The sequence below is a fragment of the Embleya sp. NPDC059213 genome, assembly GCF_042754445.1.
Classification (GTDB): domain Bacteria; phylum Actinomycetota; class Actinomycetes; order Streptomycetales; family Streptomycetaceae; genus Embleya.
The window spans coordinates 1-56431 of sequence record NZ_JBHZAV010000033.1 but is presented as its reverse complement, the minus strand read 5'-3'; the positions used below and the strand labels follow the sequence as shown (position 1 = coordinate 56431).

47 protein-coding genes are annotated in these 56431 nt (G+C 71.9%); 24 read left to right on the top strand and 23 right to left on the bottom strand.

Annotated features, from left to right (window positions below; translation table 11 throughout):
• The first annotated feature begins 61 nt into the window (after positions 1–61).
• Positions 62–457 carry a RidA family protein gene (locus ACFXMF_RS15335; RefSeq protein ID WP_360309236.1) on the top strand — a complete coding sequence of 132 codons (396 nt, stop codon included), beginning with the start codon at positions 62–64 and terminating at the stop codon, positions 455–457.
• A 325-nt stretch (positions 458–782) separates the two neighbouring features.
• On the opposite strand, the gene ACFXMF_RS15330 is transcribed toward ACFXMF_RS15335, so the two are convergent.
• Positions 783–1391, bottom strand: a complete 609-nt coding sequence (locus ACFXMF_RS15330) for a TetR/AcrR family transcriptional regulator (RefSeq protein WP_360309238.1) — start codon at positions 1389–1391, stop codon at positions 783–785.
• A 110-nt stretch (positions 1392–1501) separates the two neighbouring features.
• Between ACFXMF_RS15330 and ACFXMF_RS15325 the strand changes: the two genes are divergently transcribed.
• A complete protein-coding gene (locus tag ACFXMF_RS15325) occupies positions 1502–2719 on the top strand; it encodes a glycoside hydrolase family 1 protein (protein ID WP_379990615.1) in 1218 nt (405 codons plus the stop codon).
• Positions 2720–3613: 894 nt separating this feature from the next.
• Here ACFXMF_RS15325 and ACFXMF_RS15320 read toward each other — a convergent pair.
• A complete protein-coding gene (locus ACFXMF_RS15320) occupies positions 3614–4372 on the bottom strand; it encodes an SDR family NAD(P)-dependent oxidoreductase (protein WP_379990619.1) in 759 nt (252 codons plus the stop codon).
• A gap of 148 nt (positions 4373–4520) precedes the next feature.
• Between ACFXMF_RS15320 and ACFXMF_RS15315 the strand changes: the two genes are divergently transcribed.
• Positions 4521–5156, top strand: coding sequence for a TetR/AcrR family transcriptional regulator (locus ACFXMF_RS15315; RefSeq protein WP_379990616.1), 636 nt, complete (start codon positions 4521–4523; stop codon positions 5154–5156).
• 13 nt (positions 5157–5169) lie between these two features.
• Positions 5170–5883, top strand: coding sequence for a hypothetical protein (locus ACFXMF_RS15310; RefSeq protein ID WP_379990617.1), 714 nt, complete (start codon positions 5170–5172; stop codon positions 5881–5883).
• 21 nt (positions 5884–5904) lie between these two features.
• On the opposite strand, the gene ACFXMF_RS15305 is transcribed toward ACFXMF_RS15310, so the two are convergent.
• The 3 genes from ACFXMF_RS15305 to ACFXMF_RS15295 all read right to left on the bottom strand — a co-directional run bounded on the left by ACFXMF_RS15305 (position 5905) and on the right by ACFXMF_RS15295 (position 9522).
• A complete protein-coding gene (locus ACFXMF_RS15305) occupies positions 5905–6318 on the bottom strand; it encodes a DUF3224 domain-containing protein (protein ID WP_360309246.1) in 414 nt (137 codons plus the stop codon).
• A 779-nt stretch (positions 6319–7097) separates the two neighbouring features.
• Complete coding sequence (locus tag ACFXMF_RS15300; RefSeq protein WP_379989776.1) at positions 7098–8309, bottom strand: hypothetical protein; 1212 nt, start codon at positions 8307–8309, stop codon at positions 7098–7100.
• An 898-nt stretch (positions 8310–9207) separates the two neighbouring features.
• Positions 9208–9522 carry a hypothetical protein gene (locus ACFXMF_RS15295; RefSeq protein ID WP_360321294.1) on the bottom strand — a complete coding sequence of 105 codons (315 nt, stop codon included), beginning with the start codon at positions 9520–9522 and terminating at the stop codon, positions 9208–9210.
• 436 nt (positions 9523–9958) lie between these two features.
• Between ACFXMF_RS15295 and ACFXMF_RS15290 the strand changes: the two genes are divergently transcribed.
• Positions 9959–10720 (top strand): XRE family transcriptional regulator, encoded by a 762-nt coding sequence (locus ACFXMF_RS15290; protein ID WP_379989777.1) that lies wholly within the window; start codon positions 9959–9961, stop codon positions 10718–10720.
• Between the two features lie 255 nt (positions 10721–10975).
• On the opposite strand, the gene ACFXMF_RS15285 is transcribed toward ACFXMF_RS15290, so the two are convergent.
• On the bottom strand, positions 10976–11254 hold the full coding sequence (locus ACFXMF_RS15285; RefSeq protein ID WP_379989778.1) for a hypothetical protein: 279 nt from the start codon (positions 11252–11254) through the stop codon (positions 10976–10978).
• A gap of 261 nt (positions 11255–11515) precedes the next feature.
• Positions 11516–12250: a zinc ribbon domain-containing protein gene (locus ACFXMF_RS15280; protein WP_379989779.1), complete on the bottom strand. Its 735-nt coding sequence runs from the start codon at positions 12248–12250 to the stop codon at positions 11516–11518.
• A gap of 355 nt (positions 12251–12605) precedes the next feature.
• Here ACFXMF_RS15280 and ACFXMF_RS15275 point away from each other — a divergent pair, with 355 nt between their 5' ends.
• The 3 genes from ACFXMF_RS15275 to ACFXMF_RS15265 all read left to right on the top strand — a co-directional run bounded on the left by ACFXMF_RS15275 (position 12606) and on the right by ACFXMF_RS15265 (position 14900).
• Entirely contained in the window at positions 12606–12758 is a 153-nt protein-coding gene (locus ACFXMF_RS15275; RefSeq protein WP_379989780.1) for a hypothetical protein, read from the top strand.
• A 35-nt stretch (positions 12759–12793) separates the two neighbouring features.
• Entirely contained in the window at positions 12794–13417 is a 624-nt protein-coding gene (locus ACFXMF_RS15270; RefSeq protein ID WP_360321279.1) for a GNAT family N-acetyltransferase, read from the top strand.
• A 307-nt stretch (positions 13418–13724) separates the two neighbouring features.
• Positions 13725–14900 carry an aminotransferase class I/II-fold pyridoxal phosphate-dependent enzyme gene (locus tag ACFXMF_RS15265; RefSeq protein WP_379989781.1) on the top strand — a complete coding sequence of 392 codons (1176 nt, stop codon included), beginning with the start codon at positions 13725–13727 and terminating at the stop codon, positions 14898–14900.
• Here the strand turns inward: ACFXMF_RS15265 and ACFXMF_RS15260 are convergent.
• Both ACFXMF_RS15260 and ACFXMF_RS15255 read right to left on the bottom strand, forming a co-directional pair.
• Positions 14891–15760, bottom strand: a complete 870-nt coding sequence (locus tag ACFXMF_RS15260; protein WP_379989782.1) for a hypothetical protein — start codon at positions 15758–15760, stop codon at positions 14891–14893. The two genes, ACFXMF_RS15265 and ACFXMF_RS15260, sit on opposite strands and share 10 nt — an antisense overlap.
• Positions 15757–20163, bottom strand: a complete 4407-nt coding sequence (locus tag ACFXMF_RS15255; RefSeq protein WP_379989783.1) for a hypothetical protein — start codon at positions 20161–20163, stop codon at positions 15757–15759. The genes ACFXMF_RS15260 and ACFXMF_RS15255 overlap by 4 nt, the downstream gene beginning before the upstream one ends.
• A gap of 145 nt (positions 20164–20308) precedes the next feature.
• Here ACFXMF_RS15255 and ACFXMF_RS15250 point away from each other — a divergent pair, with 145 nt between their 5' ends.
• Together ACFXMF_RS15250 and ACFXMF_RS15245 are read left to right on the top strand one after the other, a co-directional pair.
• Positions 20309–21376, top strand: a complete 1068-nt coding sequence (locus ACFXMF_RS15250) for a hypothetical protein (RefSeq protein WP_360321267.1) — start codon at positions 20309–20311, stop codon at positions 21374–21376.
• Positions 21377–21515: 139 nt separating this feature from the next.
• The gene (locus tag ACFXMF_RS15245) at positions 21516–22028 is read left to right on the top strand and encodes a VOC family protein (protein WP_360321264.1); all 513 of its coding nucleotides are present in this window, start codon (positions 21516–21518) and stop codon (positions 22026–22028) included.
• 26 nt (positions 22029–22054) lie between these two features.
• Here the strand turns inward: ACFXMF_RS15245 and ACFXMF_RS15240 are convergent, their stop codons facing one another.
• From ACFXMF_RS15240 to ACFXMF_RS15225, 4 genes are all read right to left on the bottom strand, one after another.
• The gene (locus tag ACFXMF_RS15240; protein ID WP_360321261.1) at positions 22055–22621 is read right to left on the bottom strand and encodes a dihydrofolate reductase family protein; all 567 of its coding nucleotides are present in this window, start codon (positions 22619–22621) and stop codon (positions 22055–22057) included.
• Positions 22622–22784: 163 nt separating this feature from the next.
• Positions 22785–24035, bottom strand: coding sequence for an RNA polymerase sigma factor (locus ACFXMF_RS15235; protein ID WP_379989784.1), 1251 nt, complete (start codon positions 24033–24035; stop codon positions 22785–22787).
• Positions 24032–24394, bottom strand: coding sequence for a YciI family protein (locus ACFXMF_RS15230; protein WP_360321255.1), 363 nt, complete (start codon positions 24392–24394; stop codon positions 24032–24034). Before ACFXMF_RS15230 ends, ACFXMF_RS15235 begins: the two co-directional genes overlap by 4 nt.
• 294 nt (positions 24395–24688) lie before the next feature.
• Positions 24689–26032: an MFS transporter gene (locus tag ACFXMF_RS15225; protein WP_379989785.1), complete on the bottom strand. Its 1344-nt coding sequence runs from the start codon at positions 26030–26032 to the stop codon at positions 24689–24691.
• An 89-nt stretch (positions 26033–26121) separates the two neighbouring features.
• Between ACFXMF_RS15225 and ACFXMF_RS15220 the strand changes: the two genes are divergently transcribed.
• Positions 26122–27105 carry a DUF5937 family protein gene (locus ACFXMF_RS15220; protein WP_360321249.1) on the top strand — a complete coding sequence of 328 codons (984 nt, stop codon included), beginning with the start codon at positions 26122–26124 and terminating at the stop codon, positions 27103–27105.
• A gap of 45 nt (positions 27106–27150) precedes the next feature.
• Here ACFXMF_RS15220 and ACFXMF_RS15215 read toward each other — a convergent pair whose 3' ends face one another.
• Both ACFXMF_RS15215 and ACFXMF_RS15210 read right to left on the bottom strand, forming a co-directional pair.
• Positions 27151–27945: an SGNH/GDSL hydrolase family protein gene (locus ACFXMF_RS15215; protein WP_360321246.1), complete on the bottom strand. Its 795-nt coding sequence runs from the start codon at positions 27943–27945 to the stop codon at positions 27151–27153.
• Positions 27946–28049: 104 nt separating this feature from the next.
• Positions 28050–29033, bottom strand: a complete 984-nt coding sequence (locus tag ACFXMF_RS15210; RefSeq protein ID WP_360321243.1) for a helix-turn-helix domain-containing protein — start codon at positions 29031–29033, stop codon at positions 28050–28052.
• A gap of 119 nt (positions 29034–29152) precedes the next feature.
• On the opposite strand from ACFXMF_RS15210, the gene ACFXMF_RS15205 reads away from it, so the two are divergent.
• The 5 genes from ACFXMF_RS15205 (at position 29153) to ACFXMF_RS15185 (ending at position 35041) form a co-directional block, all read left to right on the top strand.
• Complete coding sequence (locus tag ACFXMF_RS15205; RefSeq protein ID WP_379989786.1) at positions 29153–30094, top strand: NADP-dependent oxidoreductase; 942 nt, start codon at positions 29153–29155, stop codon at positions 30092–30094.
• Between the two features lie 225 nt (positions 30095–30319).
• Positions 30320–30541, top strand: a complete 222-nt coding sequence (locus ACFXMF_RS15200; protein WP_379989787.1) for a hypothetical protein — start codon at positions 30320–30322, stop codon at positions 30539–30541.
• Between the two features lie 57 nt (positions 30542–30598).
• Entirely contained in the window at positions 30599–32155 is a 1557-nt protein-coding gene (locus tag ACFXMF_RS15195; RefSeq protein WP_379989788.1) for an alkaline phosphatase D family protein, read from the top strand.
• Between the two features lie 230 nt (positions 32156–32385).
• The gene (locus ACFXMF_RS15190) at positions 32386–34026 is read left to right on the top strand and encodes an ABC transporter substrate-binding protein (protein WP_379990283.1); all 1641 of its coding nucleotides are present in this window, start codon (positions 32386–32388) and stop codon (positions 34024–34026) included.
• An 82-nt stretch (positions 34027–34108) separates the two neighbouring features.
• A complete protein-coding gene (locus ACFXMF_RS15185; RefSeq protein ID WP_379990282.1) occupies positions 34109–35041 on the top strand; it encodes a MerR family transcriptional regulator in 933 nt (310 codons plus the stop codon).
• 144 nt (positions 35042–35185) lie between these two features.
• Here the strand turns inward: ACFXMF_RS15185 and ACFXMF_RS15180 are convergent, their stop codons facing one another.
• Positions 35186–37315 carry an MMPL family transporter gene (locus ACFXMF_RS15180; protein ID WP_360321228.1) on the bottom strand — a complete coding sequence of 710 codons (2130 nt, stop codon included), beginning with the start codon at positions 37313–37315 and terminating at the stop codon, positions 35186–35188.
• Positions 37316–37698: 383 nt separating this feature from the next.
• Entirely contained in the window at positions 37699–38436 is a 738-nt protein-coding gene (locus ACFXMF_RS15175; protein ID WP_360321225.1) for a TetR/AcrR family transcriptional regulator, read from the bottom strand.
• Between the two features lie 195 nt (positions 38437–38631).
• Here ACFXMF_RS15175 and ACFXMF_RS15170 point away from each other — a divergent pair, with 195 nt between their 5' ends.
• Positions 38632–40260, top strand: a complete 1629-nt coding sequence (locus tag ACFXMF_RS15170) for an MFS transporter (protein ID WP_379990281.1) — start codon at positions 38632–38634, stop codon at positions 40258–40260.
• Positions 40261–40329: 69 nt separating this feature from the next.
• On the opposite strand, the gene trpS is transcribed toward ACFXMF_RS15170, so the two are convergent.
• Entirely contained in the window at positions 40330–41481 is a 1152-nt protein-coding gene (trpS, locus tag ACFXMF_RS15165; protein ID WP_360321219.1) for a tryptophan--tRNA ligase, read from the bottom strand.
• Between the two features lie 838 nt (positions 41482–42319).
• Here trpS and ACFXMF_RS15160 point away from each other — a divergent pair.
• Positions 42320–43165 (top strand): serine/threonine protein kinase, encoded by an 846-nt coding sequence (locus tag ACFXMF_RS15160; protein ID WP_360321216.1) that lies wholly within the window; start codon positions 42320–42322, stop codon positions 43163–43165.
• Positions 43166–43186: 21 nt separating this feature from the next.
• On the opposite strand, the gene ACFXMF_RS15155 is transcribed toward ACFXMF_RS15160, so the two are convergent.
• Positions 43187–44407, bottom strand: a complete 1221-nt coding sequence (locus ACFXMF_RS15155; RefSeq protein ID WP_379990280.1) for an ROK family protein — start codon at positions 44405–44407, stop codon at positions 43187–43189.
• A gap of 59 nt (positions 44408–44466) precedes the next feature.
• On the opposite strand from ACFXMF_RS15155, the gene ACFXMF_RS15150 reads away from it, so the two are divergent.
• Positions 44467–45738: an MFS transporter gene (locus tag ACFXMF_RS15150; protein ID WP_380020654.1), complete on the top strand. Its 1272-nt coding sequence runs from the start codon at positions 44467–44469 to the stop codon at positions 45736–45738.
• Between the two features lie 531 nt (positions 45739–46269).
• Here ACFXMF_RS15150 and ACFXMF_RS15145 read toward each other — a convergent pair.
• Entirely contained in the window at positions 46270–46965 is a 696-nt protein-coding gene (locus ACFXMF_RS15145; protein ID WP_360321207.1) for a type 1 glutamine amidotransferase domain-containing protein, read from the bottom strand.
• A 101-nt stretch (positions 46966–47066) separates the two neighbouring features.
• Here ACFXMF_RS15145 and ACFXMF_RS15140 point away from each other — a divergent pair, with 101 nt between their 5' ends.
• Positions 47067–48038 carry a LysR family transcriptional regulator gene (locus tag ACFXMF_RS15140; protein ID WP_360321204.1) on the top strand — a complete coding sequence of 324 codons (972 nt, stop codon included), beginning with the start codon at positions 47067–47069 and terminating at the stop codon, positions 48036–48038.
• Positions 48039–48170: 132 nt separating this feature from the next.
• Here the strand turns inward: ACFXMF_RS15140 and ACFXMF_RS15135 are convergent, their stop codons facing one another.
• Entirely contained in the window at positions 48171–49226 is a 1056-nt protein-coding gene (locus tag ACFXMF_RS15135; protein WP_360321201.1) for a 2-dehydropantoate 2-reductase, read from the bottom strand.
• A gap of 182 nt (positions 49227–49408) precedes the next feature.
• On the opposite strand from ACFXMF_RS15135, the gene ACFXMF_RS15130 reads away from it, so the two are divergent.
• Positions 49409–50176 carry an SDR family oxidoreductase gene (locus ACFXMF_RS15130; protein ID WP_360321198.1) on the top strand — a complete coding sequence of 256 codons (768 nt, stop codon included), beginning with the start codon at positions 49409–49411 and terminating at the stop codon, positions 50174–50176.
• 309 nt (positions 50177–50485) lie between these two features.
• Complete coding sequence (locus tag ACFXMF_RS15125) at positions 50486–50863, top strand: MerR family transcriptional regulator (RefSeq protein WP_360321195.1); 378 nt, start codon at positions 50486–50488, stop codon at positions 50861–50863.
• 632 nt (positions 50864–51495) lie between these two features.
• Here ACFXMF_RS15125 and ACFXMF_RS15120 read toward each other — a convergent pair.
• Positions 51496–52404, bottom strand: a complete 909-nt coding sequence (locus ACFXMF_RS15120) for a DMT family transporter (protein ID WP_360321192.1) — start codon at positions 52402–52404, stop codon at positions 51496–51498.
• Here ACFXMF_RS15120 and ACFXMF_RS15115 point away from each other — a divergent pair.
• Together ACFXMF_RS15115 and ACFXMF_RS15110 are read left to right on the top strand one after the other, a co-directional pair.
• The gene (locus ACFXMF_RS15115; RefSeq protein ID WP_379990279.1) at positions 52403–53869 is read left to right on the top strand and encodes a PLP-dependent aminotransferase family protein; all 1467 of its coding nucleotides are present in this window, start codon (positions 52403–52405) and stop codon (positions 53867–53869) included. The genes ACFXMF_RS15120 and ACFXMF_RS15115 overlap by 2 nt on opposite strands.
• 116 nt (positions 53870–53985) lie before the next feature.
• Positions 53986–55464 carry an MFS transporter gene (locus ACFXMF_RS15110; protein ID WP_360321186.1) on the top strand — a complete coding sequence of 493 codons (1479 nt, stop codon included), beginning with the start codon at positions 53986–53988 and terminating at the stop codon, positions 55462–55464.
• Here the strand turns inward: ACFXMF_RS15110 and ACFXMF_RS15105 are convergent.
• Positions 55454–56059 carry a GNAT family N-acetyltransferase gene (locus ACFXMF_RS15105; RefSeq protein WP_379992672.1) on the bottom strand — a complete coding sequence of 202 codons (606 nt, stop codon included), beginning with the start codon at positions 56057–56059 and terminating at the stop codon, positions 55454–55456. The two genes, ACFXMF_RS15110 and ACFXMF_RS15105, sit on opposite strands and share 11 nt — an antisense overlap.
• Between the last annotated feature and the right edge of the window lie 372 nt (positions 56060–56431).

The following is a 56431-nucleotide window of genomic DNA, read 5'->3' as shown; positions in this document are numbered from 1 at the left end:
CGGTGGTTTCCGAACCGACGGACGTGCGTACTTCCGACGAATCGATGGAGCTGATGGGGCAATGGAGCGAACGGCAGTCAACCCGGTGACGTGGTCGGTGGAACTGGGCTTCAACCAAGGTGAGATCGTCTCCGGGGAGAGCCGGACCCTGTACTGCTCCGGCCAGACCGCGATGAGCGGTGACGGAAAGCCGCAACATGACGGTGACATGGCAGCGCAGTTGGCGCTGAGTCTGGACAATCTGGAGGCCGTTCTCGGCGAGGCCGGCATGTCGCTGGCGAACCTCGTCCGGCTCAACGTCTACACCACGGACGTCGATCTGCTCTTCCGGCACTACGGCGTGCTGGCGTCGCGGTTGGGCGCCGCCGCGGTGGCGCCGACGAGCACGATGCTTGAGGTGACACGGTTGGCGATCCCGACGCTGATGGTCGAGTTGGAGGGGACGGCCGTCGCGTGATGCGGCTTCGGCGCGTTCGGTAGGCCGTCGGTCGAAGTGCGGCCTCGGCGCCTCCGGTTGGGCCGCCGGACGGGTCGCCGGTCCGGCCGGTGGTAGTGCTTCCGGTCGAACGGGCGGGGGTGGCAGGTGGGTTGGGTGTGTGGGTGGGTTCGGTGGTCGAAATGATGACGATCGGCATCCGGGGCCGGTGGCTTCGACGGCGGGTCCTGGTCGGCACGATCGCCGCACGTGGCCGCCCGCCTGCTGCTGGACGGATGCCGGCGTCGGGGTGGTGCGGCCGCGTCGGTGGCGCTGTGTCGGTGGCGCCGTGCCAGTGGCTCTGTTGTCAGCGCTCCGGGGCCGGTTGCCGGTCGGGGAGGGCGGCCAGGAGGACCTCGCAGAGGGTTTCGATGTCGCCGGCCATGTCGATTTCGGGATTGAGGAGCCATTGGAGTTGGAGGCCGTCGACGGCGGCGAGGAGGATGCGGGCGGTCCAGGCGGGGTCGGTGTCGGCGGCCGGGCCCGGGCTGGTGGGGGTGTAGGACTCCAGGGAATCGGCGATGCGGGTGCGCAGGTGGGTGTAGCGCTCGGTGAAGAAGTCGTGGGCCGGGTGCTCGGGTTCGGCGGCGGCCGCGGCCAGGTCGACGAAGAGTTTGACCAGGCCGGGGGTTCGGGCGTTGTTGGTCAGCAGGTCTGCGGGCGAGGCCGTGCCCAGATCGCCGTAGGTCGCCGCATCGGCCGCGTCGCGCGCGGCCAGCACCGCGGTGAGCAGCGCTTCCCGGCCGCCGAAGTGGTGTACGACACCGGCGTCGGTCATGCCTACCCGCTCGGCGATGTCGCGGACGGTGACCTTGCGGCTGCCGGCCTCGGCGTAGGCGGTGAGCGCGGCGTCCAGGATCTGCTGCCGCTTGTCCGCGCTCTTCCGGTAGGGACCCCGCGGGCCTCGGGTACTCACGGCGACCACTCTATGCCGGACCTGCGGCTTTCCTTAAAACCTCGACACTCAAGGTTTTAAGGATTATCGTGGCGCTCACCCCCTCCAGAGCCGAGAGAGGCCCCGCCAGGATGAGCACCGACGCCGACGACGCCGCCACCCCCGTACCCCTGCCCGACGGCTTCCTGTGGGGCGCCTCGACCGCCGCCCACCAGATCGAGGGCAACAACGTCAACAGTGACTGGTGGGCCCTGGAACACGGCGGCCACGGCCACATCGGGGAGCCCAGCGGCGACGCCGCCGACAGCTATCACCGCTGGCCCGAAGACCTCGATCTGCTGGCCGAACTCGGCTTCACCGACTACCGCTTCGGCATCGAATGGGCTCGGATCGAACCCGCGCCGGGCGAGTTCTCCCGGGCCGAGATCGCGCACTACCGCCGGATGGTCGACGGTGCGATCGAACGCGGCCTGCGCCCGTTGATCACGCTGAACCACTTCACCGTGCCGCGCTGGTTCGCCGAGCGCGGCGGGTGGACCGCGGCCGGCGCGGTGGACCTGTTCGTCCGCTATGTCGAGGCGATCGCGCCAATCATCGCAACCGACGTCCGGCATGTGTGCACCATCAACGAGCCCAACATGGTGGCGATCTTCGGCGCGATCCGGCAACTCGGGATGGACGCGATGCCGAGCGTCGGCCTCCCGGAACCGGACGCGGACACCACCGACGCCCTGATCTCGGCCCACCATCGGGCCCGCGCCGCGATCAAAGCCATCTCGCCCGATATCCGGGTCGGTTGGTCCGTCGCCAACCAGGTCTACCAGCCGCTCCCGGGCGCGGAGGCGGTGGCCGCCGCGTACCGTCGATCCCGCGAGGACGTCTTCCTGGAAGCGGCGCGCGACGACGACTGGGTCGGCGTGCAGTCGTACACCCGCACCCGAATCGGCCCGGACGGCCCGATTCCCACCGCCGAGGACGCCGAACGCACGCTCACCGGCTGGGAGTTCTACCCCCGAGCACTGGGCGAGGCACTACGCCACACGGCAGCGGTGGTCGGCCCGGTCCCGCTGATCGTCACCGAAAGCGGCATCGCCACCGACGACGACACCCGCCGCATCGCCTACACCACCGGCGCCCTGGCCGGCCTTGCCGCAGCCTTGGCCGACGGCATCGACGTACGCGGCTACCTGCACTGGACCCTGCTGGACAACTACGAATGGGGCTCCTATCGACCCACCTTCGGCCTGATCGCGGTGGACCGACGGACATTCACCCGAACGCCGAAGCCCTCGGCCAAGTGGCTCGCAGACGTGGGCCGTTCGGGATCCTTGCCACGAACGCGGGAATGACGGCGGGCGGTCGCGGTGATCCGACTCGGAGGGCGCGGCACGGCGCGGCGAGGCGGTGGGCGGGGCTCGTGGGCCGGGCCAGGTCGCGAGCGCGGCGCACCAGCCGACCCGAGTCGCAAGCCGGGCCCGGGGGCCGAGTCGGCAAGCGGCAAGCGCCGTGCCGTACCCCGATCCGGCGCCGACGTGCAACAGATCGGCACCTTCACACAGGCGAGCGTGCCGGTACATGTTGACGGCCGGAGTCGGCAGCGTTGACGACAACGTCGCGAACCGCTCGGTCACCTCGGCGCCCTTGCTCGCGTCATCGGCGTGATGCGGACCGATTCGAGTCACCAGCGTGCGATCCGATTACACCGCGTCCGCGCCCATGCTTCGGGGTCGTCGTACCCCCGCTGTACCGCCCACCCGTCCCCATCGGTCGGTTCCCTCCACCCCGGCACGAAGGTGTGGCGGGGTGTATGGGCAACCGCGCTGCGCCATCCGGATACCGGACGGGTCGCGGTGTCGGCGATTCTCCGTGCCGGACGCCGCCCATCCATGGTCGCTCCGTTACTCGTCGGGCGTGTCGTCGTATGAGGGCATGCACGATTCCCGCCCGTTCGGCCCGTCGAGCCACACCCATTGGCCGTCACGGGTCACGGTGACCCCGTGCTGTCGTCCAGCTCCAGGCCGAGGGCCACGAGCTCCGGGAGGAGGACGTCGCCAGGCTCTCCCGCTCAAGCACCGCGACCTGAACCTGCTCGCCGCTACAGCCTCACCCCGAGCGTCCCATCCGCCAGCGCCCCGCACCCGCTCCGCGACCCGGACGCGGTCGGAACCGGATGAAGACGAGACCGGCGCGGAATGAATCCGGCCCGTCGTTGCCTGCGGCCCGGCACAGGCTCGCCCGGGTGGTCAAAGGAGGGCACCGCCGGAGACCTCGATGCGCTGGGCGGTCATCCAGCGCAGGCCCTCGGACGCCAGCGTGGCGATGGCGTCGCCGATCTCCTCGGGTTCGCCGACGCGGCCGAGCGCGGTCTGCCCGGCGAGACCCCGGCGCATCTCGGCGTCATCCCGCATGGCACCGCCGTTGAAGTCGGTGGCGGTCGGCCCCGGGGCAATGGAGTTGACCCGGATGCCGCGGGGGCCGAGTTCTGCCGCCAGAGTGCGGCTCAGGGCCTCGACGGCGGCCTTCGAGGCGGAGTAGACCGAGGTCGCGGGACTGGTGTGGCGAGTCAACGACGACGAGACGTTGATGACGTGGGCGTCCTGCGCCAGCAGCGGCACAAGCGACTGGATGAGGAAGAACGTGCCCCGCACGTTCGTGCCGAACACCGTGTCGAAGTCGTCGGCCGTGACAGCTTCCAGCGGGCCGAAGACACCCACCCCCGCGTTGTTGACCACGATATCGAGCCGCGAAGCCCCCCAGCGCTCAAGCAGTCCGCTCAGCTCGGAAGCGAAGGCTCCGAAGGAGGGGACGTCGCTGATGTCGAGACGCACGACTGCGGCAGTCCCGCCCGCAGCTTGCACTTGCTGCGCCGTCTCCTCGGCCCCGGCCGCGTCACCGCGATGGGTGACCACGACCCGCACCCCGCGCGCCGCCAGGGCAAGAGCCGTACTCCGACCCAGGCCACGGTTCGCACCGGTCACCAAAGCGATCCTGTCGACTGTCAGCACAGCTGCTCCCTCATCGCACGGCACCCGAGAGACGGCGGGCGCGCAATCAGATGCGAGTCGCTTGACTCGCCTTTCCACCGCACCGTAGTCAGGCGAAAAGAGGCGAGTCAAGTGACTCGCCTCGGAGCTAGGGCATACTGAACGCATGGCAGCAGAGCTCTCCGCGCATCACCGCCGCCTCGCCCAGCAAAAGCGTGAGGCGATCATCTCCGCAGCCACGGACCTCTTCCTGAACCGCGGTTACGACGGCACTTCCCTCGCCCGCATCGCCGAAGGGGCGGCAGTCTCGAAGTCCACCCTGTTCAAGCAGTTCCCCACCAAGGCAGCCCTCTTCGAGGCCATCGTCACCGAGTCCTGGCAGCGTGACGCCGGAGGCACCGTCGCACGGCCTCAGGCCGGAGACCTGCGTTCCGGCCTGACCTCCATCGGCCACCGCTACGCCGACCTGATCGGCCGGCCCGGCATGACAGCCCTGTTCCGCATCGTCATCGCCGAGCTGCCCCGCTTCCCCGAACTGGGACGGATGCAGTTCCAGCTCGGCAAGCTGCCCTACTTCACCTCGGTCCAGCACTACCTGGAGTCGGAGCACGAGGCCGGTAACGCCGACGTCCCGGACGCCGAGAGCGCCGCCAACCAGTTCCTCGGGATGATCGCCAACTACGTCCTGTGGCCCCGCATGCTGCTGACCGACTGGAACCCCGCAGCCTCCGACACCCGCCACGCCGTCGAGCAGGCCGTAGAGACCATGCTCGCCCGCTACACCTCCGATCGACCGGCCTGATCCGAAGTCCGAGATGTTCCGCCTCGTTCGCGGCACGGGGCACATCCTCGACGTGCTCGACGTCCTCCACCGCGAGCGCCTCGCGCTCCGCATCCACGACGGCGCGTTCTCCGCGATGGACCTCACCGCCCGCCACCCGCGCACCGGCGAGCTCCTGTCCACGGTGAAGTTCATGGTGCAGACCCTCGCCGCCGCCGGCGAACTCCGGCGCGACCTCCAGCGGGAGCCGACCTACGACGGCCTGCGCGCCGCCGGCCAAGGGCAACAAGGGCGGGCGCCCGCCGTGGCGGCCGCGAAGACTGCGAGCGTCCATACCGCCTACCCGGAGGGCCGCTCGATCGCCGCCCTCGCCCGCGACCACGGCGTCAGCCGCGGCGCGATCCGTACGGCCGTCGCCGACCTCATGCCCGACCACGCCGCCGTCGAGGAGGACGTCCCGGCGCCGGAACTGCCGGTCGCCCTCGACATGCCGGGCAACGTCGCCGACTTCCTCCGTGCGGCCGATCCGGAGCCCGCCGAGCGGGATCCGCTCGATCAGGGGGTGACCGTAAAGCGTGGCCAGGGCTACACCCTGCGCGTCGGCGCCGCCCCAGCCGTGCACCGCCGGTTCCTCGCCCGCTGCCGGCCGCTCGACGGCGGCCACGGCGTTCCCGCGGTCCCGGCACAGCGCAAGGCCCGCCGCGAGTACGAGAACCGTGTCAGCACGCTCACGCCGACCGGACCATGATCGTTCTCAGCGCCAATGGCTTTACCGACGTTCCCCGAGGCCGTAGTCGAACCAGATCCGGTGGGTGCCGTCCGCGTCGACTCCGATGCCCCCGGTCCCGGTGATCCCAGCCAACGCAGCCGTTCCACTGCCGGGGACGACAATGAAGAATTCGTCCGATCTCCCTTCACCCGCAGTGGTCGCGGAGTGCGCGAAATTGAAGGTGCCCGCCTGCCCGTGGAGCGTCCCCTCGAAGGACTCCATGGCGACATACGTCCCCGCCCCGCTGGACTGGTCGAACGCGGCGGTGAACAGGGTCGCAGAACGGCCGGCGATCTCGCCTTCGTACTGCTTCTCCATGGTGGCGACACCGACGGGCAGCGCCGTCTCGATCGCGGGACTCGGCAACGAAGTCGGGGTGAACTCGGCAACCTTGAACGTTCCTGAAGCTCGCATCCCCGGATCGTAGGCCCCACCACCGACATCGCCCCGGGCATCCGTCCATGATCCGCCGGACAGGAACAGGCTTTGGCCTCACCGTCATCACCAGGCCCCGCCCGTACGGAGCCCCGCCAAACGCACCATTGCTTCCTCGACGAGCCCGCACCTCGACAAGGTGGACCCGGTTCCGCCCTGCGGTCGGACTCTCTTCGAACTACCGCTCCCCCGCCGCGCCCCCCCCCCGGCGCGTCAGCGCCCCCGACCCAGCCCGCCCCCGGTGATCGACGCGCGCAGCGCGGAGAGCGGCGGAGCCGCAAAACAAAGACTTCGTGGCCCGGAGCGAAGCGCAGGGACACGAAGTCACGAGCGAGGGGCCACTTTTTGCGGAGGAGCGTCGCCGAACGAGAGCTACTAAACGGGAGTGGTCTGAAAGAGCCCCGCCCGGCATCGGGTGGCCGGACGGAGCAGGGCCGCGCCAGAACGCGAGGGTGACGGGCGGCAGCGGGTCACGGTCGGGCAGGAAGCGCGCGTCCGGCTGCGGAAGCGGCGGGAAGGCCGGGGCGTGCTCTGTGCAGGCCCACAGCGTGAACCCGGACCCACCACGCCCGGACTCGATCACCTGCACCGGTACGAGGTCGGCCGAGTCCTCACAGCGGCAGCAGTGGCGGTAGAACGGGGCGGGCATCACGCCATCACCCCCGCCGCGCGTGCCGCCCGCCGGACGGCACACAAGGCCGTTGAGACGTTGATCGAGAGCGGCCGGGCGTATCGCGTCAAGGGAATGGGGACGTACGTCAAGCGCGACCAGGGCGCCGAGGTCGACCCGTCGGAGTGATCGGCGGGGCGAGTGCTGCCCAGGAAGCGATCAGCCCCGACCCGTGTTGCTTCGGGCCGGGGCTGACACGGTGCTTAGCGCCGGACGCCGGTCCGACGTCAACCCGCCCGTTCGGTCCGTCGCACCACGTGCGCTGACCGTCCGGGGTTACGGTCACTCCGTGCTGTTCCCGGGTCGGTTCTCCCCGGCTGCGCCAATCCTCGAATGCTGTCTCGGCTTCCGCCCACAAGTCGCGCGGACCATTTGCGTTCACCTCGAACTTGTCGGCCCCGGGCTTGTAGTCCACCGATGCCCAGGACAGTCCGTCACTGAGCCATTGCGTGTACTCGCCTGCCGTATCGCCGTGCCCGAAGTACACGCGTTGTTCAACCTCGGGCAGGCAGAGCCCGATTGCGAACTCGGCGTGTTCTTCCCGCATGGGTCGCGGGTCGGTCGTGGTGTGTCGAACCCTCTTGGTGTCCGGGTCCGCGATGACGTCGCCGACGAACTCGCGGGTGTCGAACCGGCGTCGTTGCGACCGTGCCCACATGAAGTTCACGCTGCCCACGAACGGGCCGCTTGCCGTGCCGTCGCCGTTGACGACAAGGCGTAGAAGCCCGCTGTTGTGGAACGCGGTTCCCCAGGGCGTGAGGATCACACCGCCGGGCTTCACTTGCTCCGGCCACTCGTACGGGACGTGCTGAACCGCCATGGTCGCGATGAGGCGGTCGTAGGGCGCGCCGTCCGGGTACCCCCGAAATCCGTCGCCCACGATTACGAACGGCTCTGCGTCGCAGGCAAACAGGTTCTCTTTCGCCTGTACCGCAAGAGCCGGGTCCACCTCGATCGAGATCACCCCGCCGTCCGTCAGTGCAGTGGCCAACAGCGCGGCGTTCCATCCGGTGCCGGTCCCGATTTCGAGGACGCGGTGATCCGGGCGGATGTCGAGTTGTTCGAGCATGAGCCGGACAAGGGACGGCATCGACGCGGACGACGACGGGAACAGACCACCCCCTTCCGCTCCGTCGTCCATTTGGGTGACCAGAGGGATGTCCGCCGCTACGGCTTCCGCCCACGCGTCCGGGTTCGTCTCGCGGTTGATCGGTTCGTCGGCGTCCGTCCACACCACATCAGGGATGTACGGGCGCCGGGGGACCGCTGTGAACACCCGATCCCAATCGACTTCGGTCACTTGTCCTAGTCCTTGTCCGGCGCGGGCTTGGGCTGGGGCCGCTGTCCGTCCTGCTCCCGGATGGGGGTCTTGCTGTCTCCGTCGTCTCCGGGCTTGTTGTGCTGTCCCATTGCCGTACCTCCCGAGTTGTCGAGTCGGTATCCATGCTGTGCCTGCCCGCCGGTTGCGGGACGCCGAATACCCATAAGGGGTAGAGCTGTTCCGTTTCCGCCGGCGGGTGGTCTTAGATCCCCGTGGGGTGGTCCCGCCGATGATCGGCACGCCGAACGCTCGCGGGAACGAGGGGTTGAGCGTGGACCGATCCGCCGGGATCCGGTCGGGTCGTGTCCACGGTCAGTCCGGACATCGGTGCCGTCCAATTGGATCGGTGCAGCACGTGGGGCCGCACGATGCCCCAGGGCAGTCCTGTATGTGTGTTCAGCCGAGTTTCAGGAGCACGCCGGGCGGGCAGGGCGGGTCCTGATCGGGCCGAACGTCGACGTCCATATGCCGCGCGCTGTTTCCGACGGACGGAGCCCGGCGCCCCGCCGGCGAGAACTCTCGCCACACCGACACGCTCTCTCCTTTCCGGGTGGGATGGGGCAGGGGCCCGACCAACTGTGAACGAAGGTTGCCGGTTCACCCTGCCCCCTGCCGCGCACGGATCGGCCGTACGCGGGTCAGGTGCCGTCTCACGGACGGACACCCGTCTGGTGGGCCCGGTCCGGGGTCAGTCGACCCTGTTGTAAGTGGCCGTGCAGTTCTTGCACTTCATCGGCGTGACGCCCAAGTGCGTTTTGCCGTGCGGCCGAAAGTCGTGAACGCCGTCCGCAGCACCGGGACATTTATCGCTCATGGCGCACTTTCATGAGTAGGTGAGTGGGGGCAGAAGCCGCCGCTCTGGGGCGTCGTCCGTTGGTCAGCCCGGCGGGTCGACCCGGTAGACCTCGGACTCCCGGACCGTGCACGGCATGCCGCTTCCGGCGGGGAAGACCATCAAGACGCGGTCGTTGTCGAGTCCGGCGCACGTCACCACCCGGTCGACGCGGGCAGCGCGGATGTCGTGCTTCCGGCCCGGCAATGAAGCCACCCAATTGCCGACCTTGATCGGCTCGCGTACGCGGCGGGGTTCCTCGCGGGGCGGCGGGGTGCGCGGCACGATGACGGGGATGACCACACCATCCGTGGTCACGGCGTAGTCGGTCGCGCGCTCTGCGGGTGGTTGTTCCGGCATCTTGCGCTTCCTTTCCCGGGGTTGGTGCCTGCCGCGCCGGACTGTGGGAGCCGTAGCAGCTCGGTGCGGCGGGATCGGGCGCCCTGATGACCAGGTGCGGGCCCAGACGTCAGAGCAGCTGAGGAACCGCTCGCGGCGGCTTGTTGGGGTCCGGGTGGCGGCAGCTCGGTGAGCACGCACACGACGAGTCATGTCCGGCGCCATCGTTGAATCGGGAACAACGCGCTGAACTTGCGCAGCTCGGACAACCTTCGTGCGGGGTATGACTGCGTCCCCCGACCGCACCTGGTTGCGATTCCGTCGCCGATTCAGCTTCATACGCAGATGTTCGCGGCGCGTGCCAGATCTGCGCAGCGACACACAAGACGGCATTCCGGCGTCATTCAGGGCGGCATATCGGTGTCGGAAGCGTGTGCGCACGTCTACCGTGATCTGCATGACGGAGCCGAACAGCACACTTCGCGCAGTCCGCATGGGGCTGCTTCTGAGTCAGGACGACATGGCCCGAGCCGTTCGCAACGCCGGGGAACGATCGGGGGAACCCAACGGGTGCAGCAAGCGACACGTTCAACGGTGGGAAGCGGGTGCAGTGGCAGCGCCACGGCCGATTTACGCCCGTGCGCTCGAGTCGGTCACCGGCCTGCCGATCAGTGCGCTCGGCTTCTCGCTCTCGGTACCCCCGGAACGGGTCTCCGACGACGGAGCCGGCGGGCATGATCTGAAACCTTCCACCGCCGGGGTGGCGCCGGCACGCAACACCCCCCTCCCCGAGGGTCGAGGGGCTGTCGAAGGCAGCTACGGCGGGATCTGGCTCAGCCGTTACGAGTACTACTCCAGCGGCCGGTCCGGTACTTACGTGGGACAGCACTACGTCGTCCTGCTGCAACACGGCAACCGACTTTCGGCACGCAGCCTGCCCGGCTCCTCGGATTCCCCGCTGACCCTCGATCTGGCCATCGACCGGAACGTTGTCACGGGCACATGGACGGAGCAGAGCGCAAGCGACGGCTACTACCAAGGTGCGCGCTACCACGGGGCAATCCAACTGCTGGTGGAGCCGACCAGTCGCCGCATGTCCGGGAAGTGGGTCGGGTTCGGCAAGGAGTTCGACGTCAACACGGGGCCGTGGGAACTGGTCTTCAAGGACGCGTCCACATCCAAGACAGCCTTGGAGCGATACAACCGACGCCCCGAATGAAACAGCGCGATTACAAGCGCAACACCGTGCATCGACGCAACGATGGGTTCGGCCTTTGCCGGCATCCGGAGTGACACCCAAGAACGCAGCAATGCCCCGACCCGCCGGCAGGTGGCCAACGAGTCGAGGCATTGCCGTAAGCATCCACAGTTGCAGATGCCCACCGAAACAGCCCAATGAGCCGTGCCGGAAATTCGTCTCCCTGCCGCTCGGTGTGGCCGGGGGGAGGGGGTCCCCGCCTGGGGCGGCGCGGGCTCAGCTCGGCCCGGACTCGCGCTCGGATCGGCGCTCGGCAGCCCAACCACCGGGCTGAAGCCGTGCGGTCTCTCGGTTGTGGCAGCGCACGCACAGCGGACGCAGACGGGCCCACGCGTCCGGGTCGGTCACGCCCTGGTCGATGAGCTGCCGCCGGCCGATCGGGTGATGGTCGGCGACGACCGCCGGAGCGGCGCACAGGACGCACCACGGGTTCGCGTACAGGTAGGCGCGGCGGGTCCGCTGCCAACGGACGTCGTACGCCTTGCCGTTGCTCACACGCGCCTTGTTCGCCTCCCGTTGGTGCTTGGCGCACCGCCCGCCCGATGTCAGCTCGGGACAACCAGGGACGGGGCAAGGGGGGCGGGGTCTTCGCGGCATGGGGGTGCCTCCGAATGGGTGGGGGACTGTTCGGCGCGGGTATCGGCGCGTTGTTTCGAACGTCACCTCGTCACCCTCGCCGAGCAAGGCATGTACGCCGATGTGCGGGCATGCCGAAGCCCCGGGGATCGTGTGGACCCGCCGGGAGCTTCCGGGGTTCTACAGCGGCATCCAGGCGGCTACGGGTACCCGCTCGACAGGGTTGACGGGTCCACTCGCCGATGGGACAGCGGCAGCGGCGGGCGTATCGATGCGGATGCGGGACCCGGAGCGAACGGGCACAGTCGGCCGCTCGGTTTCGGCTTCGGCGAGCGCTTCCGACTCCTCAACGACGGGCCCGAGTTCGCCGGTCAGGCTGAACCCGAGTAGGGACGTGTCCAGTTCCTTCGGACCGCGTCGCCCCTTCCGTACGGTCAGCTTGGCGCCGGCTTCCAGCAGCATGGCGCGCCTGCCCGCCGTGTCCGCCTCCTGCCAATCGTCGGCGTAGGTGCGGCCGGTCGGTACGGACTCGACCCGTGCCGGGCGCGCGGGGGTGGCTTCCAGCTCGGCGAGCCGACTATCCAGCGCCGTCATCTGCCGCTCCCACTCGGCTTTCGCTGCCTTGGACTTCTGCTGTCCCTCGCGCGTCGACAGTGCCGCGTACTCGGCGAGGGTGGCGTCTATCTCGGGCTGCGGGTCGTATCCGGGTGTGGTGATCGTGCGCCGGTCGATCGGTCCCACGATGCGCAGGAACTCGGCGTTGACGTACTGCTCGACCCATTCGGCGCGAACGATGGCCGGTCGGCCGCACCGCTCGCCCCGGGCGCGGGGGTTGCAGTAGTAGATGGCATATGGGCGGTCGTCGTCGCCCTGATGCCGGTACATGCGCCCGCCGCACGCCTCGCAGTGGATCACCCGCAGCGCACGCTTCGGTGCTGTCCCGGCGCATGGCGCCGTTCCACTTGTGACAGCGCTCCGTCACTGCCGCGCCGATCCGGTCGAACTCTTCGCGGGTCAGGATCGGGTCCGTGGTGAACATGACCGGAGCGCCGGCCGCATCGCGCACGGGCGCACCCTCGTGCATCTTCCACCCGAGCAACGTGTGACTTCGGGGCGGTCGACAGAGCGGTTGCGGACACTGGGAAGCTCCCTGAGTGGTCCGTCCAGTCGCTCTCTATCGGATCAGCGGGGGAGCAAAAAGTGGTGCCCCGCGAGCCGGCGCCGAAGGCGCCCGACAAAAGAGAACGCGGCCCGCCTGCTCATCGCCGATGTGGGCGGCCGGCCGCTGGACGTGGGTGACCTCGGTCAGACCCGCCACCTGGAGGCCATGGCGATCATCGTCATCCGGCTGCTCTTCAGCGGCTGTCACCCGCACTCGGTGTTCGCCTTCCTCAGTCCGGACCTGCACTCCGCGACCGCGTAGGTCCGGTCTGGAGGACGGGGCGTAGGTTGGGCAGCGTGAGCACTGTGAGCGCCGGATTCACGCCCGTACCCGCTCGGGTGGCGACGGTCGACGACATCGACGCGATCGTCGCCGCCCTGACCACCGCGTTCTTCGACGACCCCATGTGGGGACCGGCGTTCGCGAACGTCGAACGGCGGGCCGAGCAGGCGGGGGCGATGTGGCGGCTGTTCGCGACCTCCTCGCAGCGCTATCCGTGGACGTTGGTGACCGAGCACGTCGAGGCGGCGGCGCTGTGGATCCCGCCGGGCGGCTCGGAGTTGTCGGCCGAGGAGGCGGCCGGCCTGGAGACGTACCTGCTCGCCAACAGCGACCGGGCCACGGCGGACGCGGTGCTGCGGGTGTTGGAACTGCTGGGCGCCGCGCAGCCGGCCGAGCCACACTTCTTCCTGAGCCTGCTCGCCACCCACGACGACCACCGAGGCCGAGGGCTGGGCATGGGCCTGCTCGCCGAGAGCCTGAGGCGCATCGACGCCTTGGGCGCGCCCGCCTACCTGGAGTCGTGCAACCCGGCCAACCACGCACGCTACGCACGAGCCGGATTCGCCCCGCTCGGCACCGTCACCCTCGACACCGGCCACGTGGTGACCACGATGTGGCGCCCCGGCCGAAGCGCCTGAGGAGCAAAGCGGCCGAGGGTCGAAACGTCCACGCAGCGAAACGGCCGCACGTCGAAACGGCCAAGCGCCGAACCGGCCGCGCAACCAAGCACCCAAGGACGGAGCGACCGAAGACGCAAGGCCCCGGGGGAGATCGGCCCCCGCGAACCTCACGTTTTCCTCAGATGACGCCCGTCCCGCCCCACCACCTCCTAGCCTCGTCGCCAACGGCGGCCCCAACGGGCGCTACAGCCCGCGACCTTCGCGGTGCTGCGCCGGGCGGTACCGGAACGTGGCACGGCGGCGACCGACCGGAGGGGGGACCGCGATGACACACTTCGGCGGCGCACGTCGTCCCGCGCTCGCGGACCCGGTGCTGCGCTCGACGAGGGTGCTGAACGAGGTGGCCGAACGTCACCCGGAGGCCCTCTCCTTCGCCACCGGCCGCCCGTACGAAGGCGGTTCGCTCGCCGGCGGCGGCCAACAGGCGCTGTTCCTGACACTGCGGGCGCTGCGTGGTTCGGATCGGGACGTGGTGCTCGCACTCACCCCCACCTACCTCGGGCTCACCGACGCGGCCCGGCGAGCCGACCTGCCCGTGCTCCCGGTCGCGGACGGCCCGCGCGGTGTCGACCTGGACGACCTCGCGGCGCAGGTGCACGGCGCCCGTGCGGCCGGCCTGCGTCCACGCGCCCTGTACCTGGTCCCGGACTTCGCGAACTCCTCCGGGGTCAGCCTGGACGAGCCGGCCCGGCGCGATCTGTTGTCCGCCGCCCAGGAGTTGGACCTGCTGGTCCTGGAGGACGACCCGTACGGGCTGGTGCACGCCGCCGGACGGTACCGGCCACCGACCCTGGCCGCCCTGGACACCCGGCAACGGGTGTTGAATCCGGGGCGGTTCGCCGGAACCGGCCCGCTGGGCGCACGCATCGCCCGCGTCGTGGACACCGATACCGGCCGACCGGTGGGCCCGTTCGTCGACCTGCCGACCCGGTCCGAGCGCGCGTCGACGGCGCTCTCGTCCGCGATGCTTCGGCCGGCCGGCACCGGTACGAGCCGTCCGCGCGCCGCCGACTCCCGGTCCCGGTGGGCGGATCGGCGCCATCCCACGCGGCTGGCGAACGGCCTCGCCGCCCGGTTCGGGCGTGGTCCGACGGCGGACCGGGTGCACTGGCACTGCTCGGACGGGGGCGGCTTCGTCGTGCTGACCGTGCCGTTCGTGGTCGACGACGCGTTGTTGGAGCTGTCCGCTCGCGAGTACGGCGTGTTGTGGACGCCGATGGCGCACTTCTACGATCCGGGCGTCGGGCCCGCGCATCGCCTGCGATTGGCCGCCGGCGCACTGGGGCCGACCGGCATCGACGAGGGCCTGGATCGGCTCACGGCGCTGGTCGAGGACCGGGCGCGCGAGCAGATGCGCTCCTTCACGAGGCGCCGGCCGGGCCGCCGCCGCCCTGCCCCGGACCGGGACGAGGGGCCCCGCGCCGCCCGCGATCAGCCCTGAGACGACGCCGCGAGGTAGGGCGCCACGGTCGCGGCCACCGCCGCCGAGCCGAGGTACTTCACCGCCGGGTGGAACGCGAACAGGCCGATGCTCTCGGCCAGATCGAGGTCGACGTCCGGGAAGTGCGCGCTGAACGGACGGGGAATGGCGACCGGATCGCCGTGATCGGCCACGTTCACCCAGCGCCGCACGCCGGGCGGGCGGGTACCCGTCGGGGTGGGCGTCGGCCGCAGCCGATGGAACACGGCGTGCGGCAGGGCCAGCGGCGAGCCGAGGGTGACCAGGAGTTCGACCTCCGACTCGGGGTGGGCGTGCAGTGCCTCGTAGGTGACGACGCTGCCGAGCGAGTGCGCGATCACCACGCGCGGCCGGTGCGCGGCGATGCACGCGGCCACCTCCTCCCGCGCGGCGATCCGCGCCGGCGCGTCCACGTCCCGCAGGTAGGCGGTCACCTCGCGGACGAACAGGGACATGAACAGGTGGGTCAGCCGCCCGTCGAGCCGGAATCGCTCGGCGACGACCTGGGCGATCTGCCGCAGCGGCACGGTCAGTCGGCCCTGCACCGTCGCCGGGGGCAGGTCGAGCGCCGCCAACCACTGCTCGGCGAACACCGCGAGCGCCGGATCGGCCGGCGCCAACCGATCGAAGGCGTCCTCGTCCGGGCCGCCCTGGGCGACCGGTTGCCCGCGATACAGGTGGTGGGCGTAATAGGCGAACGCGACGTCGAGTTCGGCCGCCGGTCGCCCGAGGCCCGTCGCCAGGGCCGCGCCCCAGGTCCGTGCCCGCGCGGCGGCGACCACGTCGGGGGCCGCGCCCGCCTCGTGGTTGCCCACGCCGTGCACGGCGACGATCGCACTCATCGGGACTCCAGGGGGTTGTTGCGGAACGGACCCGGAGTCTCCGGGGCCGGTACACGGGCGAGGTCGAACACGGCCCGATCGGGGCGCAGGAGCAACAATTCGTTGCCGGTGGCGACCAACACATCGCCGCTGTGCGTCACTTCGAGGGATCGCACGCCGTCCGGAAACGTGTAGCGGTACAACTCCCGGCCGGAACTCGGCTCCCACAGGCGCATGGTGCGGTCGGCGCCGCCGGTGAGCAGATGCGGACGGCCTTCGAGCAGTATCCCGACCAGGGCGAGCACGGGCCGTGCGTGGCCGACGAGTTCGCGAACGAGGGCACCGTCGAGTGTGGTGATCCGGACGACGCCGTCGCCGCCCGCACCGACCAGGGCTCGACCCTGCGGAAGGTCGATGAACACCAGTGTGTTGATGTGGGCGGGATGGGTGATGAGCAGTCGTGGTCGCACCGGCCCGTCCGGCGTCGGCGCGAACAGCCGAACCCCGCCCTCGGCATCGCCGATCGCGACCAAGGGCGTGCGGGGGTCCGCCAGGACCGCGAGGCACTGCGTCGTCGCACCGTCGACGGTCTCCGGTATCAACGTGCGCCGCCGAATACCCGACCCGGCGTCCCACAGATCCACCCGGCCGCCCCAACCGCCGGTCAACACGTGGGCCTTGCCCTCCAGCACGATTCCCGCCACCGCCGCCATTCCGGCCACCGACTCGTCCGAGTCGCTGCACAGGGCCCCGGTTCGGGCATCCCACACGGCCACTCCACCCTCGGGTCGCACACCCGCGACGACCGGCCGGCCGGCCATCCCGAAACAGGCGATGTCGTGGAGTTCGCCGGTGTCGACGGTGTGGCGGATCAGCCCTGTCCCGGGATCCCAGACGCAGACCGTGCCGTCCGCACTCTCCGAGATGCCGAATCCACCCGACTCGGCATCGGTTACGGCCAAACTCCGCGCGCGCAGCGGATGTCCCGATTGGGCATGACCGCGATGGACGCCGAGAGCGGCACCCTCGTCGGCGACTTCCGGGGCAAGCCGCCATACCCGGGCGGTACCCAACTGCCCGCCGCTGACCACCGTCAACCCCGCCGAGTCGGCGTATCCGGCCAGTGACGGCACCGCCGTCGTATGACCCGCGAGCACCGAGGCGCACCGTCCACTGGCGGAATCCCACACCCGAACCGTTCCGTCACTGCCGGCACTCACCACCCACCCACCGTCCGCATCGGGCATCGCCACGGCGGTCACCCCGTCGATGTGCCCTTCACCAAGGCCGCGAACCCGATCACCGTCCGACGGGTCGACCATGGCCACGCTCCCGTCGGCCCGCCCGATCAGCAACGTCGGCCGGCGGGCACCACGCACCGGTGACAGGGCGGTGACGAAATCGCGGTCGTCCGAATCACCGGAAAAGCGGGTCAACACGCGGACGAAGACGATCCTCCGCGCCTCCAGTCGCCACAGCCACACCTCGCCCCGCACACACCCCACCACGTGGGTTCGCCCGTCCAGGTCCCACAACCCCAACCGCCCCACCGAGCGCGCCAGGGTCGTATCCGCGATCCGCTCCCCGCCGACCGGGTCCCACCAGGTCAGCCGTTTGCCGTGGGCGGTGACCAACACCGATGCATCGGGGGCGACCGTCAGGCTCTCCACACCCGTGGCGTGCCCCCGCCATTCCCGGACCAGGGCACCGGTGGACAGGTCCCACACCTGTAGACCGTCCGCCGTGCCGGTGACCGCGTGTGGCCGCCCGTCGATGCGGCATGCGGCCACCCGGACGGGGTGGTTGCCATGGCCGCGCAGATCGAACAGGACGGTGCTTGTGGCGAGATCCGAGAGCAGGACGATCCCGTCGGTCGATCCGCTCAGCACACACGCCCTGCCCCGCACCTCGACGATCGCCAGGCCGATCACCGCTCCGCCCAGTCCGGTCAGGGTGGAGCGCAGGGCGCCGCCGAGCGGCCGACCCGCCGCCCAGGCCACCGTCCAGGGCAGGTCCCGCGAGAAGCCCTCCGACAACTCCGGCGCGTCGTGCCGCGCCGCGTCGACGGCCAGCAGTTGCCGCCGCTCCTCGGGGCCGGCCCGGTGATGCGCGCCGTAACTGGTGCGGTACACCCACGCGCCCACCGGGGTCCGGTCCGCGGAGCGCAATTCCTCGGCCAGCGCCGCCGGTTCCGCATGTACGAGGAAATCGGTGTCGGCGAGCAACGGGTCGAGTTCGCCCGCCTCGCGTGCGTGCCGAGCCGCGTGCCGACGCAGATACGGCGCCGCTGCCGCCCAGTCGCGCCGACCGTCGGCCCCGGCCGCGACCGAGCCGAGCAGCCCGGCCCACAAGGCGCGCACAGCATCGGGGTCGGCTGCCTCGGAGTCGGCCCGCAGCGCGTCGGCCAGGCCCTGGTGGAACAGGCGGTACAGCGGCCTGCCCAGCGGGTCGGCGTTGCAGCGCAGGTAGAACCGGGCCCGGCGCAGGGCGAGTTCGACGGCGGCGGCCGGATGACCCACGGCGTCCCGCGTCGACGCCAGGAAGGCGGGTGCCGCCACGCGCAGGATGTCGATCGGCATGCCCTCGCCTCCGGCGTAGGCGAGCGCGGTCAACGTGGCCCGGATCCACGGATTGTGCTGTTGGGCCGGCTCCAGGTCCAGCACTCCGCTCAGGGTCCGCGGAATCCGGGCGCCCAACTCCCGGGCCGCGGCCTGCGTCGCCGGTATCGACCGAATGCCCAACAGGTGCCGGGTATACAGCCGGGCGACCAGGAACTCGCCCCACTCCGGCGGCTCGTGGTCCGCCCCGGCGCCCTCGGTCAGAGCCGACGCCATCGACGCGGCCAGGGCATGGGAGTTGGCCCAGTTGTGCGCGGTCGCGCGGTTCGCATCGGTGAAGAGCAGACTGTTGATGTAGTCCACGAGATCGGTGCGCAAGGCGACCCGCGGCACCGTGTCCAGGTCGACCACGTCGCCGTGCCGCTCGGCCAGGGCGAACAGTTCGGCCAGGCGCGCCTCGCGCCGACAGCCGATCATGATCCGACAGCTCGACCGACCGTCCGCGCGGCGCGTGGTGAGCAGGGGCCGCAGGAGGGACAGGATCACCTCCTCCGCCCCCTCCGCCTCGTCGAGCGCGTCGAGAATCAGCACCGGTGGCTCGGCCCGCTCGGCGAGTTCGGCGGCCAGGAGCCGGCCCGGTCGGGCGCCCGATCGATCCGTCAGCTCCCACTGCCGGGCGAGCGCGGCGGTGATCTCCGAGAGCGTCCGGCGGCGCGCGTGCACCACGGCGAGGTCGTCGATCAGCGGCGGCACGGCGCCGCCGAGGGTGGTCCATACCGACCGGGTGCGCAGCCGCAGTTCGGGATGGGCCGCGCAGACCAGGACGCCCAGGAGCGCCGACTTGCCCACGCCCGGTTTGCCGGTGACCACCTGGAGGGCCGAGTCCGCGCCCGCGAGCCACCAGGCGAGTCGGGCCGCCTCCGCGCTGCGTCCTTGGAAATGCCCGGGCGCGCCGGGCTCGTCCGTATCGCCGGACGAGTCGCGGCCGCCGGCCCGGCCCACGAAGTGCGGCTCGTCCACCGCCTCGTCCAGCACGAACCGGGTCTGGGGCGCTTCGTCGAGCAGCGGAATCAGCGTCGGGTCGATGCCGGTGCGCAGCGCGTGCCGACGCACGTCGAAGCGCGGGTTGCGGAAGAACGCCAGGTGCGCGAGGTTCTCGCCGATCGGCACGAGCGGAGTGGCGACCTCCTGGCGGTAGTACGTGCCCTCGGCGCGGCGTGCCACGGCCGCGGCCACCTCCTGACAGAACCGCTCGAACGGGATGAACTCGAACGAGGCGTCCAGGGCGAGCGTGCCGTCGCGGAACCCGGTCAGTACCTCGATCACGGCATGGCTCAATCGGCCGTCGTAGGACGGCTCTCCGGGTTGGCACGCGGCCACCACCCAGGCCCGTCGTCGGGGCGTGCGCAGGAGTTGCTGCCAGTGCAGCCTGGCCGCGTCCCCGGCGTAGCACAGGTCGAGGAGGAACAGCACGGTCGGTGCCGTGTCGCCCTCGTCGTCCTCCAGGCGGGCCAGCCACTGGTCCACGGCCGTGTCGACCCGGTCGCCGTCGCCGCCGACCACGTACAGACCGCCGCTGCTGCGGCCCCGTTGCCCGTGTGCGAGCAGGTGCACCACCGCGAGTCCCGGGCCGCCGCCCAGCACCGCGCGCACCGCCTCGTCCAGTGCGCCGGCGCTGTCGGCGGGGTCGCGCGCGGGCCGGGCCGGGTCGTATCGATAGGCGGTGTGCAGCAATTCGCGGATCCGGCGGGCGTATTCGGGCGCGTAGGCCAGGTGTGGCAGCGCGTCCGGCGCCTCCACGCCCGGGTCGTCGCGGGGGCTGCCCGCCACCCCGACCACCAGCGCGCGCCGCGCCGGATTCGCCATGCCCCAGCTCCCCCTGCCGGTCCGAGCACTCAGCCTAGAGGGCAACACCGCGGCCCTGTACGGGGTTTCCGCAGCTCGGTGGCACGTCGGGCCCGCCCACGGACCCGCCGGAGCGGATGTCACCGACGTGGGAAATGATCGGCGCATGACGGAAGACGCAGTGCGGTACCACGAGGGCGAGGTGGCCCGGCTCGCTCGGCGGTTGCTCGACGCGCCGACGGGTGGTTGGTCGCGGCAGGGGGTGCAGGCGCTCGTCGCGGCGCTGGGCTGGACCTGGTCGGGGGCCGCCGACGCCGCGCCGACCGGCACCGATCTGCCGTCCGGGAGCGCGCGGTTGCGTCCGGTCGGCCGGTTCGAGAAGGACTTCACCTCGGGTGAGGACTATGTCGAACTGGCCGTGCCGCTGGCCCTGCCGGCTCCGGACCCGGCCGCCCAGGCGCTCGCGTTTCGCCAGGCGGCCGAGCAGGTCGCGGACGCGCTCGGCGAGGCGTCGATCATGGGGGTGTACGGCGGACTCGGCCCGTACTACGACGGCGGTGCGCGCTGGGGTACGCCCTACCGGCGCTGGCGTGGCGACCCGGACACGCTGGAACTGCGCGCGGGTCGGGCCGGGCCGGAGTTGGTGCTGCTGCCCACCGAGCCCGTGGAGAACTGGTTCTGGCGTCAGGGCCACGGCGAACCGGGCGCGATCACCGGCTTCTTCGGTCACCGCCGGGTGGCCGCCAACGGCGGACTCGGCCTGCCCGGCGGCTGGTACGCCCGGGACTGGGAGCAACTGACCGACGTGCTGGCCGACTTCCTCGGCTCGCTGCCCGCCGAGACGACCGCGCTGGACGTCGGGCTCGCCCTGAACGTCTACGGGCGCGTCCCCGGCGAGAACGGTGCGCCGATGTTGTTCGACCTGGTCTGCCGGGATCGGCTGGTGATCGGCTCCTTCCCGCCGGCGGGCGTGGATGCGCACGCGTTGGGCTGGGGCAGTGCCGAGGAGCACCCGGGTACGCGCGCCTGGTGGCCCTCGGACGCCGAGCCGCCCGCCCGGCACGACGCCGGCGGCCCGGGCGAGGTGGCCGCGCGGGCGACCGCCGAACTGCTGGTCGCCACCGCCCGTGCCGCCGGCGTCCCCGGCCCCGAGGACCTGATCATCGGCGGCGAGGGCGAACGGGTGGGCGCGTTCGACGTGAAGTTCTACGGGCTGGGCCTGCATTCGGGCTGATCCGGGCACCGGCCGTCGCACCCGGCGTCCCGCCACCGCCTCGCGGTGATCGGGGCGTGACGGTATGCGAACGGCCGGTTCGTCGATATCGTGCATGGTGCACTGAAATTGCTCACCGTCGAGCGAAGAGGAGCACGTCATGGCCGTACCGGTGGCCCTGAACCATCTCGCCTATCAGACCCGAGACCTGGCCGCGACCCACCGCTTCTGGACGGAGGCGGTCGGCGCGGAACTCGCGGGCGCGCTTCGCGAGGAGTCCCGAACCACCAGTGGCGGCGAGGTCACCGCGCCCTTCCTGCACGTCTTCTACGCGCTCGCGAGCGGCGAGTGCATCGCCTTCTTCGACGTGGCCAAGGCGTACACGCCCGTGCCCGACGGTCTCGAATCGTGGACCCGGCACGTCGCGCTCGCCGTGGACTCCGTCGCCGAAGTCGACGCGATGGCCGAGCAGATCCGCCGGCACGGGGTCGAGGTCCGGGGCCCGATCGACCATCACGGCGTCTGGTACTCGGTGTACTGCTTCGATCCCAACGGCGTGCATCTGGAAATCACCCACCAGTCCCGCCCGTTGATCGAGCAGGACGCCATCGAGGGGCGGGCCGCCTTCGACGCCTGGCTCGCCGATCGTGCGGCGGGCAAACTCCCGGGCTGAGCCGCGCGACGCGCGAGGGACCACCGCTACTCGCCCGCGCGGGCGTAGTGCAGCAGCACGGTGCGCGCGTCGAACGTGCGCGAGTCGACCAGGGTCAGCGGGTGCCGGGCGTCGTCGGGCCGGAAGACCGGTTTGCCGCCGCCCAGGATCACCGGGTGCACGAAGATCAGGTATTCGTCGATCAGGCCGAGCGCGGTCAGCGCGTTGGCGAGCCCGGCGCCGCCGCTGAGCAGGATGTCCTTGCCGGGCTCCCGCTTGAGCGCGGTGATGTCCTCGGCGAGATTCCCGCCGATCACCTCGGCACCCCACTCGGCCCGGTCCAACGTGGTCGAGACGACCACCTTGCGGGCCGCCCGCCAGATCGGCGCGAACCGCAGGTCGTGCGGATCGGTGGAGATGCTCTCGGCGACCGGCCAGTAGCCGGACATCATCTCCCACACCACCCGGCCGTACAGGAACGTGTCGACTCCGTCGTGGAGGGTCTGCCCGAAGTCGGACAGCTCCGGGGTCATCATCGGCCAGTCGAATTCGCCGTTGGGGCCCTCGATGCAACCGTCGAGCGACTGGTGGACCATGTAGAGGATCTTGCGCATTTCGGGCTCCCGATCGTGCCGGTCTTCGGTGTTCTCACCACGAGGTCGGAATCGATCGCCGGTCCTCGACATCCCCGGGAGGCTCTTCGGAAGAAGTTCTCGACGGGCTTCCGCACCAGGGCGCGCTCGCGGCCAGGATCCCGGCGGCGGACGCCGGCACGGATCATCCGCCGTCGACCACCCGCGCCGCGCGTATCTCCAGGTAGCGGCGTTCCGGCAGGCTGGTGGTCCGGCGGGCCGCTTCGCGGTACGCCGCCCGTGCGGGCTCACGATCGCCGGCCAGTTCGAGCAGGTGGCCGCGCACCGCCCAGACCCGGTGGTGCCCGGTCATCCGGTCGTCCCCGGCCAGCGTGTCGAGCAACTCCAGGCCCGCCCGCGGGCCGTGCACCATCGCCGTCGCGACGCTGCGGTTGAGGGTGACCATCGGGCCCGGCGACAGGTGGTCGAGCAGCCGGTACAGCGCGAGGATCTGCGGCCAGTCCGTGTCCTCGGCGCGCGCCGCCTCCGCGTGCACCGCGGCGATCGCGGCCTGGAGCTGGTACGGGCCCGGCGGCCCCCACGTGAGCGCGTCGGTGACCAGCTCGGTGCCCTCCCGGATCGCCTCCGCGTTCCAGCGGCTCCGGTCCTGCTCGGCCAGCGGGATCAACTCGCCGTCCGCGGCGGTGCGCGCGGCCCGGCGGGCATCGGTCAGCAACATCAGCGCGAGCAACCCGGACACCTCGCCGTCGTCCGGCCGCAACCGGCGCACCGCGCGGGTGAGTCGGATGGCCTCCGCGGTCAGGTCGGTACGGAGCAGGTCCGGGCCCGAGCCGGCGGTGTAGCCCTCGTTGAAGATCAGGTAGAGCACCTGCAACACCGCGCCCAACCGCTCCATCGGCTCCGGCCCGGCCGGCCGGCCGAAGCGACCGCCGGCGGCCTTGATCCGCTGCTTGGCCCGGCTGATCCGCTGCGCCATGGTGCTCTCGGGCACCAGGAAGGCGCCGGCGATCTGCGCGGTGGTCAGGCCGCCGACCGCGCGCAGCGTCAACGCGACCTGCGAGGCGCCGGTCAACGCCGGGTGGCAACACAGGAACAGCAGGGTCAGCGTGTCGTCCCGATCGCCGACCGCGTCGTCGTCGGGTGCGGGCAAGACGTACTCGTCGGCCGGGGCCTGCGCGGCGAGCCGCTCCTCGCGGTTGCGTCGGGCCCGCTCGCTGCGCCAGTGGTCGATCAGCCGCCGGTCGGCCACGGTGAGCAGCCAGCCCCACGGGCTGTCCGGGACGCCCTCCACCGGCCACTGCACGGTGGCGGCGAGCAGCGCCTCCTGGACCGCGTCCTCGCACGCGTCGAACTGGCCGTGTCGGCGGACGAGCACGCCGAGGACCTGCGGGGTCAGCTCCCGCAGCAGGCCCTCGACGTGCGCGTCCGCGCTCACATCTCCGTCCCGGACTCGGTCATCACCGGGCGGACCTCCATCGCCCAGTAGCGGGCGTCCGGCCAGCGCCCGGCGATCTCGACGGCCCGCTCGGTGCTGTCGCACTCGACCAGCAGATAGCCGGCGAAGTGCTCCTTGGCCTCCACGAACGGGCCGTCGGTGACCGCCGGCACCCCGTCCCGCACCCGCACGGTGCGGGTTTGCGTGGGGTCGGCCAGGGCCTCGCCGCCGAGCAGTTCCCCGGACGCGGTCAGCTCGGCCATCAGCGCGTCGACCTCGCCGAACAGTTCGGTGCGCTCGGCGTCGGAGAGATCCTCCACGAAGCCCGGGCGGTTGTGGATCAGCAGCATGAACTTCATCGGTGACTCCTGGTCGCTCTCGTTCGGTTCGGTCGGGCCGGGTGTTCCGGACCGATCGGCGTGGTCCGATCGGCCGCTCGGGATCGTTTCGCCGATTCGCCGGGCGGGCCGCTCGTATCCGGGTCGGAGCGGACCGACGGTTCTCGACATCCCCGGCGGAAAGAATGTCGGACCGATCCACCGGAGACGAACCCACCCGGCCGTACCCGACCCGACTGCCCGCGACGGCCGCCGCCGACGCGCCGGCGCCGTGGTGCGAGCCGGGCCGCGCGGGGCGAGTCGGGCCCGCCCCGATCAGCCGGCCTGCGTCGGCCCCGTCCCGCGCACCGGCGCGGCCGGCACCTCGGACACGACCGGCACGACGTGCTCGACCGGCACCTTGGGGGCGACCGACGCCGCGGGCGCAACCGTTGGCGCAGCCCCGACCGCCCCCGACCGTGGACCCGCCTGCGGGCGCAACACCCGATGGATGGCCAGCGTGCCGGTGAGCGAGGCCAGCCCGACCAGTGCGATCACGTGGCCGGGGGCGAGCACGCCGGCCAGCGCCCCCGCGCCCGCCATGGCGACGCCCTGGAGGGTCATCGTGCCGGTCATCGCCAGGCCCATCGCCTGCCCGGTGCCGGCCTTCGGGATGGCGTCCAGGAAGCGGCGTTGCAGGCCGAGTTGGTAGGACAGCCCCGCGCTGGACACCACGAACAGGCCGGCCGTGACCCACAGCGGCGGGCCCGCGGCGAAGAAGACCAGCGGGACGCCGAGCAGCAGGGCCAGCCACGGTGTCAGGCGTTCGCGCCGGGCCGGGCGGACGAAGCGGCCCACCAGCAGGTCGCCCAGCAACATCCCGCCGGCGGCCGAGCCGTACAGGACACCGGCGTGGTCGGGCGCGTACGGGACGATCACGCCCTCGGCGGCGGCGGTCAGGTTGGCCGGTATCCACTGGGCCAGCAACAGGCCGCGCACGGTCCGGTCGCCGAGCAGTTCGCGATTGACTCGCCAGGTCGCGCGTACCGTGCCCTCGGTCCGGGCCGACCCGGTGCGCTCGGGGCGCGGCGCGGCCGGCAGGCCGAACCGCACCACCGCGGCGGAGGCCAGCGCAACGGCGGCCGCGAACAGCAGCGCGCCACCGGATCCGACCAGTGCGAGCAGCAGACCGCCGACCGCGAAGCCGAGCACCTGCATCGCGCCGGCGGCCATGCCGAACACCGACCGCCCGAGCACGTAGGCGTCGCCGTGCAGCAGTTCGGGCAGCGTGCGCTGACGCGCGGCCCCGGCGATCGGGCTGACCAGCCCGACGCTCGCGAGCAGCAGCAGGACCGCCCACACCGGCAGCACGTCGGCGGCGAGCACCAGCGCGAGCACGCACCGGACCAGGTCGTACCCGGCCATCGCGGCGCGCACCGGCACCCGGTCGGTGAGCGAGAGCAACAGTGCCCCGCCGAACGCCTGCGGGACGAACCCGGCGACATAGGCGAGCGCGGACAGCGCAGGCGACCCGGTGCGTTCGTAGACGAGCACGGCGAGCGCGAGCATCCGTACGGTGTCGCCGATCAACAGCAGCACAAAGGAACCGAACAGCACCCGGAAGGCGCCGACCGCGAAGACCTCGCGATAGGTCGCCGCTTTGACGTCGTCGCCGATCATGCGGGCGAGCGTGCCGCACCGCGTGCTGCGCCGGCCATGCTTTCGGCGACAGCCGAAACCTGGGAGGCTGTCGGCGGGAGGCGCGAGGCATGCTCAGGATCGAGGTCGGGCCGGCCGACATGGCGCGCAGCAGGTTCGGCATCTCGCCGCTGGGCGAGGTGGTGTGGGTGTTGCGGACGTTGTCGGGAAGCCACCAGGCCGGGCCGCTGCGGCCGTGGATCGAGCGGCTGCGGCCGGCGTACGACCGGCTGCGTCGGGAGCGGCCGGCGATCGCGGCGATGGCGTCGCTGTACCGGCGCGGCGGCTACAACGCGGATTTCCTGCACCCGCCGCCGTCGGGCACGCCGGCCGGGATCGGGGACGAACTCGCGGTACTGCGGGCCACCTCCCTGGACCGGGCCCGGTCCGAGCTGGCGCGCAACCTGGTCGGGTTGCGCGCGCCCTCGGCGGCGACGCGGGCGGTGTTCGACTCCCCCGATGTGGTGGGGCGGCTGGCGGACGCGATCGAGGCGGCGTGGACGAGCCTGGTCGAGCCGGAGTGGCCGGCGCTGCGCGCGGTGCTGGAGCACGATCTGGTGCGCACCGCCGGGCGGTTGGCGGCGTACGGCTGGGGTGCGGCGCTGGGCGACCTGTCGCCTCGGCTGCGGTGGCGCGACGAGGGCGTGATCGAGGTTTCCCGTGAGCAGCCCGACACGGTGCGGCTCGACGGCGCCGGGCTGCTGTTCGTGCCGTCCGCGTTCGGCTCGATGATCGTCTACGTGGAACCGCCGTGGCCGTACGCCATCGTGTATCCGGCCCGGGGCGTGGCCGAACTGCTGGGCGCCCCGGCCCGCTCGGACGACGAGGCGCTCGCCGATCTGCTGGGCGCCACACGCGCGATGATCCTGCGTGCGCTGGCCGGCCCGGCCACCACCACCCAACTCGCCGCTCGGCTCAACCTCGGCCTGGGCACGGTCGGCGACCACCTGGCCGTGCTGCGTCGCGCCGACCTGATCACGGGCCTGCGGGTGGGCCGGTCGGTGCAGTACCGGCGCACCACGCTCGGCGAGGTATTGGCCGACGGGAGAGGCTAGGCGGTCGGTGCTTCTCGGCCGGGACGCCCCGCCCCGGCGGCAGGCTCAGTCGGTGGTTGTGGTCAGGCTGGGCAGGTAGCCCCTGGCCTGGCCCGTGGCGGTCGGGTGGTAGGACTCGTCGACCGGCAGCGTCAGGCCGTGCAGCCACTCGTCCGCCCCGCACACCCCGTGCCCGGCGAACCGGCCCCGGACGTCGGCGAATTCCGCGCCGCCCGCCGCCGCCCGGGCCTTGGTGGTGTCCACCAGCACGTCGGCCGCGTCGTCCAGCGCGCGCCGCTTGGCCAGGCTCAGCCCCAGCGGGCAGCTACCCGTTTCGAACAGGCGCGGATACCCGAAGACCACGAGCCGCGCGTGCGGGGCCCGGCTGCGGATCCGCGCGTAGGTCGTGTCCAGGTCGGCCGGCAACTTCTCCCGGGCGTACGCCGTGGCCTTGGCCACCGCGGCCGAGCAGTCCCGGTCGCTGCCGACCACACACGTCGTGATCGTGTCGGCGAAGCCGACGTCGTTGCCGCCGGCGCTGATCGTCACCAGGGTGGTGTCGGCGGTCACCGCGGCCAGTTGCCGGTCCCGCACCTGGGCCGTGGTCGCCCCGGAGCAGGCCACGAAGGCGAACTCGGCCGCGCCGTGCGCGCGTTGCCACAGCGATGGATACGCGTTCGCGCTGCGCTTGCAGTCGCCGCCGTCCGCGAGGTAGTCGCCCGCGCCGACGCCGGAACTGTACGAGTCGCCCAGCGCGGCGTATCGCGACAGGGGTGCGGCCGGGGCCGGTTGGGCGACGGTTCCGGCGAACGTGAGGGCTGCGGCGACGGCGATGGCGGCGACACGGGACGGCGACGGCACGAGTGGATCTCCTCCGGAACGTGGGCACGTTGTCGGAGGTATCGGCCGGAATCCGGGCCGCCTTGATCGCCCTCACCCGTGGAATGCACGCCGGGCTCGGTGTCTCACCCGCGCATCGGCGCCGGCTCGTGGGTGCGGAAGGTCTGGCGGTAGGTCATCGGCGGCACCCCGATGGTGGCCACCAGGTGCTGGCGCAGCGAGGCGCCGGTGCCGAAGCCCGCCCGGTCGGCGATCCGGTCCACGCTCAGGTCGGTGGTCTCCAGGAGCCGGCGGGCGTGTTCGACCCGTTGCCGGGTCAGCCACTGGCCCGGGGTCATGCCCACCTCGTCCCGGAAGCGCCGGGTGAAGGTGCGTACGCTCATCCGCGCGTGCTCGGCCAACTCGGCCAACGACAGCGGGCGGTGCAGGTGTTCGAGCGCCCACGCCCGGGTCGCCGAGGTGGTGGCCGAGGACGGCTCCGGCACCGGGCGTTCGATGAACTGGGCCTGCCCGCCCTCGCGCCACGGCGGCGTCACGCAGCGCCGGGCGACCCGGTTGGCCACCTCGCTGCCGTGGTCGCGGCGCAGCAGGTGCATGCACAGGTCGATGCCGGCGGCCACCCCGGCGGCGGTGAGGATGTCGCCGTCGTCGACGAACAGCACGTCCGGGTCGAGCTCGATGTGCGGGAAGCGCTTGCGGAACTGGTCGACCTCGTTCCAGTGCGTGGTCGCCGGCCGGCCGTCGAGGAGGCCGGCGGCGGCGAGCACGTAGGACGCGGTGCAGAAGGACACGATCCGGGTGCCGGGCCGCAGTCCGGCCAGGGCCCGGGCGAGTGGTGCCGGGAGCCAGTCGGGTCGGTCGTTCTCGTCCACGCCGCAGGTGAACGGCGGAAGTACCAGGGTGTCGGCGGTCGCCAGCACCTCGGCGCCGTGCTCGACGGCGATGGCGAAGTCGGCGCTGGTGCGCACCGGCCGACCGTCGAGGCTGCACGTGATCACCTCGTACAGCGGTTCCTCGTCGGCGCCGGTCGCGGTGCCGAAGATCCGGACCGGGATGCCCAGTTCGAAGGGATAGACGTTTTCCAGGGCCAGGACCACGACTCGATGCATGGCCGGATCCTTTCACACATTGGCCACCCGGCCACTCGATGGCTGTTCGGGCCGGCGGCAGAGTTGTGCCCACGCCGCCGGACGCGGCGGTCGAACCACGGCACGAGCAGGGGAATGTGATGACGATGCGCGCCATCGGACAGGACACGCTGGGTGGGCCCGAGGTACTGAAGGTGGTCGAGGTGGAGCGCCCGACGCCGGGCCCCTCCGAGGTGCTGGTGCGGGTGCACGCGGCCGGCGTGAACCCGACCGACTACTGGCACCGCGGCACCGGCGGCCTGCTCGGTGACACCCCGGTCCCGCTGGGCTGGGACGTGTCCGGCGTGGTCGAGTCGGTGGGCCTGGGGGTGAGCGTTTTCCGGCCCGGCGACGCGGTGTTCGGCATGCCCCGACTGCCGCAACCGGCCGGTGCGTACGCCGAGTTCGTCGTATCGCCGGCCCGGCATCTGGCCCGCAAGCCGGCCGGCCTGTCGCATGTGGAGGCGGCGGCGCTGCCGGTGGCCGCGCTCACCGCGTGGCAGTCGCTGGTGGACGCGGCCGACGTACGGCCGGGCGCGCGGGTGCTGATCCACGCCGCCGCGGGTGGGGTGGGCCATCTCGCGGTCCAGGTCGCCAAGGCCCGCGGCGCGTACGTGATCGGCACCGCCCGCGCGGCCAAGCACGAGTTGTTGCGCGGCCTGGGTGCGGACGAAACGATCGACTACACGAGCGTCGACTTCGCCGAGGCCGTCAAGGACGTGGACGTCGTGCTGGACACGATCGGTGGCGAGTACGGGCCGCGCTCGTTGCGGACGTTGCGGCCGGGCGGGCTGGTGGTCTCGCTGGCGTCGCCGGCGGAGGTCGCGTTGGGGCCGGTGGCGGAGGCGGCGGGGCGGCGGGCGACGTTCACCATCGTCGAGCCGGATCAGGGCGGGCTGAAGGAGATCGCGGCGCTGGTCGAGGCGGGGTTGCTGCGGCCGGTGATCGACGCGGTGCTGCCACTGGAGCAGGCGGGCAAGGCGCACGAACTGGGCGAGAGCGGGCGCACCTCCGGGAAGATCGTGCTGACCGTGGTCGAGTAGGACGGTCGGCGGGTCGGCCGGTCCGGTCGACCGCCGGCCGGTCCCGTCGGGTGGGCTGCGGGTGGGCCGCCGATCGTCCCCACCGACCGCCGCTCGGCGGCGAACTCCCGACATGAGTCTGCGCCGGATCGACCTTCGGCCGCTGCGGGCGTCGAGCGTGCCTCCCCGGCATCGGGACGAAGGCGGACGACGTCGACCGCCACCGCAGGGAAGGGAGCACCCGCCATGGCCGAAGAGCAATCCGCACCCGCTTCGGCACACACGTCCGCGCCGCGGACGACGAAGGCCGCCGAGCGGCGGACGGTGCTCTGTCACCCGCGCGCGGACCTGGTGGTGGTCCTCGGCGGCATGCCGGCGGTGGGGCTGCTCGGGCTCCCGCTGCCTCCGCCGGCTCCGTGGCGCGAGCGGGGTACCGCCGCCGACCCCCGGCCCGCCGACCAGACTTGACGAGCCGGCCAACCCGCGTTCGCCGATACGTCGCCCGGCGCCACTACACACTTGTCCATGACCTCAGTGGACAGAAGGACCCTGCTGCGCACCGGCTCCGTCGTCGGCGCGGGCCTGGCGATCGCCCCCGTGGTGGGCGCCGGCTCGGCCTCGGCCACGACGTCGCACGCGCCCGCGTACGTGGCCTCCGGCCGGCCGAGCCTGAGCCACGGCGTGCAGAGCGGCGACGCCACCGCGTCCTCGGCGATCGTATGGGGGCGTGCCGACCGGCCCGGTCGGCTGATCGTCGAATACGGCACTCGGCCCGACCTGCGCGACGCACACCGCGTGCGGGGCCCGTGGCTGACCCCGGACGGCGACCTCACCGGGCGGGTCCGGTTGCGCGATCTGCCGTCCGGGCGGCGGATCCACTACCGGGTCCGAGTCGAGGGCGAGCGCGGTGCGGCCGGCCAGGCGGTGACCGGTTCGCTGCTCACCGCGCCGAGCGAGCGCAGCCGTTCCGGCGTGCGGTTCGTGTGGTCCGGCGACACCGTCGGCCAGGGCTGGGGCAGCAACCCGGACATCGGCGGCATGACGATCTTCGAGCAGATGCGCCGGCTGCGCCCGGACTTCTTCCTCAACAGCGGCGACACGGTCTACTCGGACGGCCCGCTGGTGGAGAGCGTCCCGCTGCCCGACGGCCGGATCTGGCACAACGTGGTCACCCCGGAGAAGTCCAAGGTCGCCGAGTCGCTGACCGAATACCGGGGCCAGTTCGCCTACAACCTGCTCGACCGCAACTACCGCGCGTTCGCCGCCGAGGTCGCCCAGATCAACCAGTGGGACGACCACGAGGTGCGCAACAACTGGTATCCGGGCCAGATCCTGGAGGACGCCCGCTACACCGAGAAGCGCGTCGACGTGCTCGCCGCGCGCGCCAAGCAGGCGTTTCGCGAGTGGGTGCCGATCGGCGACGACCGGGTTTACCGCAAGCTCTCCTACGGCCGGCACCTGGACGTGTTCGTCCTGGACATGCGCACCTACAAGGACCCCAACGACGACAACCGCTACGCCGACCCCAAGCGCGGCATGCTCGGCGACCGGCAGCGCCAGTGGCTGATCGAGGGCCTGTCGCAGAGCCGGGCCACCTGGAAGGTGATCGCCAACGACCTGCCGCTGGGCCTGGTGGTGCCGGACGGCGCCGCCGCGCAGGAGGGCGTCGCGCAGGGCGACCCGGGCAAGCCGCTGGGCCGCGAGATGGAGTTCGCCACGATCCTGCGCACGGCGCAGCGGCGCGGCGTGCGCGGCATCGTGTTCCTGACCGCCGACGTGCACTACACCGCGGCGCACCACTACGACCCGTCCCGGGCCGCGTTCAAGGACTTCGACCCGTTCTGGGAGTTCGTCTCGGGCCCGCTGAACGCGGGCGCGTTCGGGCCCAACGCGCTGGACGGCACGTTCGGCCCCAAGGCCGAGTTCGTGCACGCTCCCCCGCGCGCCAACTACTCGCCGCTGGAGGGCTTCCAGCACTTCGGCGAGGTCGAGATCGACGGCCCCTCGGGCAACCTGACGGTCAACCTGCGCGACGGCGCGTCCACCGTGTTGTGGAGCAAGACGCTGCGCCCGGTGCGCTGACGCCGAAGCCGGCGCGAACCACCCGCGAAGCACCCGCCCCGCAGGCCCTCGTCCCCGGACGAGGGCCTGCGGGCGTCGCTGTACACACGTGTCCGCCGGGTCGGCCGCTTCGGACGAAACATCCATCACTACCGGAAAAAGCGCGACAAAGATCGTTCGCGGCTTCGATTATGCTCCGCCCCCGGTTGCCCCTCGGGGGTCGGCCCACCAGATCGAAGCGAGGCACAGGCATGGACACTGCACGCGAGATACCGGACTCCGTCCGCCCGGGCCGCCCGGGCCGAAGGCCCATCACCGGGCGCGCCTTCCGTACCACCGTCCCCGCCGTCGCCGCGTGCCTGCTGCTCGGCGCGTGTGGCGGTGGCGGTGACGACAAGGCGGCCAAGGACGCGGACACCTCCACCGTGACGCCCAAGACCGGCGGCACGCTGACCGTGGCGATGGCCAGCGATATGCGCTCGATGGACCCGTTCGGCGCGCTGAGCAACTCGTATACCGACAACACCCGGCTCAACACGGTCTACGACTCGTTGTTCTGGCACGAGGCCAAGACCGGCAAGGTGATGCCGCAGATCGGCGAGAGCCTGACCCCGGACCCGGGCGCCGCGTCCTGGACGCTCAAGCTCAAGCCGAACGTCAAGTTCTCCGACGGCACCCCCTACGACGCGGCGGCGGTGAAGTTCACCTGGGACGAACACGCCGCACCGGCGCGTAAGTCGTACCAGGCGGGCACCATCGCGGCGGTCAAGGCGACCGAGGTGGTCGACCCGACCACGCTCAGGATCACCCTGAACGGCCCGAACGCCAACTTCGACCACATCGTCGCCTCGAACCTGGCCTTCATCGTCTCGCCGACGGCGTACAAGAAGGATCCGACCGGTTTCGCCCGCAACCCGGTCGGCGCCGGCCCGTACACGTTCAAGGAGTGGACCAACGGCGACCACATGACCTTCGTCAAGAACCCCACCTACTGGCAGGGCGCGGCCAAGCCGTACGCGGACACCGTGGTGTTCAAGATCATCCAGGACAGCACCCAGGCCCTGGAGACGGTGTTCTCCGGCAGCGCGGACCTCAAGGTCTCGGTCAACGCGGAGGACCCGGTCAAGGCCAAGCAGAAGGGCCTGGAGACCAAGGTCGTCACGATCATCGGCGGCGAGTCGCTCTTCTTCAACAACAAGCGTGCGCCGTTCGACGACGTCCGCGCCCGCCGCGCCGTGCAACTCGCGCTCGACGCGAACGAGGTGAACAAGATCTCCTTCAGCGGCAACGGCACGCCCACCAAGAGCATCTTCCCGCCGGACAGCCCGCTGGTGGAGCCCGGTACCGAGACCGTTCAGTCCACCGACCGTGCGGAGGCGCAGCGGCTGCTGAACGAGTTGGCGGCCGAGGGCAAGCCGCTGGACTTCACCTATTCGATCCCGCAGAACGCGAACGCGCAGCGGACCGCCGAATACATCATGACCTCGCTCCAGGGCCTGAAGAACGTCACCGTCAAGCTCGCCCCGATGCCGATCGCCGCGTACCAGACGGACATCGTGATCAACAAGAACTACCAGGCGGCGATGTTCAGTTACTACCTTTCGGACGCCGAACCCGGCCTGTACGTGAACCTCTACAGCACCAGCCCGAACAACTACCTCCTGTACGCCAACCCCACGGTCGACCAGAACCTGGACAAGGCCCGCACCACCAACGACCCGGCCCAACGCAAGGCCGCGTACACGGCGGTCGCCGCCCAACTCAAGCAGGACGCCCCCCTGTGGACCTACCAGTCCTCGGTGGTGACCGCCTTCCACCGCTCGGCGGTGGTCGGCATGGTCCTGACCAACGACGGCATGGTCCTGATGGACCGCGTCGGCCTCAAGGGCTGACCGGTACCGATCCCCGGGCCACGCCCGGGGATCGGGGATCGCACTTGAGTCTCCACCGGGTGGAGGCGGCAGGGTGAGGGGCATGAACGGCGCGCACCTGTATTCGATCGGCGAGTTGGCTCGACGGACCGGACTGTCGGTTCGGACGATCCGGTTCTACGCGGACGCGGGGGTGGTGCCGCCCACTGGACGAAGTCCCGCCGGCTACCGGCTGTACGACCTCGACGCGCTGGTCCGCCTCGAACTCGTGCGCACGCTGCGCGACCTCGGCATCGATCTGGAGACCATCCGACGGGTGTTGGCCCGCGAGGTCACCGTGGCCGAGGTCGCCGAGGCGCACGCGAACGCGGTGGACACGCAGATCCGCACCCTGCGGTTGCGTCGGGCCGTGCTGCGCGCGGTGGCTCGGCGGGCTTCCAGCCCCGAGGAGTTGGACCTGATGCACAAACTCGCGAAACTGTCCGACCTGGAACGCCGGAAGATGATCACCGACTTCCTCGACGCGACCTTCGCCGACCTGGACGTGGACCCGGACTTCCTGGCCAGGATGCGTTGCGGGTTGCCGACCCTGCCCGACGATCCGAGCACCGAGCAGATCCAGGCGTGGGTCGAACTGGGCGAACTGGTCGCGGATCCGGACTTCCGCACGTCGATTCGGCGGATGGCCGAGTACCAGGCGCGCACCCGCGACGCCGACCTCGAACCCGGCACCCACGAGCGGCTGAGCACGCTCACCCGGGAACGGGTCGAGGCGGCGCGCACGGCCGGCGTCGAGCCGACCTCGCCCGAGGCCGAACCGGTGCTCGCCGACCTGCTCGCGGAATACGCGACGGCCTTCGGTCGGACCCCCGACCCGGCCTTCGCCGCGTGGTTGTCCGAGCGCTTCGAGATCGGCGCCGATCCGCGCGCCGAACGCTACTGGCAACTGCTCGCCGTGATGAACGGTTGGCCGTCTTGGCCCAGCCTGACCCCGGTCTTCGACTGGGTCATCGCCGCTCTCCGTGCCCGGCGATAGGCCGGTGTAGCCCGGCATTTCGCGAGGTCGCGCCCCGGGCGGTCTCGGGCCGACGCCCGAACGCGAAGAGGGTGGTGGACGTGTGTTCGTCCACCACCCTCGTTCAGCAGGCTCCGATCAGCGGATCGGCGCCGTGGTGCCGGTTCAGCCGATCAGGACGCCCTCGCGGTCGCCGTCGGCGTCGGGCTTGGGGGTCTCCTCGTCCGGACGTTGGGCGAGCTTGCTGGGCCACCAGATCTTGCGGCCGATGTCCAGGCCCAACGCGGTGACCAGGACCGAGCGCACGATGAAGGTGTCCAGCAGCACGCCCAGGGCGACGGTGAAGCCCATCTCGGCGAACGAGACGATCGGCAGCGTGCCGAGCACCGCGAACGTGGCGGCCAGCACCAGGCCGGCCGAGGTGATCACGCCACCGGTCGCGGACAGGCCGATCAGCACGCCGCGCCGAGTGCCGTGCTTCTTCGACTCCTCGTGCACCCGACTCATCAGGAACACGTTGTAGTCGATGCCCAGGGCCACCAGGAAGACGAACACGAACAGCGGGAAGCCCACGTCGGTGCCCTTGAAGCCGAGCAGGTGCTCGAAGGTGAACACGCTGATGCCCAGCGCCGCGGCGAAGGACAACACCACGGTGGCGATCAGCACCAGCGGGGCGATCACCGCGCGCAGCAGCAGCCCGAGCACGATCAGCACCACGAGCAGGATGAGCGGGATGATCACCTTGTCGTCGTGCTCGGACGCCTTGGCCACGTCCATCTGGGTCGCGGTGCCACCGCCGACCTTGGCCGCGCCGTCCGGAACCGCGTGCATCGCGGTGCGGACCCGCTTGACGGTGTCCTTGGCCGCCGCCGAGTCGGGCGACGCGCTCATCACGCCCTCGATCTGCACCCGGCCGTTCGCCGCGCCGGTCTGCCGGACGCCGTCGGGAGCGATCCCTCGGGTCGCCTGGAGCGTCTGCATCAGCGCGGTCGCGGCCGACTCCCGGCCGATCACCACGATCGGGTCGCCGGAGCCCGCCGGGAAGTAGCGCTCGGAGATCTCCTGGCCGGTGATCGACTGCGGCTTGTTCGTGAACGAGTCCTTGTTGGCGATGCCGTCACCGTTGAGGTTGCTCAGGCCGATGGTCATCACGCCGAGAATGACCGCGGTGACGATCCACACCAGGCGCGGACCGCGGGAGATCTGCCGGCCGACCTTGGCCCACAGGCCGTTCTCGTCGTGCGTGATCGCGTCCGGCTCGTAGGCCGGGCGGATCGGCCAGAACACCCAGCGGCCGACGATCACCAGCAGCGCGGGCAGCAGCGTGGTCATCGCGACCAGGCCGACCAGCACGCCGAGCGCGCAGACCGGGCCCAGGCCCTTGGTGGACTGCATCTCCGCGGCCATCAGGCACAACATGCCCACGCCGACCGTCGCGGCACTGGCCACGATCGCCGGTCCGGCGCGGAACAGCGCCGCCGCCATCGCCTCGTGCCGATCCTCGTACCGGTGCAGTTCCTCGCGGTATCGCGCGATCAGCAACAACGCGTAGTCGGTGCCCGCGCCGAAGATCAACACGGTCAGGATCGCCGCGCTCTGGCCGTTGACGACCAGACCGGCCTTGGTGAACAGGTACACCACGGCTTGCGCGGTGAACAGCGCCGCGACCGCCGAGATCACCGGGAGCAGCCACAACACCGGGCTGCGGTAGGTGAACAGCAGGATCAACACGACCACGCCGAGGGTCGCGTACAACAGCGTGCCGTCGATGCCCTCGAACGCGGCGGCCTGGTCGGAGCCGAGACCGGCCGGGCCGGTGACGTACGCCTTGAGCCCGTCCGGATTGTCCTTCAGGCTCTTCTTGATCTCGTCGACCGCGTCACCGAGGTCGTTCCAGCCACCGTCCTTGATGGTGATCGGAACCAGGACCTGGGCGGCCTTGTTGTTGGGTTCGAACCTCGGTTCCTCGACCTTGTTCGTCACGCCCTTGGCGGTGGCGAACCTGGCCCGGTCGTCGGCTATCGCCTTGGTGTCGTCCGGCGACAGGCCGGCGGTCCGCTCGTAGACCACGACGGCGGGCACCGTCGTGTCCGGGCGGAAGTCCTTCTGTTCGTTGATCACCTTGGTGGACTCGGCCTCGGCGGGAAGCCACGACGAGACCTCGTTGTTCTGAGCGTCGGTCAGCTTGGCCGAGAGCGGCATTGCCACCACGAGCAACACCAGCCACAAGGCCAGCACGACCCACTTGGATCGACGGCCGCACGGCAACGCCGCGAGCGCCTTGATCCGGTTCATGTTTCCCCCAGCTAATGGGCTGATTCCAAGGAAGCAGCGGTCGATCGACGATGGATCGGTTCCGCGCCAGACCCCGCGACCGGGCGTTCGGAACCGTCCGCGACCCCGCCCGGGGCCAACCGGTCGGTGTCGAAGTTGCTGTGTTTCATACAGGAGTTCGGACTGCGCGGCGCCCCGAAACTCATCGCTTGCCGGCGGTCCGATGGCGGATTGTCCTGGATGGACGGTCCCACCGTCCACCGATTAACGCCCAGTTGCGTGCAAGGCGGGTTAATACCCGGTGAACTCACCGAATCGATAGGGGTGATCGGCAATCACACGACGACGCGGGCCGGTTTCGGGGAGCCTTCCGCGCCGCCGATCACCGCCGACCGACCCGTCGGTCAGGCGTGCTCGGCCGTGCCCGTCCCTCCCTGGTCGTGTTTCGGGTTCCGGGGCAGCACGGCCAGGCCGTCCAGGAATCGTTCGAGGACGAACTCGAACCGCTCGTTGATGTGCGGTGTGGTGAGTTCGCGCGCGGTCGCCACCAGATGCGGGTAGGTGTCCGCCGGGAAGGCCGCGATCGTGTCGCCGATCGCGGTCACCGCCTCGCGGACGGGCACCCCGGCGACCACCGCCGCCGAGATCGGCCGCTGCTCGCCGTACACGAACCCGGTCACCAGCGTGCTGAGCCCGTAGGTGATGTACGCCGCGTCCTGCCGGCTGAACCCGGCCCGATCCAGCATGGCGAGCTGATGCTCCATCACCGCGGCCATCCCGGGACCGGCCGGGAAGCGGCCCATCAGCACCCGCACCGAATCCCGCCGCCGATTCAGGAACGCACGGAACGCCCAGGCCAATTCGCGCAGTTCGATCCGCCAGTCGCCGCGGATGGGCGGCAGCGCGGGCACGCCGAGGCCGAGCAGCCCGTCGGCGAGCAGGTCGAGCAGTTCCTCCTTGTCCCGCACGTGCCAGTACAACGACGGGGCCCGGACGCCGAGTTCGGCCGCCACCGAGCGCATCGACAGGGCGTCCAGGCCGTCGCGCTCCAGCACGACCAACCCCGCCCGGACCAACGCGTCGAGGGTCACCGCCGGCCGCCGTCGTGCACCGTCCGCCGGCGCCCGGCCCTTGCCCGTCATGCCCACTCCTCGTCGTCCACTCCGGCGAGCGTCGCCGCCGAGCCCGTGCGGTCAATCCTCCAACGCATTCAGGTCATTCGTCTTCCTCATTGAGGCGGTTGTGCCCGGGGATGCGAATCAATCCCCTTGCGCCGATGCCCACCGGAGTGCAATCTAACACCGTTAGACAGTCACTAACACTGTTAGGGAGAGGTTATGGCACCCGATTCCCCCGGTCCGATACCGGGACCCGAACCCCCGCCGAGCACCCCGGGCGGCGCACCGACGGCCGCCCCGGCGCAGGCCGGCGCGCCGCGCAAGGGCCTGATCCTGGCCACCCTGTGCATCGCGCTGTTCGTGGCCATGCTCGACAACGTCGTGGTGTCCAACGCGCTGCCCAGCATCGACCGCGACCTGGACGCGGGGGTCAGCGGACTGCAATGGGTGATGGAGGGCTACAGCCTGGTCTTCGCCGCGTTGCTGCTCACCGGCGGCACCCTGGGCGACCGCTACGGCCGGCGCCGGGTCTTCCTGATCGGCCTCGGCGTGTTCACCGCGGGTTCCATCGCCTGCGCCCTGGCCGGTTCGCTCCCGGCGCTGATCGCCGGACGCGCGATCCAGGGCGTGGGCGGCGCGCTGTTGTTGCCCGGCAGCATGTCGATCATCCGACACGTGTTCACCGACGAGCGGGAGCGGGCCCGCGCGATCGGCATCTGGTCGGGCGTCTCCGGCGCCGGGCTCGCGCTGGGTCCGGCGATCGGCGGTCCGCTGGTGGACGCGTTCGGCTGGGCGAGCGTGTTCTGGATCAACGTGCCGGTCGGTGTCGCCGGGATCCTGGTCGGCTCCTGGGTGCTCCCCGAATTCGCGGAGCGCCGCGGCCGATTCGACCTGCCCGGACTGCTGCTGGGGGTACCGGCCGTCGGGGCGCTGGTGTTCGCGCTGATCGAGGGCCCGGCCCAGGGCTGGACCTCGACCCGGGTGCTCGGCGCCGCCGCACTGGCCGCGGTCGCGCTGATCGCCTTCGTGGGTGTCGAACTGCGGGTCGCCCAACCGATGCTCGACCTCGGCTTCCTGCGCGACTGGGTGATCGGCGCCGCCCTATGGGGCGGCTTCGCGGTGAGCTTCGGGATGTTCGGCGCGTTGTTCTTCCTCGGTCTGTACATGCAGGACGTGCTCGGGTACACGCCGACCCGGGCGGGCTTCGCGTCGTTGCCCTCGACCTTGGCGATCATGATCGCGGCGCCGATCTCCGGGCAGTTGGCGGGCCGGATCGGGCCGCGCGTACCGCTGGTGACCGGGCTGACCCTGTGTGGGGTCGCGCTGGGCGGACTCTCCTTCTACGGCAAGGACGCGTCCTACCTCGAATTCTTCTGGGTCCTGCCGTTCCTCGGCGCGGGCATGGGGTTGTGCTTCACGCCGATCTCGGTCGCGGTGATGTCCCGGGTCGAACCGGCCCGCGCCGGGATGGCCTCGGCGGTCACCAACACCGCGCGCGAACTGGGCGGCGTGGTCGGCATCGCCGCACTCGGCGCGGTGCTCACCGGGCGCCTGTCGAGCCGGTTGACCGAGCTGTTGGCCGACGAACGGGTCCCTGCGGACGACGCTCGTCGCATCGTCGATGCCAGTACGTCGGGCGGTGGTGGCGGCATCGGGCATCTGGGCGCAGCGCCCGCCCCGGTGCGCGAGGCCGCGACGACGGCGTTCATGGACGGCCTGCATCTCGCGCTGTGGACCGGCTCGGCGATGTTGCTCGGATCGGCGGTGCTGGTGGCGTGTCTGATGCGGGATCGACCCGAGAGCGTGGTGGGCGACGCGGTGGGCTCGCCGGCGAAGGTCGCGGCCTGAGCGGGTGGGGGCGCCGGCCGATGCCGGGAACGGGCTTGCTCGGGGCGCCCGTTCCCGGCGTGGCGAGTGTCAATACAGGCTCGCCATCGCGCCGCGCACCTCGCGCAGGGTCGCGTCGGCCACCGCGTTCGCCCGCTCGTTGCCCGCGTGCAGGACGCGCCGGACCTGGCCGAGGTCGCGCGCGTACTCGGCCCGGCGCGCCCGGATCGGGGCCAGGAACTCGTTGACCGCCTCGGTGACGGTGCGTTTGAGCGCGGCGGCGCCCGCCGTACCGATCTCCCGCGCGACCAGGTGCGGGTCCCGGTCCTGGCACAGCGCGGCGAGCAGGACCAGGCCGGAGACCTCCGGGCGGGTCTCGGGGTCGTAGGTGATGTGCCGGTCGGCGTCGGTCCTGGCGCCCCGGATCAGCTTGGCCGTCTCGTCCGCCGTGGCCGCGAGCGCGATCGAGTTGCCCCGGCTCTTGCTCATCTTGGTGCCGTCCGTGCCGAGCAGCAGCGGCGCGGCCGACAACAGCGCCTCGGGCTCGGGGAAGACGGGATGTCCGCCGGTCGGGTAACGGTCGTTGAATCGGCGGGCGATGGTGCGGGTGAGCTCCAGATGCGGCAACTGATCCTGGCCGACCGGGACCACGTTGCCCTTGCAGAACAGGATGTCGGCCGCCTGGTGCGCGGGATAGGTGAACATCAGCCCGCTGACGGCGGCCTGTCGCGAGTGCGCGATCTCGTCCTTGACCGTCGGATTGCGGCCCAACTCGGCGACCGAGACCAGGCTGAGGAACGGCAACAACAGTTGGTTGAGGGCCGGGACCGCGCTGTGCGTGAAGATCGTGGTCCGGTCCGGGTCGATCCCGACGGCCAGGTAGTCCAGGAGCAGGCCCTCGACGTGCTCGACCAGGTGGTCCGCGACGTCGCGGTCGGTGAGTACCTGATAGTCGGCGATGATCAGGTATCCCTCGACGCCGAGGTTCTGCAGGCGCACCCGGTTGTCCAGGGTGCCGAAGTAGTGGCCCAGGTGCAGGCGCCCGGTCGGGCGGTCGCCGGTGAGCACCCGAAAACGCTCGGGCGCACGGCGAATGCGCTCTTCGAGCAGCGCGCTCCGGGCCTGCGCGGCGGTGGTCTCGATCACACCCGCCGCCTCGCCCGGGTCGATCGTGGTGGTCGGCGCGCTCGTGGTCGTGGTTCGGGCGGTCGCGTCGCCCTCGATGTTCGGCGTGATGGTCATGATGTCTTCTCCCGATCGGTGGGGTGGGTCGCCGTCCCGACGGCGCCGTCCCCGGATCAGGGCATCAAAAAAGGGCCGTCCGTCCGAACGACCCTGGTCATGCACGAATGGTGGTCGCTCCTAAGTGGAGCGCCACCAACTGCGACCGACTACGTCTACCTGCTGCATGCCTCCACCATAGCGCCCGTCCCCGCCATCCGGACGGCTTGCCCGCACCTTCGCCGAACAGGGCCGAACTCGGCGCATGTGTCCGGTAATCGCCTGTCGCGCCGCGCGCCTTCCGGTCTACCGTGGCAACATTCTGGCGGGCGACGTCGCGCCTGTCCGCCCGCGCCCGCCCCGACGGGTCGAGGCCGAGGTGCGTGCTTCGCCCGCGCCGGGATCCGCGTCGGCCGACGACCGGTTCGCCCGGGCCCGACGCCGACGCTCGGGCAACTCCCTTGCCCCCACGTCCGATCGCCGACTGCGGATCGGCGCTCGAGCGGGAAATCCGCCCGGACCGAAGTGAATAGCCCTGCGGAGGACCTTTGGGGAGGTGCCCCTCCGCGGTGCGGCGGGCGAGGCGGGACGTGGCGGATTCACCGCGCTCCGCCTCGTCGGGCCGAGTCGAACAATTGCCGTGTTTCCCGACAGGATCCCCCGAAATCCTGTTCTGCTGCGCCGCCCGATCTCCCCGGCCGAGCCCCTCATCTGCGGGGCTTCCGCCGAAAACGGCCCATCGCCCTTCCCGAGGGCGCTACCGTCGCTGTAAGGACCCGATGCCCACACGCTCGATCCGTCCACGCTGCCGACCCTCGGGCGGCGGGTCCGGAACACCCGCCAGGAAAGGCCCACCGCCGTGCCGCACCCACTGCTCGACGCCATCGACACCGCACAGGATCCCGCCGATTTCCTGCGCTCGATCGGAACCGTGCACACGACCTTCGGCGACCAGGACTCGGGTGCGGTCTCCTACGGTGTGCGCGTCGAGGGCAACTGGTTCGTCAAGACCGGCCCCAACGCCGCGTCCGCGCTGTGCCTGCGTCGCGCGATCGACCTGCACGCGCACGTCCGGCATCCGGCGATCGTGCCGGTGCTGCACTCGTTCAGCGCCAACGGCGTGCCGGTGACGGTGGGGCCGTGGCGCGCGGGCGAGGTCTTGTACCACTCGACGCTCAAGCGCGCGGGCAAACAGTTGCGCACCGGCGCGGCCTCGCCGCTCGCCCGCTTTCGCGCCCTGCCGCTGCACGACGTGCACGCGGCGCTGGACGCGATCCTGGACGCGCACCGCCTGATCGACGCGGCCGGTTACGTCGGGGTGGACTGGTACGACGGCTGCGTGCTGTACGACTTCGCCGCCCGCCGGGTACACCTGATCGATCTGGACGAGTACCGCAGCGCGCCGTTCGTGCTGGACACCGCCCGGCTGTCCGGGTCCACCCGCTACATGCCGCCCGAGCACAGCCGCCGCGGCGCGCTGGTCACCCGCGCGGGCACCGTGTTCCTGCTCGGCCGCACCCTGCGCCTGCTGCTGGACGCGGGCGACGAGGAGCGGGCCTGGCGCGGCACGCTGGCCCAACTCGCGGTGGTGGAGCGGGCGACCCGACGCGACCCGGCCGAGCGCTACCCCAACGTCACCGAACTCTTCGACGCGTGGAGCGCGGTCGCGCCCGCGGGCCTGCTCTCCGGCACCCACCGGGTCTGACGCGGGGCGCGTCCCGGGCCGTCAGCGCTGCCGCCCGCCGAACAGCTCGTCGCGGGCATCGTCGAGGGCGGTCAGCACGGCGCCGTCCAGAATCGCGTTGCCGGGGACGGAACCCGCCAGCACCCGCGTGCTCAGCGGCGTCGCCTCGGCGAGTCGGGCCTCGACCCGATCGGCCAGCGCCGTACCACCGGCCCGTCCGGTCTCGCCGCCCAGCACCACGCAGCCGGGGTCCAGGATGACCGCCAGCGCGGCGGCCCCGACCACGACCCGGGCGGCGAGTTCGTCCAGGAGCGCGGCGCCGGCTCCCGTGTCCTGCCCCGCGTCGACCTGTTCGGCCGCCGCCCGCACACATTCCTCGGCGCTGCCGGTGAAGCCGTGCCCGGCGGCCAGTTCCTCGATCGCCAGGCCCGAGACCAGGGTGTGGAAGCCGCCCGAGCAGTCCACCCGCGAGGGCCGGTGGCCGGTGCCCGGGACCGGGAGGAAACCCAGTTCGCCGCTGCCGCCGGAGGCGCCCCGCCGCAGTCGGCCGTCCAGCATCACGCCCGCGCCGATGCCCTGACCGAGCCAGACCAGGACGAACGTGTCCAGGTTCCGGGCCGCGCCGAGGCGTTGCTCGGCGATACAGGCGAGGTTGGACTCGTTCTCCAGGAGCACCCGGCCGCGTTCGCGGAGCGCGGCCACCAGGGGGGCATGCCAGCCGGGCGGGAAGCAGGACGAGCGCAGGTTGCCGGAGGCCGGATCGACCAGGCCGGGCACGCCGATGCCGAACGTGTGCAGCGTGTCGGCTCCGGCTCGGGCGGCGGCGGCGTCCAGCAGCCCGAGGATGTCGGCGAGGGCTCGGGCCGGGTCGCGGTCGGCGGGGATGGCGAGTGCGCCGGTCGCGACGGTGCGGCCGGCCAGATCGGCGACGGCCAACTCGACGCCGCCCACGCGCACGTCCAGTCCGGCGATGTGGGCGCGTTCCGCGACGATGCCGTACAGGCGTGCGTTCGGGCCGCGTTGGCGTTCGCCGGCCTCGCCGACCAGGTGGATCAGGCCCGCGCCGCCGAGGCGTTCGACCAGATCCGCGACGGTCGGGCGGGACAGCCCGGTGAGGGTCTTGAGCTGGGAGGCGGTCAGCGGGCCGTGTTCGATCAGCAGATCCAGGGCCAGCCGGTCGTTGATCGCGCGGGCCGTGCTCGGCGTCGCGGTGCGGAGCGCTGTCGCGGAGGGGGCGGTTGTCGCGGCCCGGGCGGTGGTCATGGCTACCGATCCTCGCAGACTCTTTCTTTCAGGAACCCTGCCTGATAATTTATCGCACCATGACGCAGACTTCCACGTCTCATGACGCCATCGGTGCGCCCGATGCAGCATCTTCGAAAGTCGAGGCCGAAGTTGGGGCCGGAGCCGGGCTCGGGGTCGGGGCCGACGGCGGGACCGAAGCCGCCGAGGCGGGTCGGGCCCGGGTCGCGGCGAGCCTGATCTTCGCCGTGCACGGCGCGGTCGGCGGCGGCTTCGCCTCCCGGTTGCCGTGGCTGCAGGAACACCTCGACCTGAGCCCGGGCCAACTGGGCGTCGCCCTGGCCGCCCCCGCCGTCGGCGCCTCGCTGGCCATGCCGGTGGCCGCGTCGCTGGTCCACCGGCACGGCGGCCGAACCGCGTTGCGCTGCCTGATCGCGCTGTGGTGCGCGGTGCCGCTGCTGCCCACCTCCGCCCCCGGCCTGCCGTGGCTGTGCGCGGCGTTGCTGGTGTACGGCGTGGGGGCGGGCATGTCCGATGTGGCGATGAACACCCAGGGGCTCGTGGTCGAACAGCGGGTCGGCCGCTCGACATTGCCGCTGCTGCACGGGATGTGGAGCGCCGGCGCGCTGGTCGGTGCGGGTCTGGGGGCCGCCGCCGCGTTCGCCGGGCTCGATGCCCGCGTACACCTGGCCGGCCTGGCCGTACTGCTCGCCGCGGTGGGCTGGATCGCCGGCCGCAACCTGCTCGACGCGCGTCCCACGGCCGGCGCCCCGGCCCCGCGCCGCTTCACGCTGCCGTCCCGGGCGGTGCTCGCGATCGGCGCGGTCGGCTTCTGCGCGGTCTTCGCCGAGGGCGCCGGGGCGAACTGGAGCGCGGTCCACCTGCGGGAGGTCGCGGGCGCCTCCCCCGGCGTCGCGGCGCTCGCGTTCACCGGCTTCGCCTGCACGATGACCGTCGCCCGGCTGCTCTCCGGCCGGGTCGTGGACCGGTTCGGGGTGGTCCGAGCCGTTCGGGGCGGCGCGGTCCTGGCCACGACCGGCGCGGTCCTGGTCGCCACCGCGCATTCCCCGTGGCCCGCCGCGATCGGCTTCGCCCTGCTCGGCGTGGGCGTGGCCGCGGTCCTGCCGCTGACCTTCGCCGCGGCCGGACGGACCGGCCAGGACCCGAGCCAGTCCATCGCCGGCGTGGCCACGGTCACCTACACGTCGGGCCTGCTCGCCCCCGCCATCGTCGGCGGCATCGCCGACCACGCGTCGCTGGGCGTCTCCTTCGCGGTGGTCGCCGTACTCGCCGCGATCCTGATCCCCACCGCCCACCTGCTCGACCCGTCACCGAGGGCACGCCGTCGTTGACCCCCGAGCCCGGCACCCCGGCCACCCCGGGCCCGGTATCCGCGACAGCCCCCACCACCGGGTCCCCCTCTCCGGCCGGGCGAGCCGTGATCGGCACATCCCCCTCGGGCGCGGCGACCCTGGTCTCCCCCCTCCCGCCGGAGCACCGATGAAACCCCGGGCACACACCACCGCCACCGCCCGAACCCGACCCACCGACGGAAACAACCTCGTCCGATCGGTCGGGAACGCACCGACCACGGCCTCCCCGCTCCCACCGGAACACCGAAGAGACCGCGGGCGGGCACGGCCACCACCACCCGAACCCGGCCGATCCGACCGGCCCCACCCACCGGCATCGGCGACTCTTCGGCGGCGTCGGGCGGGAACAGGGCGACCTCAGCCCCGCCGGAACACTGACGGCCCCCACGAGCACGACCGCTGCCGCGCGAACCCGGCCGATCCGATCGGCTCGACCCCCGGCAGGGGCGGCTCCGTCCGGTCGGCCTCGGTCGGGAGTGCGCGGCAGCGGCAGTGGTGCGAGGAGTCGGGTCAGTTCAGGGTCTTGACGAGTTCGGTCGCCAAGGGAGCGGCCGAGGACGGGTTCTGGCCGGTGTGCAGGTTGCGGTCCACGACCACGTTGGGGGACCAGGGGGTGCCCTCTCGGAAGTCCGCGCCGAGGGCGATCAGGCGGTCCTGGAGGAGCCAGCCGGCCCGGTCCGCGAAGCCGGCCTGGGTCTCCTCGGTGTTGGTGAACGCGGTCAGTCGGTAGCCGGCGAACGGCGAGGTGCCGTCGGGACGTTCGGCCGCGAGCAGCGCGGCCGGCCCGTGGCAGACCACGCCCAGCGGCTTGCCCGAGTCGAGCGCCGCGGTGAGCAGCGCCCCGGAGGCCGCGTTCACCGCCAGGTCCTCCATCGGCGCGTGGCCGCCCGGATAGAAGACCGCCGCGTAGTCGGCGAGGTCGACGTCCGCCAGGTCGATCGGCGCACGCAGTGCGGTGAACCGTTCCAGCCCGGCGGTGACCGCGGCCAGGCCGTCCGGCCCTCCGTTCACCTCCGGCGCCAGGCTCGCCGCGTCGACGGTCGGGGTCACGCCGCCGGGTGTGGCCACCACGACGTCGTGGCCCGCCGCGCTGAACACCTCGAACGGCGCGACGGCCTCCTCGGCCCAGAAGCCGGTCGGATGCCGGGTGCCGTCGGCCAGCGTCCAGTGGTCGGAACCGCTGAGCACGAACAGGATTTTCGCCATGGGTCTTCTCCCAATCGCATCGGCCGGTCGCGGCCGGTGGTCGCGCCGTCGGACTCGAACGTAGATCGCCCACCCATCGGTATTCAAATAGGCTCTCCACCATGAGCCATGATGATTCCGATGGGTCACGGCTCGCCGAATCGGCCTCGATACCGGATCCGGCCGGCCGCGGGCCCCTGGATCTGACGCTGCTGCGTACCTTCCTGGCGGTGCACCGCGCCGGCTCCTTCACCGGCGCCGCCCGCGTACTGGGTCTGTCCCAGCCCACGGTCACCACCCAGATCCGCACCCTGGAGCGCCGATTGGGCCGGGCGCTGTTCGAGCGGTTGCCTCGCGGCGTGGCCGCCACGCCGATCGCGGACGACCTGGCCATTCGGGTCGCGGACCCGCTGGACGCGCTGGCGGAGGTGGCCGATCGTGATCGATTCGGCGCGGACACCCCGGCCGAGCCGGTGCACATCGCCGGTCCCGCCGAGGTGCTGTGTGTGCTGGTGTTGCCGGTACTCGCGCCGCTGATCGAGCGCGGCGTATTGCTGCGGATCTCCCCGGGGCTCACCGACGACCTGCTCGACGGGTTGCGCGCGGGCCGGTACGACCTGGTTCTGGCCACGACCCGGCCGCGCGGCCGCACGCTGGCCGCCGTCCCGCTGATGGACGAGGAGTTCGTACTGGTCGCGGCGCCGCACTGGGCCGAGCGCATCGGGCCGGATCGGGTCGCCGCCGAGGGCCCCGCCGCGCTGCGCTCGGTACCGCTGGTCAGCTATGCCGAGGACCTGCCGATCGCCCGCCGCTACTGGCGCCACGTGTTCGGCACCCGGCTCACCGAACGGGCCGCGATCACCGTCCCGGACCTGCGCGGCGTGCTGACCGCGGTGGTCGCCGGCGCGGGCATGACCGTGTTGCCGCGCTACCTGTGCGCGGGCGAGCTCGCGTCCGGCGCGCTGGTGGCGCTGCTCACCCCGGACGACCCGCCGATCAACACCGGCTACCTGGTCCGCCGCGCGGGCACCGCGGGCCACCCGCACGTGATGCTGGTCCACCAGCACCTGGTCCGCGCGGCGCGGACCTGGTGATCCGCGATCGGCCCGTCGCGGGGCCGCGTGTCCGGATCCGCACGGTCGATCCCCGCACCCGAGTCCGCGCGTCGCGATCTACCCGCCCGCTCCGCGCGCCCGCATCCCCCCACTCGGGACCGCGCCGGCCGGTCAGGCGGTGTCCGCGACCGCCGTGGTGAGTTCGGCGAGCAGATCCGGTCCGCTCCACTGCCGGGCCTGTCCCGCCGGCGCGGTCTCCGCCTCGCGGATCAGCGCGATCAGACGCGCGTTGGCGGGCGCGGTCAGCCCGTTGCGTTCGGCCATCGCGAGTATCTCGCCCTGCACACTGTCCACCTCGGTACGCCGGCCCCGTTGCAGGTCCTCCCACATCGACGAACGCGCCTTCGCGTCGATCCGCAGCGCGGACCCCGCCAACCGACGAAACAGCGGATCGGGCAACCCGAGCAGTTGCCGATTGCGCGCGGCCGAGCCGGGACCGAGCTTGGCCGGTCGGATGCCCTCGGCCCGGAACGCGGTGAGCGCCTCGCCCTGGCACAGCGCCAGGCACGCCCGATAGTCGCGCTGTCCGAGCTGATCGCGCAGCGGCAGGCCGGACAGCGCGTTGATCGCGTTGTTGAGATTCATCAGCAACTTCGCGTGCTGCACCTCGGGCATGTCCTCGCGGACCTGGACCGGGATGCCGGCCTCGGCCAGCACGTCCACGAGCGGGATGGCCCGGGGATTCGCGTCGATCATCAGCGCGCCGGACGTGCCCTGATGGAACACCGCGGGCTCGGTGCGCAGCACGTTGTACGGGACCATGCCGGCCAGCACGGTATGCCCGGGCAGCGCGGCCCGCAGCACGGCGGGGTTGCGCACGCCGTTCTGCAGACTGACCACGATCGCGGCCGGGCTGAGCCGACCGGCCAGCTCGCGGCCGGCCTCGGCGGTGGCCGCGGACTTGACGGTGACCAGCACGAAGTCGGCGCCGGCCACCGCGTCCGGCGTCCGGGCCAGGGTCAGCCGCTCCGGTTCGACCACGGTCGGGGGACGGCCCGCGCCGGTGACGGTCAAACCGTCCGCGAGTGCGTCCAGGACGGTGGGGCGTCCGATCAGGGTGATGTCGGCGAAGGCGGCGAGCCGACCACCGAGCTGGCAGCCGACGCTGCCGGCGCCGAAGATCGCGATCCGGGGTCGGGGCCGCGAACGTGGAGCGGGTTGGGACATGTACGGCCTCCGCCTACGGATGCAAGAGCCAGGGATCAATCCGCAAGCGTACGTCCCCCGGCCCGCACCTGCGTTCGAGGCGCCCGGCGCCCGGTCTCCGGGCATTCGGGCCAGCCCGGTCGTCCCCGCTCGCGTGCGGTCGCTTGACCCTGTCGCCGGCGGCAGGGTTGCACGATCACGGCATGACAAACCTCGATGACACCGGCTCCCATCCGCCCCGCGTCGTCCTGATCACCGGTGCCGGTACCGGTATCGGTCGGGCCGCCGCACGCGCCTTCGCCGCCGAGGGCGCGCACGTGATCGCCGTCGGGCGCCGCACCGAACCGCTCGCCGAGACCTCGGCGGGCCACGACCGGATCACCCCGCTCGCCGCCGACCTCACCGCCGCCGGCGAGGTCGAGCGGATCGTGGGCACCATCGCCGAGACGCACGGCCGGCTCGACGTGCTCGTCAACAACGCGGGCATCGTCGGCACCGGCCACCTGGGCGGCTACACCCGCGAGAGCATCGACCCGCTGCTCGCCACCAACCTGATCGCCCCGGTCCTGCTCACCCAGGCCGCGCTGCCGCTGCTGGAGGCCGCCGGCGGGGTGGTCGTCAACGTCACCACCTCCGTCGGGCAGCGCGCCTGGCCGGGCAACTCGCTCTACGCGGCGACCAAGACCGCCCTGGAACTGCTCACCCGAAGCTGGGCCGTCGAACTCGCCCCGCGCGGGGTCCGGGTCGTCGCGGTCGCACCCGGCGCGATCGACACTCCGATCGGCGAGCACCAGGGCTGGACGCCCGAACAACGCGCCACCATCCGCGCCTGGCAACTCGCGCACACCCCGATGGGCCGAATCGGCACACCCGAGGAGATCGCCTGGTCCATCACCACCCTCGCGTCCCCCGGCGCCTCCTTCATCACCGGCGTGGTCCTGCCGGCCGACGGCGGCGCGGTCGTCTCCTGACCCCAGGCACCAACACAGCCACCCTCCCCTTCGCGGGAACGGCACCAGGCACGAACCCACTCACAACCGCGGACGCAGACGCGAAGGCGGACGCGAAGGCGGGGGCAGACGCGGGGGCGGAGGCGGGCGCGGGGGCGGAGGCAGAGGCGGAGGCAGAGGCGGAGGCGGAGGCGGAGGCAGAGGCGGAGGCAGACGCGGGGGCGGAGGCGGAGGCGGAGGCGGAGGCGGGGGCGGAGGCGGGGGCGGAGGCGGGAGTGACGGCATGCGGGGTGGGGCGTGATAGGAGTGGTCGGGAGCGGAGGTGTCCGGATGCGGATCGGTGAGCTGGCGGCGGCGACCGGGACGACGCCGCGTGCGTTGCGCCACTACGAGCAGGCGGGGTTGATCGAGTCGGCTCGGTCGGCGAACGGGTATCGGGTGTACGACGAACGGGACGTGGCCCGGGTCCGGTCGATCCGCGAACTGCTCGGCGTCGGGCTCACCCTGGACGACGTACGCGCCTTCCTCCCGTGCCTGGACGCGGGCGTCGACGTGGCGGCGCGACCGCCGTCCGCGACCGCCGTACGGATCGCCCTGGACCGATTGGCCGTACTTGACGCCCGGATCGCCGCCCAGACCGAGGCCCGGAACAACCTGGCGGCGGCACTGCACCGAGCCGGCGTGGACCGCATCCGCCCAGTGGCCTGACCCCGCCCACCGTCCACGCGACACCACCCGTCCGGGAGACCCGCAGCCGACACCCGGGCCGGGCCGCGCGTTCCGTCCGGCCCCGGAGCCCCCGGTCGACACACAAACCGGCCCAGCCTCACGCCTTCCGCCGCCACCCGGGAAACCCGCCCCGGCTCGCAAACGGAGCCGCAACACGCCCGTTCCCCCGCCACCCGAGAAACCCGCGACCGACGCACGCGGCTCCCCCTCCCGCTCGGCCCGCCCGGCCCGCCGCCCGTTCCACCCTCACCGCGAAACCGGCGGCCGGAGCGCAAACAGAGACGAAGCGCCCGGTCCTCCGCCACCCGAGAAACCCGCGACCGACGCACGAATCGGCTCCCCCCTTCCACTCGGCCCGCCCTGTGCGTCGCCCGTTTCACCCTCACCCGAGAAACCCCAACCGACACACGAACCGGCTCGCCCCCGCCACCCGGCCCCGCCCTACGCCCGCACGCCGTCCGTCCCATCGCCCCCGGGAAGCTCGTCGCCGATCGGCGGAGCGGGCCGCAGCGTGCTCGTTGCGTCGCCGCCCGGAAGGCCCTTGGCCGGCAGGCCCATTCGCCTGCGGCGTACGTTTCCGCCGGAGGCCGGTGCGTGTGGTGTGGTGTGGGTCAGGGGCTCGTCGGGGTCGACCTGGTGTGTTGGGTCAGGGCTATGCAGGCCAGGACCGCGAGAGCGGCCAGGGGCATGGCGGGGGTGAGTGTCTCGTCGAGGATCAGCACGGCCCAGAGCAGCGTCAACAGGGGCTGGCCGAGCTGTAGTTGGCTGGCCGCCGGAACGCCGATCACGGCCATGCCCCGGTACCAGCCGACGAAGCCGAGGAATTGCGAGATCGCCGCCAGGTACAGCAGGCCGCCCACGCTTCGCGCGTCCGGGTGGAGCGGCTCGGTGGCCAGGCCCAGTGCCGCGACCAGAGCGGTGGCCGGGGCCGCGAACACCACACCCCACGCGATCACCTGCCAGCCCGGCAAGTGCCGGGCCAGCCGCCCGCCTTCGGCATAGCCGGCCGCACACAACACCAGTGCGGCGAACAGGTACACGTCCGCGAGGCCGACCCCGCCGCTGCTCTGCTGCACGGCGAACGCGAACACCACCACCGCGCCCGCGACCGCCGCCGCCCAGAAGGACCGACTCGGCCGTTCACCGGTGCGCAGCACCGAGCAGACCGTGGTAGCCAACGGCAGCAGACCGATCACCACCGCCGAGTGCGCCGTCGAGGAGGTCTGTAGCGCGAGCGTGGTCAGCAGCGGGAAGCCGAGCACGCAGCCGACCGCGATCACCGCCAGCCCGAGCCGGTCCGCCCGCGCCGGCAGCCGTGCCCGCACCGCGAGCAGCGCCGCGCCGGCGAACAGCGCCGCGAGCAGTCCGCGCAACCCGGTGACCGTCCACGGGCCGAACCCGCCCAGGGCCCACACGGTCGCCGGAAAGCTGAGCGAGAAGGTCACGATCGCGAGCGCCGCGAGCGCGGTACCGCCGACCGCTATCGACGCCGGCCGAATAGCGCTATCCTGTACTGTCATGAATCAGAGTAGCGGTACTGTCGATCTTGTCGCCATCCTGCGTCTGGAATTGAACCGCTACTCACCTGGCGAGAAGCTGCCGTCCAGCCGCTCGCTGGTCGAGCGGCACCGGGTCAGCCCGGTGACGGTCTCCCGCGCGATCGCCACGCTCGCCGCCGAGGGGCTGGTGATCTCCCGTCCCGGAGCCGGCGTCTACCGCACCGCGCCCGGCCGCCCGGCCGCGCCGACGGGCGACACCTCGTGGCAGGAGGTGGCGCTCAGCGCGGAGCCGGGCCTGCCCCCGCAGCGCAGCCCGGACGCGTCCGGCGTGTTGTCCGCGCTCGCGGCGGCCCCGCCCGAGGTGGTCGATCTCAACAACGGCTACCTGCACGCCTCGCTGCAACCCGAACGCGCGCTCGCCGCCGCGCTCTCCCGCGCCGGCCGCCGCCCCGGCGCCTGGGAACGCCCGCCGATCGAGGGCCTGCCGGAGTTGCGCGCGTGGTTCGCCCGCGACATCGGCGGCACGGTCTCCACGTCGGATGTGCTGATCACCGCCGGCGGCCAGAACGCGCTGACGACGGCGCTGCGTTCGCTGGTCGCGCCGGGCTCGCCGGTGCTGGTGGAATCGCCGACCTACCCCGGCGTACTGGCCGTCGCGCAGGCCGCCGGGCTGCGGCCGGTGCCGGTGCCGATGGACGCCGACGGGGTGCGTACCGATCGGCTCGCCGACGCGTTCGCGGCCACCCGGGCCCGGGCGTTCGTCTGCCAGCCGGTGTTCCAGAACCCGACCGCGACGGTGCTCTCGGCCGAGCGCCGCGCCGAGGTGTTGCGGATCGCGCACGAGGCGGGTGCGTTCGTGATCGAGGACGACTTCGCCCGCCGCCTCGTGCACGCGGACGCGCCGGTGTTGCCCGCGCCGCTGGCCGCCGACGATCCGAACGGCGTGGTGGTGCACATCCGTTCGCTGACCAAGTCCACGTCGCCGAGCCTGCGGGTCGCCGCCCTCAGCGCGCACGGCCCGGCCTTCGAGCGGCTGCGCGCCGTACAGGCCGTGGACAGCTTCTTCGTGCCGCGTCCGCTCCAGGAGACCGCGCTGCAACTGGTCGGCGCGCCGGCCTGGCCGCAGCACCTGCGCACGCTGGGCGCCGCGCTGCGCGATCGGCGCCGGGTACTGGCGGACGCGCTGAACCGACTGCTGCCCGGACTGCTGCCGGACCGACTGCCGTACGGCGGCTACCACTTCTGGTTGCGGCTGCCCGACGGGCAGGACGTCGGGGCGCTGACCTCGGCCGCGCTGCGCGCCGGGGTCGCGGTGACGCCGGGACCGGGGTACTTCACCGCCGAGCCGCCGGCTCCGTACCTGCGCGTCGCGTACTCCTTCGCCGAGGGCCCGGAGCGACTGATCGAGGGCGCCGAGCGCCTGCACCGGGCCTTCACCGGGCCGGGCCGACCCCGCGATATCCAGGGACCGGCGATCCCAGGCTGAACACTCCGCTCCTCGGCGGCGCGCCGGCATGGCAGCGTTCGAGGCACCGCCGCGACCGGACCCGCCGCCTCGGGTCCGGTCGGGCGAATCCCCTCCGGCCGAAGGAAGGCTTCGCCATGCCCGTGTCCGCCCGCCCGCCCGATACCGACGTCGACGGCGCGGGCCCAGGCCGGAGTCCGCGCCGTCCCGGTGTCGCCCTGGCGCTGCTCGCCTTCGCGAGCCTGATCACCTCGCTCGACTACAACATCGTCTACGTCGCGCTGCCCGACATCGGCACGGGAGTCGGCTTCTCCGCCCGGACCCTCCAGTGGGTGGTCAGCGCGTACGCGGTCGCCTTCGGCGCGTTCCTGCTGCTCGGTGGCCGGATGGCCGATCTGCTGGGCCGGCGGCGGATGTTCGTACTCGGCCTGACGCTGTTCGCGGTCGCCTCGCTCGCCGGCGGTCTGGCCCGCGAACCCGGCCTGCTGATCGCCGCCCGCGCCGTTCAGGGCCTGGGCGGCGCGTTCCTGTTCCCGGCCACACTGTCCCTGGTCAACACCACGTTCGCCGAGGGCCGTGCCCGCAACCGCGCGCTGTCGGTGTGGGCCGCGACCGGCTCCGGCGGCCTGATCCTGGGCTCGCTGCTCGGCGGTGTGCTCACCCGGACGCTCGGCTGGGAGGCGGTGTTCTTCGTCAACGTCCCGCTCGCCGGCGCCGCCGCACTGCTCGCCTTCGTCGCGCTGCCCGCCGACCCGGCCCCGGTCGCCGGTCGGCGCTTCGACGTATTCGGTGCGCTGACCGCGACCCTGGGCTGCACGCTGATCGTGTTCGCCCTGGTCCAGGGCCCCGAATCGGACCGGACCGACCCGCGCCCGCTCGCCGGCGCCGCGCTCGGCGTCGTGCTCCTGGCGGTGTTCCTGATCGCCGAGGGGCGCAATCCCGACCCGCTGATGCCGCCGCGTCTGCTGCGCGGCCGCAACCTGGGCACCGGGATGGCGGTGACGTTCCTGTTCATGGCCACGCTCGGCACGCTGCCGTACTTCCTCACCGTCTACTTCCAGGGCGTACACGGGTACGGCGCGTTGCGCACCGGCTTCGCCTTCCTGGTCCCGATGGGCGGCGGGTTGGTCGGCTCGCTGCTCGGCGGCCGGTCGGCGACCCGATTCGGGGTACGGTCCACGCTGCTCGTGAGCCTCACGGTGAGCGCGGTCGGTGTGTCGGCGACCGGCCTGGGCATCTCCGCGAGCGCCTCCTATCCCGACCTGGTACCGGGGTTGCTGATCTTCGGACTCGGTCAGGGCGTCGCCTACACCACGATGTTCGCCGCCGCCGCGACCGGGGTGCCGGGCCACGAGCAGGGCGTCGCGTCCGGAATGGCGTCCACCGGTCAGCAGGTCGGCGGCGCGATGGGGCTCGCGGTGCTGGTGGCGATCGCCAACTCCGGTACGGACGGGAAGACCGGCGAGGCCCTGCGGGTGGCCACCGCACACGGCCTGCGCACCGCGGTGTTCGCCGCCGCGGCGGGCGCGGGCGTGGCGGTGCTCGTCGCGCTGAACTTCCGACGGGTGGATCGGGCGCCCGAGGACACCGCCGCAGCGGCGGGCGTCACGTCTTGAGGATGCGGTCGGCCGGCACCTCGAAGATGATCTCCAGGCCGTCCTCCTCGTCCATCTGCTCGCCGACCTCGACGAAGTGGAAGCCCCGGATGGTGGCGAGCGAGGCCGCGTTGTCCGGGGTGATGGTGACCCGCACGATCCGCACGTCGGGCTCGTGGGCCGCCCGCTCCAGCAACGACCGCAACATCGCCCGGGCATGGCCGCGGCGACGCGCCTCGGGTACCACGGTGTAGCCGATCTCCACCATGCCGACCTCGTCCGGCGGCCCGTGGAATCCGGCGTAACCCACCACCACGCCGTCCGGCTCGGACACCGCGGCCCGGGCCACCCAGGGCGCGCTCTCGGGTTCGGCGGTCACCTGCTCGAAGCGCCGCCGCCACAGGCCGCGGGCCTGGTCCGAGACGAAGAACTCGGGCAGTTCCAGGCCGGTTTGGTAGCGCGCCTCGGCCAGGTCACCGGCGAGCAGGGCGCTCAGCGGCCGACCGACCAGGTAGACCCAGCGAATCCGCTGCCCGAAAGCGCCCTCGGGGCGAGCGGCGGAATCGGCGGGCGGATCGGACGGCGGGCGCGAGGAATCGTCGAGGTGTTCGGTCATCGTCGGATCATCGGCGACCATCCACCGGTCGTCCAGCGCATTTCCGCCGGCCCGGAGCGGTTCGCCCGATCGGCTCCGGCGCCTTTCGACCCCTCGATCACCGTGCCGACCCGCCACCGAAGGGTGGCCGACCTGCGAATTCATCCGGTCGACGGCCGTTGTTGGCGGTACGGACGAGTCGCATGGGTTTTCCAGCCAATACCGTGCGCATGCCCCCCAACCAGTCCGGCGCCGGAGAACCACCATGTGTCAGCAGCACGACGACGACTGCGATCAGCCGCCCGTCACCCCCCTGTCCGGACCCGCCCGACGGGCGTTCCTGCGCTCCGCCGCACTGGCCGGTGCGGGCGTCACCGTGGCGGGTGCGGTGGC

Excerpts from the sequence above, each read along its gene's own strand:
- ACFXMF_RS15115 (WP_379990279.1), top strand. The coding sequence starts at position 52,403 with ATGAATCAGAGTAGCGGTACTGTCGATCTTGTCGCCATCCTGCGTCTG.
- ACFXMF_RS15325 (WP_379990615.1), top strand. The coding sequence starts at position 1,502 with ATGAGCACCGACGCCGACGACGCCGCCACCCCCGTACCCCTGCCCGAC.
- ACFXMF_RS15105 (WP_379992672.1), bottom strand. The coding sequence starts at position 56,059 with ATGACCGAACACCTCGACGATTCCTCGCGCCCGCCGTCCGATCCGCCC.
- ACFXMF_RS15310 (WP_379990617.1), top strand. The coding sequence starts at position 5,170 with ATGTTCCGCCTCGTTCGCGGCACGGGGCACATCCTCGACGTGCTCGAC.
- ACFXMF_RS15190 (WP_379990283.1), top strand. The coding sequence starts at position 32,386 with ATGGACACTGCACGCGAGATACCGGACTCCGTCCGCCCGGGCCGCCCG.
- ACFXMF_RS15265 (WP_379989781.1), top strand. The coding sequence starts at position 13,725 with ATGACACACTTCGGCGGCGCACGTCGTCCCGCGCTCGCGGACCCGGTG.
- ACFXMF_RS15145 (WP_360321207.1), bottom strand. The coding sequence starts at position 46,965 with ATGGCGAAAATCCTGTTCGTGCTCAGCGGTTCCGACCACTGGACGCTG.
- ACFXMF_RS15180 (WP_360321228.1), bottom strand. The coding sequence starts at position 37,315 with ATGAACCGGATCAAGGCGCTCGCGGCGTTGCCGTGCGGCCGTCGATCC.
- ACFXMF_RS15245 (WP_360321264.1), top strand. The coding sequence starts at position 21,516 with ATGGCCGTACCGGTGGCCCTGAACCATCTCGCCTATCAGACCCGAGAC.
- ACFXMF_RS15125 (WP_360321195.1), top strand. The coding sequence starts at position 50,486 with ATGCGGATCGGTGAGCTGGCGGCGGCGACCGGGACGACGCCGCGTGCG.
- ACFXMF_RS15110 (WP_360321186.1), top strand. The coding sequence starts at position 53,986 with ATGCCCGTGTCCGCCCGCCCGCCCGATACCGACGTCGACGGCGCGGGC.
- ACFXMF_RS15120 (WP_360321192.1), bottom strand. The coding sequence starts at position 52,404 with ATGACAGTACAGGATAGCGCTATTCGGCCGGCGTCGATAGCGGTCGGC.
- ACFXMF_RS15140 (WP_360321204.1), top strand. The coding sequence starts at position 47,067 with ATGAGCCATGATGATTCCGATGGGTCACGGCTCGCCGAATCGGCCTCG.
- ACFXMF_RS15175 (WP_360321225.1), bottom strand. The coding sequence starts at position 38,436 with ATGACGGGCAAGGGCCGGGCGCCGGCGGACGGTGCACGACGGCGGCCG.
- ACFXMF_RS15170 (WP_379990281.1), top strand. The coding sequence starts at position 38,632 with ATGGCACCCGATTCCCCCGGTCCGATACCGGGACCCGAACCCCCGCCG.
- ACFXMF_RS15250 (WP_360321267.1), top strand. The coding sequence starts at position 20,309 with ATGACGGAAGACGCAGTGCGGTACCACGAGGGCGAGGTGGCCCGGCTC.
- ACFXMF_RS15290 (WP_379989777.1), top strand. The coding sequence starts at position 9,959 with ATGACGGAGCCGAACAGCACACTTCGCGCAGTCCGCATGGGGCTGCTT.
- ACFXMF_RS15315 (WP_379990616.1), top strand. The coding sequence starts at position 4,521 with ATGGCAGCAGAGCTCTCCGCGCATCACCGCCGCCTCGCCCAGCAAAAG.
- ACFXMF_RS15260 (WP_379989782.1), bottom strand. The coding sequence starts at position 15,760 with ATGAGTGCGATCGTCGCCGTGCACGGCGTGGGCAACCACGAGGCGGGC.
- trpS (WP_360321219.1), bottom strand. The coding sequence starts at position 41,481 with ATGACCATCACGCCGAACATCGAGGGCGACGCGACCGCCCGAACCACG.
- ACFXMF_RS15295 (WP_360321294.1), bottom strand. The coding sequence starts at position 9,522 with ATGCCGGAACAACCACCCGCAGAGCGCGCGACCGACTACGCCGTGACC.
- ACFXMF_RS15225 (WP_379989785.1), bottom strand. The coding sequence starts at position 26,032 with ATGATCGGCGACGACGTCAAAGCGGCGACCTATCGCGAGGTCTTCGCG.
- ACFXMF_RS15195 (WP_379989788.1), top strand. The coding sequence starts at position 30,599 with ATGACCTCAGTGGACAGAAGGACCCTGCTGCGCACCGGCTCCGTCGTC.
- ACFXMF_RS15200 (WP_379989787.1), top strand. The coding sequence starts at position 30,320 with ATGGCCGAAGAGCAATCCGCACCCGCTTCGGCACACACGTCCGCGCCG.
- ACFXMF_RS15150 (WP_380020654.1), top strand. The coding sequence starts at position 44,467 with ATGACGCAGACTTCCACGTCTCATGACGCCATCGGTGCGCCCGATGCA.
- ACFXMF_RS15155 (WP_379990280.1), bottom strand. The coding sequence starts at position 44,407 with ATGACCACCGCCCGGGCCGCGACAACCGCCCCCTCCGCGACAGCGCTC.
- ACFXMF_RS15130 (WP_360321198.1), top strand. The coding sequence starts at position 49,409 with ATGACAAACCTCGATGACACCGGCTCCCATCCGCCCCGCGTCGTCCTG.
- ACFXMF_RS15185 (WP_379990282.1), top strand. The coding sequence starts at position 34,109 with ATGAACGGCGCGCACCTGTATTCGATCGGCGAGTTGGCTCGACGGACC.
- ACFXMF_RS15135 (WP_360321201.1), bottom strand. The coding sequence starts at position 49,226 with ATGTCCCAACCCGCTCCACGTTCGCGGCCCCGACCCCGGATCGCGATC.
- ACFXMF_RS15220 (WP_360321249.1), top strand. The coding sequence starts at position 26,122 with ATGCTCAGGATCGAGGTCGGGCCGGCCGACATGGCGCGCAGCAGGTTC.
- ACFXMF_RS15255 (WP_379989783.1), bottom strand. The coding sequence starts at position 20,163 with ATGGCGAATCCGGCGCGGCGCGCGCTGGTGGTCGGGGTGGCGGGCAGC.
- ACFXMF_RS15335 (WP_360309236.1), top strand. The coding sequence starts at position 62 with ATGGAGCGAACGGCAGTCAACCCGGTGACGTGGTCGGTGGAACTGGGC.
- ACFXMF_RS15240 (WP_360321261.1), bottom strand. The coding sequence starts at position 22,621 with ATGCGCAAGATCCTCTACATGGTCCACCAGTCGCTCGACGGTTGCATC.
- ACFXMF_RS15230 (WP_360321255.1), bottom strand. The coding sequence starts at position 24,394 with ATGAAGTTCATGCTGCTGATCCACAACCGCCCGGGCTTCGTGGAGGAT.
- ACFXMF_RS15205 (WP_379989786.1), top strand. The coding sequence starts at position 29,153 with ATGACGATGCGCGCCATCGGACAGGACACGCTGGGTGGGCCCGAGGTA.
- ACFXMF_RS15305 (WP_360309246.1), bottom strand. The coding sequence starts at position 6,318 with ATGCGAGCTTCAGGAACGTTCAAGGTTGCCGAGTTCACCCCGACTTCG.
- ACFXMF_RS15210 (WP_360321243.1), bottom strand. The coding sequence starts at position 29,033 with ATGCATCGAGTCGTGGTCCTGGCCCTGGAAAACGTCTATCCCTTCGAA.